Source organism: Halomonas sp. 11-S5, assembly GCF_029889825.1.
GTDB lineage: Bacteria > Pseudomonadota > Gammaproteobacteria > Pseudomonadales > Halomonadaceae > Halomonas.
On sequence record NZ_JARANW010000003.1, the window covers coordinates 222,206 to 270,903 of the forward strand.

General features: G+C 69.1%; 45 protein-coding genes and 1 pseudogene (1 of these 46 cut by a window edge). 40 read left to right on the top strand and 6 right to left on the bottom strand.

From position 1 onward, the window contains the following. The 5 genes from OP497_RS04105 to lpxC all read left to right on the top strand — a co-directional run. On the top strand, positions 1 to 923 hold the 3' portion of the coding sequence (locus OP497_RS04105; RefSeq protein WP_280546715.1) for a D-alanine--D-alanine ligase. The gene continues 4 nt to the left of window position 1, outside the view; only the last 923 of its 927 coding nucleotides appear in the window; the start codon falls outside the window, past its left edge; its stop codon occupies positions 921 to 923. Positions 924 to 926: 3 nt separating this feature from the next. Beyond that, a complete protein-coding gene (locus tag OP497_RS04110) occupies positions 927 to 1,652 on the top strand; it encodes a cell division protein FtsQ/DivIB (protein WP_280546716.1) in 726 nt (241 codons plus the stop codon). Between the two features lie 194 nt (positions 1,653 to 1,846). After that, on the top strand, positions 1,847 to 3,136 hold the full coding sequence (gene ftsA, locus OP497_RS04115; RefSeq protein ID WP_280546717.1) for a cell division protein FtsA: 1,290 nt from the start codon (positions 1,847 to 1,849) through the stop codon (positions 3,134 to 3,136). A 34-nt stretch (positions 3,137 to 3,170) separates the two neighbouring features. Further along, positions 3,171 to 4,349: a cell division protein FtsZ gene (gene ftsZ, locus OP497_RS04120; RefSeq protein WP_280546718.1), complete on the top strand. Its 1,179-nt coding sequence runs from the start codon at positions 3,171 to 3,173 to the stop codon at positions 4,347 to 4,349. 111 nt (positions 4,350 to 4,460) lie between these two features. Beyond that, positions 4,461 to 5,372, top strand: coding sequence for a UDP-3-O-acyl-N-acetylglucosamine deacetylase (gene lpxC / locus OP497_RS04125; protein ID WP_280546719.1), 912 nt, complete (start codon positions 4,461 to 4,463; stop codon positions 5,370 to 5,372). Positions 5,373 to 5,467: 95 nt separating this feature from the next. Here lpxC and OP497_RS04130 read toward each other — a convergent pair whose 3' ends face one another. Next, positions 5,468 to 5,893, bottom strand: a complete 426-nt coding sequence (locus tag OP497_RS04130; protein ID WP_280546721.1) for a DciA family protein — start codon at positions 5,891 to 5,893, stop codon at positions 5,468 to 5,470. 142 nt (positions 5,894 to 6,035) lie between these two features. Between OP497_RS04130 and OP497_RS04135 the strand changes: the two genes are divergently transcribed. The 4 genes from OP497_RS04135 to OP497_RS04150 all read left to right on the top strand — a co-directional run bounded on the left by OP497_RS04135 (position 6,036) and on the right by OP497_RS04150 (position 11,584). Further along, positions 6,036 to 6,395 carry a hypothetical protein gene (locus tag OP497_RS04135; protein WP_280546722.1) on the top strand — a complete coding sequence of 120 codons (360 nt, stop codon included), beginning with the start codon at positions 6,036 to 6,038 and terminating at the stop codon, positions 6,393 to 6,395. Between the two features lie 70 nt (positions 6,396 to 6,465). Continuing rightward, entirely contained in the window at positions 6,466 to 9,195 is a 2,730-nt protein-coding gene (secA, locus tag OP497_RS04140; protein WP_280546724.1) for a preprotein translocase subunit SecA, read from the top strand. A gap of 124 nt (positions 9,196 to 9,319) precedes the next feature. Continuing rightward, positions 9,320 to 10,549 carry a bifunctional glutamate N-acetyltransferase/amino-acid acetyltransferase ArgJ gene (argJ, locus tag OP497_RS04145; protein WP_280546726.1) on the top strand — a complete coding sequence of 410 codons (1,230 nt, stop codon included), beginning with the start codon at positions 9,320 to 9,322 and terminating at the stop codon, positions 10,547 to 10,549. Between the two features lie 87 nt (positions 10,550 to 10,636). Beyond that, positions 10,637 to 11,584 (top strand): Nudix family hydrolase, encoded by a 948-nt coding sequence (locus OP497_RS04150; protein ID WP_280546727.1) that lies wholly within the window; start codon positions 10,637 to 10,639, stop codon positions 11,582 to 11,584. A 181-nt stretch (positions 11,585 to 11,765) separates the two neighbouring features. Here OP497_RS04150 and OP497_RS04155 read toward each other — a convergent pair whose 3' ends face one another. Both OP497_RS04155 and OP497_RS04160 read right to left on the bottom strand, forming a co-directional pair. Next, entirely contained in the window at positions 11,766 to 12,668 is a 903-nt protein-coding gene (locus OP497_RS04155; protein WP_280546729.1) for a carbon-nitrogen hydrolase, read from the bottom strand. A 145-nt stretch (positions 12,669 to 12,813) separates the two neighbouring features. Continuing rightward, positions 12,814 to 13,857: an agmatine deiminase family protein gene (locus OP497_RS04160; protein WP_280546730.1), complete on the bottom strand. Its 1,044-nt coding sequence runs from the start codon at positions 13,855 to 13,857 to the stop codon at positions 12,814 to 12,816. A gap of 152 nt (positions 13,858 to 14,009) precedes the next feature. Between OP497_RS04160 and OP497_RS04165 the strand changes: the two genes are divergently transcribed. Beyond that, positions 14,010 to 15,251 (top strand): lipoprotein-releasing ABC transporter permease subunit, encoded by a 1,242-nt coding sequence (locus OP497_RS04165; protein ID WP_280546731.1) that lies wholly within the window; start codon positions 14,010 to 14,012, stop codon positions 15,249 to 15,251. Positions 15,252 to 15,258: 7 nt separating this feature from the next. Continuing rightward, a complete protein-coding gene (locus OP497_RS04170; RefSeq protein WP_280546732.1) occupies positions 15,259 to 15,981 on the top strand; it encodes an ATP-binding cassette domain-containing protein in 723 nt (240 codons plus the stop codon). A 27-nt stretch (positions 15,982 to 16,008) separates the two neighbouring features. On the opposite strand, the gene OP497_RS04175 is transcribed toward OP497_RS04170, so the two are convergent. Further along, positions 16,009 to 16,551, bottom strand: coding sequence for a DUF2062 domain-containing protein (locus tag OP497_RS04175; RefSeq protein WP_280546733.1), 543 nt, complete (start codon positions 16,549 to 16,551; stop codon positions 16,009 to 16,011). Between the two features lie 131 nt (positions 16,552 to 16,682). Here OP497_RS04175 and OP497_RS04180 point away from each other — a divergent pair, with 131 nt between their 5' ends. The 9 genes and pseudogenes from OP497_RS04180 (at position 16,683) to murB (ending at position 25,027) form a co-directional block, all read left to right on the top strand. Then, positions 16,683 to 18,980: a DNA internalization-related competence protein ComEC/Rec2 gene (locus OP497_RS04180; protein WP_280546734.1), complete on the top strand. Its 2,298-nt coding sequence runs from the start codon at positions 16,683 to 16,685 to the stop codon at positions 18,978 to 18,980. A gap of 40 nt (positions 18,981 to 19,020) precedes the next feature. Continuing rightward, the gene (locus tag OP497_RS04185; RefSeq protein WP_280546735.1) at positions 19,021 to 19,734 is read left to right on the top strand and encodes a MotA/TolQ/ExbB proton channel family protein; all 714 of its coding nucleotides are present in this window, start codon (positions 19,021 to 19,023) and stop codon (positions 19,732 to 19,734) included. Continuing rightward, a complete protein-coding gene (locus tag OP497_RS04190; RefSeq protein WP_280546736.1) occupies positions 19,731 to 20,153 on the top strand; it encodes a biopolymer transporter ExbD in 423 nt (140 codons plus the stop codon). The genes OP497_RS04185 and OP497_RS04190 overlap by 4 nt, the downstream gene beginning before the upstream one ends. Continuing rightward, positions 20,153 to 21,889 carry a lipid A export permease/ATP-binding protein MsbA gene (gene msbA / locus OP497_RS04195; RefSeq protein ID WP_280546769.1) on the top strand — a complete coding sequence of 579 codons (1,737 nt, stop codon included), beginning with the start codon at positions 20,153 to 20,155 and terminating at the stop codon, positions 21,887 to 21,889. Before OP497_RS04190 ends, msbA begins: the two co-directional genes overlap by 1 nt. A gap of 3 nt (positions 21,890 to 21,892) precedes the next feature. After that, complete coding sequence (gene lpxK / locus OP497_RS04200) at positions 21,893 to 22,900, top strand: tetraacyldisaccharide 4'-kinase (RefSeq protein ID WP_280546737.1); 1,008 nt, start codon at positions 21,893 to 21,895, stop codon at positions 22,898 to 22,900. Positions 22,901 to 22,920: 20 nt separating this feature from the next. Continuing rightward, positions 22,921 to 23,130, top strand: a complete 210-nt coding sequence (locus OP497_RS04205) for a Trm112 family protein (protein ID WP_280546738.1) — start codon at positions 22,921 to 22,923, stop codon at positions 23,128 to 23,130. A 9-nt stretch (positions 23,131 to 23,139) separates the two neighbouring features. Then, entirely contained in the window at positions 23,140 to 23,910 is a 771-nt protein-coding gene (gene kdsB / locus OP497_RS04210) for a 3-deoxy-manno-octulosonate cytidylyltransferase (RefSeq protein WP_280546739.1), read from the top strand. Continuing rightward, positions 23,910 to 23,987 (top strand): annotated as a pseudogene (locus OP497_RS04215) (low molecular weight phosphotyrosine protein phosphatase); the annotation flags it as partial. The gene kdsB and the pseudogene OP497_RS04215, both read left to right, overlap by 1 nt. 20 nt (positions 23,988 to 24,007) lie before the next feature. Beyond that, positions 24,008 to 25,027 (top strand): UDP-N-acetylmuramate dehydrogenase, encoded by a 1,020-nt coding sequence (gene murB, locus OP497_RS04220; protein WP_280546740.1) that lies wholly within the window; start codon positions 24,008 to 24,010, stop codon positions 25,025 to 25,027. Between the two features lie 88 nt (positions 25,028 to 25,115). Here the strand turns inward: murB and rne are convergent, their stop codons facing one another. Further along, positions 25,116 to 28,199: a ribonuclease E gene (rne, locus tag OP497_RS04225; RefSeq protein ID WP_280546741.1), complete on the bottom strand. Its 3,084-nt coding sequence runs from the start codon at positions 28,197 to 28,199 to the stop codon at positions 25,116 to 25,118. 564 nt (positions 28,200 to 28,763) lie between these two features. On the opposite strand from rne, the gene OP497_RS04230 reads away from it, so the two are divergent. The 19 genes from OP497_RS04230 (at position 28,764) to OP497_RS04320 (ending at position 45,709) form a co-directional block, all read left to right on the top strand. Further along, on the top strand, positions 28,764 to 29,711 hold the full coding sequence (locus tag OP497_RS04230; protein WP_280546742.1) for an RluA family pseudouridine synthase: 948 nt from the start codon (positions 28,764 to 28,766) through the stop codon (positions 29,709 to 29,711). A gap of 12 nt (positions 29,712 to 29,723) precedes the next feature. Continuing rightward, positions 29,724 to 30,374 carry an HAD-IA family hydrolase gene (locus tag OP497_RS04235; protein WP_280546743.1) on the top strand — a complete coding sequence of 217 codons (651 nt, stop codon included), beginning with the start codon at positions 29,724 to 29,726 and terminating at the stop codon, positions 30,372 to 30,374. Positions 30,375 to 30,396: 22 nt separating this feature from the next. Continuing rightward, positions 30,397 to 31,482, top strand: a complete 1,086-nt coding sequence (gene sppA / locus OP497_RS04240; protein ID WP_280546744.1) for a signal peptide peptidase SppA — start codon at positions 30,397 to 30,399, stop codon at positions 31,480 to 31,482. A gap of 94 nt (positions 31,483 to 31,576) precedes the next feature. Next, entirely contained in the window at positions 31,577 to 32,104 is a 528-nt protein-coding gene (locus tag OP497_RS04245) for a YceD family protein (protein WP_280546745.1), read from the top strand. A 32-nt stretch (positions 32,105 to 32,136) separates the two neighbouring features. Then, entirely contained in the window at positions 32,137 to 32,307 is a 171-nt protein-coding gene (gene rpmF, locus OP497_RS04250; RefSeq protein WP_280546746.1) for a 50S ribosomal protein L32, read from the top strand. A gap of 38 nt (positions 32,308 to 32,345) precedes the next feature. After that, positions 32,346 to 33,467, top strand: coding sequence for a phosphate acyltransferase PlsX (gene plsX, locus OP497_RS04255; protein ID WP_280546747.1), 1,122 nt, complete (start codon positions 32,346 to 32,348; stop codon positions 33,465 to 33,467). A 5-nt stretch (positions 33,468 to 33,472) separates the two neighbouring features. Beyond that, complete coding sequence (fabD, locus tag OP497_RS04260) at positions 33,473 to 34,444, top strand: ACP S-malonyltransferase (RefSeq protein ID WP_280546748.1); 972 nt, start codon at positions 33,473 to 33,475, stop codon at positions 34,442 to 34,444. 33 nt (positions 34,445 to 34,477) lie between these two features. Next, the gene (gene fabG, locus OP497_RS04265) at positions 34,478 to 35,221 is read left to right on the top strand and encodes a 3-oxoacyl-ACP reductase FabG (protein ID WP_280546749.1); all 744 of its coding nucleotides are present in this window, start codon (positions 34,478 to 34,480) and stop codon (positions 35,219 to 35,221) included. A 132-nt stretch (positions 35,222 to 35,353) separates the two neighbouring features. Beyond that, a complete protein-coding gene (gene acpP, locus OP497_RS04270; protein WP_008956801.1) occupies positions 35,354 to 35,587 on the top strand; it encodes an acyl carrier protein in 234 nt (77 codons plus the stop codon). A gap of 196 nt (positions 35,588 to 35,783) precedes the next feature. Continuing rightward, positions 35,784 to 37,022 carry a beta-ketoacyl-ACP synthase II gene (gene fabF / locus OP497_RS04275; RefSeq protein WP_280546750.1) on the top strand — a complete coding sequence of 413 codons (1,239 nt, stop codon included), beginning with the start codon at positions 35,784 to 35,786 and terminating at the stop codon, positions 37,020 to 37,022. Further along, positions 37,019 to 37,849 (top strand): aminodeoxychorismate lyase, encoded by an 831-nt coding sequence (gene pabC, locus OP497_RS04280; protein ID WP_280546751.1) that lies wholly within the window; start codon positions 37,019 to 37,021, stop codon positions 37,847 to 37,849. The genes fabF and pabC overlap by 4 nt, the downstream gene beginning before the upstream one ends. A gap of 15 nt (positions 37,850 to 37,864) precedes the next feature. Continuing rightward, on the top strand, positions 37,865 to 38,869 hold the full coding sequence (mltG, locus tag OP497_RS04285) for an endolytic transglycosylase MltG (RefSeq protein ID WP_280546752.1): 1,005 nt from the start codon (positions 37,865 to 37,867) through the stop codon (positions 38,867 to 38,869). Positions 38,870 to 38,997: 128 nt separating this feature from the next. Continuing rightward, entirely contained in the window at positions 38,998 to 39,702 is a 705-nt protein-coding gene (gene tmk / locus OP497_RS04290) for a dTMP kinase (protein WP_280546753.1), read from the top strand. Beyond that, positions 39,699 to 40,694, top strand: coding sequence for a DNA polymerase III subunit delta' (locus OP497_RS04295; RefSeq protein WP_280546754.1), 996 nt, complete (start codon positions 39,699 to 39,701; stop codon positions 40,692 to 40,694). The genes tmk and OP497_RS04295 overlap by 4 nt, the downstream gene beginning before the upstream one ends. A gap of 29 nt (positions 40,695 to 40,723) precedes the next feature. Next, on the top strand, positions 40,724 to 41,059 hold the full coding sequence (locus OP497_RS04300) for a PilZ domain-containing protein (RefSeq protein WP_280546755.1): 336 nt from the start codon (positions 40,724 to 40,726) through the stop codon (positions 41,057 to 41,059). A 140-nt stretch (positions 41,060 to 41,199) separates the two neighbouring features. Beyond that, positions 41,200 to 42,060 carry a TatD family hydrolase gene (locus OP497_RS04305; protein ID WP_280546756.1) on the top strand — a complete coding sequence of 287 codons (861 nt, stop codon included), beginning with the start codon at positions 41,200 to 41,202 and terminating at the stop codon, positions 42,058 to 42,060. Between the two features lie 33 nt (positions 42,061 to 42,093). Next, the gene (locus OP497_RS04310; protein WP_280546757.1) at positions 42,094 to 42,666 is read left to right on the top strand and encodes a DUF1285 domain-containing protein; all 573 of its coding nucleotides are present in this window, start codon (positions 42,094 to 42,096) and stop codon (positions 42,664 to 42,666) included. Beyond that, entirely contained in the window at positions 42,663 to 44,882 is a 2,220-nt protein-coding gene (locus tag OP497_RS04315; RefSeq protein WP_280546758.1) for an ATP-dependent helicase, read from the top strand. Before OP497_RS04310 ends, OP497_RS04315 begins: the two co-directional genes overlap by 4 nt. After that, on the top strand, positions 44,879 to 45,709 hold the full coding sequence (locus OP497_RS04320; RefSeq protein ID WP_280546760.1) for a sulfurtransferase: 831 nt from the start codon (positions 44,879 to 44,881) through the stop codon (positions 45,707 to 45,709). Before OP497_RS04315 ends, OP497_RS04320 begins: the two co-directional genes overlap by 4 nt. A gap of 187 nt (positions 45,710 to 45,896) precedes the next feature. Here the strand turns inward: OP497_RS04320 and OP497_RS04325 are convergent, their stop codons facing one another. Further along, positions 45,897 to 47,558 (bottom strand): electron transfer flavoprotein-ubiquinone oxidoreductase, encoded by a 1,662-nt coding sequence (locus OP497_RS04325; protein ID WP_280546770.1) that lies wholly within the window; start codon positions 47,556 to 47,558, stop codon positions 45,897 to 45,899. A 399-nt stretch (positions 47,559 to 47,957) separates the two neighbouring features. Here OP497_RS04325 and OP497_RS04330 point away from each other — a divergent pair. Next, a partial coding sequence (locus OP497_RS04330; RefSeq protein WP_280546761.1) for an electron transfer flavoprotein subunit beta/FixA family protein occupies positions 47,958 to 48,698 on the top strand: 741 nt, incomplete at its 3' end.

The window sequence follows — 48,698 nt, forward strand, 5'->3', positions numbered from 1 at the left end:
CGGCGGACATGACCGGCCAGGACCGGGTGGTGGTGCTCTTCGGCGGGCAGTCCGCCGAGCGCGAGGTGTCGCTGAAGAGCGGTACCGCCGTGCTCGCGGCCCTGACGCGGTCGGGGGTGGCGGCCATCGGCTACGATCCCGCCGAGGGCGGACTGGTGGGGCTGGAAGCCCTGGCTCCCGATCGGGTGTTCATTGCCCTGCACGGCCGAGGTGGCGAGGACGGCACCCTGCAGGGGGCACTGGAACTGCTGGGCATCCCCTACACCGGCAGCGGTGTGCTCGCCTCGGCGCTGGGCATGGACAAGCAGCGCACCAAGCTGATCTGGCAGGCGCTGGGCCTGCCGACCCCGGAGAGCGTGATGCTCGGCCCCGAGGCCGACTGGGCGGCGGTGGTCGAGCGCCTCGGTCTGCCGCTGATCGTCAAGCCGGTCCATGAGGGCTCGACCCTGGGCATCAGCATCGTCGAAAGCCGCGATGCGCTGGAGGCGGCCTACCGCGATGCCGCCCGCTTCGATGCGCGGGTGATGGCCGAGCGTTTCGTCGAGGGGGAGGAATATACGGTGTCGCTGCTCGCGGGCGATGTCTTGCCGGCGATCCGCGTCGAGGTGCCCAGCGGCTTCTACGACTATGAAGCCAAGTATTTCTCCAACGAGACGCGCTACCATCTGCCGTGCGGTCTCTCCGCCGACGAGGAGGCCGAGCTCGCCGCACTCAGTCAGGCGGCCTTCGAGGCCATCGGCGCCGAGGGATGGGGGCGAGTCGACGTGATGCGCGACGCCGAAGGGCGCTTCTGGCTGATCGAGGTCAATACCGTGCCGGGGATGACCGACCACAGCCTGGTGCCCCAGTCGGCGGCCCATGCCGGCATCGACTTCGATGCCCTGGTGCGGCGCATCCTCGCCACGGCCGGGGAGCGGTACTAGCCCATGGCAGCGCGTGGAAGCTTCGTCGGCGTGCTCCTGCTCGCCCTGCTGCTGGGTGCCGGGGGGCGGGCGCTGTGGGTCTGGCTCGACCGGCCCATCGAGCGTGTCTCGGTGGGGGGCGAGCTTCACCACGTCAGTGCCGACTACCTGCGCAGCCAGCTGGCGCCACTGATCCAGGGGCAGACCTGGCTCGCCGTCGATCTGTCCACGCTGCGTCAGAAGGCCCGGGAGATCGGCTGGCTGGCTGAAGTGCGTGTCAGCCGCGAGTGGCCCGATGCACTGACATTTGACCTGGTCGAGCAGGTGCCGGTGGCGCGCTGGAACGACGCGCGTCTGCTCAACCCCGAGGGCGACCCTTTCGCCTTCGGTCCGCTGGCGCCGCCCGCCGACCTCCCGGACCTGGCCGGCCCGCCCGGCAGCGGGGCCGAGGTGCTGGGCTACCATGCCCGGCTCGCCGCGCAGTTCGCCACCCAGGGAATCGAGGTGCGCCAGCTGCGGCTGGAGCCCCGCGGGGCCTGGCGCTTCCAGCTCGATAGCGGCGTCTGGGTGATGCTCGGTCGCAACGATCGCCCCGCCCGCCTGGGACGCCTGGCCGCCGCCTGGCAGCGCGAGCTGGGTCCTCTGGCATCGCATATCCGCTACATCGACCTGCGATATCCCAACGGCGTCGCCGTGGCCTGGCACGGACAGACCGAGCCGGTGGAGGACGAGTCATCGGCGGAGAGCTGAAGGCTTCAGGCGACAATTCGGTTGCCCCGGCGGCATTTCGGGTGTTTCTTTCGTGACAAATTCGCCGTATCGTGACGGGTGTTTCGGCAATCGGGCTGGTGGAACAACGAAAGTTGTTCCTATAATTGGCCCAGGCCGACTTTTCAGGATTAATCTTCCCCTTCGGGGTCAGGTTCGAGGAGACTTCCCGACTCATGGCAGGTCCATCCAATGCGTCCAATATGGTAGTCGGGCTGGATATCGGAACATCCAAGGTCGTGGCGATCGTGGGGCAGCCCACCGACGATGGCGGGATCGAAATCGCCGGTATCGGCTCACACCCGTCACGCGGCATGAAGAAGGGCGTGGTGATCAACATCGAGTCCACGGTGCAGTCCATCCAGCGTGCCGTGGAGGAGGCCGAGTTGATGGCCGGTTGTGAGATCCATTCGGTCTATGTGGGCATCGCCGGCAGCCATATCAGCTCGATGAATTCCGACGGCGTGGTAGCCATCAAGGAGCGCGAGGTCGCCTCCTCCGACATCGACCGCGTCATCGACTCCGCCCGGGCCCGGGCCATCTCGGAAGGCCAGCGCGTGCTGCATGTCCTCCCCCAGGAATTCGCCATCGATACCCAGGGTGGTATCCGTGAACCGCTGGGTATGTCCGGGGTGCGCCTCGAGGCACGGGTTCACCTGGTCACCGCCGCCCTCAATGCCGTCCAGAACATCGAGAAGTGCGTGCGTCGCTGTGGACTCGAAGTGGATTCGATCATCCTCGAGCAGCTGGCCTCTAGCCATGCCGTCCTCACCGAGGACGAGCGCGAGCTCGGCGTCTGCATGGTGGACATCGGCGGCGGCACCACTGATATCGCGGTCTTTACCGAGGGTGCCATCCGCCATACTTCGGTAATTCCCATCGCCGGCGATCAGGTCACCAACGACATCGCCATGGCGCTGCGCACGCCCACGCAGCATGCCGAGGAGATCAAGGTCAAGTACGCCTGCGCCCTGACCCAGCTGGCCTCCAGCGATGAGATGATCAAGGTGCCCAGCGTGGGCGACCGGCCGGCCCGGGACCTCTCCCGCCAGTCGCTGGCCGAAGTGGTCGAGCCGCGCTACGAGGAGCTCTTCACCCTGGTGCGTGACGAACTGCGTCGCAGCGGCTACGAGGATCTCGTGGCCGCCGGCGTGGTGCTCACTGGTGGCACCTCGCGCATGGAGGGGGTGGTCGAGCTGGCCGAGGAGATCTTCCACATGCCGGTCCGCATCGCTTGCCCGCAGAACGTGCGCGGGCTGGCCGACGTGGTACGCAATCCGATTTATTCGACGGGTGTCGGTCTGCTGCATTACGCTCTACGGGAAACCCGTCAAGGGCATGGCCGTCAGGGGCCTGGGGGTATCATTCCGGCGCAACCGAGGCGTGACGACATTACCCGGCGTGACGCAGGGGAAGGGATTCCGGCGCTGGCAAGGATCAAGGGCTGGTTCAAAGGCAATTTCTGACAGGGCCGCGGTCGCGGTCCAGGAGACGGGACTTATGTTCGAACTGGTAGATAGCGCACCCTCAAGCAGTGCGGTCATCAAGGTCATCGGTGTCGGGGGTGGTGGCGGCAATGCCGTCAACCACATGGTCGAGAGCAACATCGAGGGCGTCGAGTTCATCTGCGCCAATACCGATGCCCAGGCCCTCAAGCGGGTCGCCGCCAAGACCGTGCTCCAGCTCGGCAGCGAGATCACCAAGGGTCTCGGGGCCGGCGCCAGCCCCGATGTCGGCCGCCAGGCCGCCATGGAGGACCGCGAGCGTATCGCGGAACTGCTGAGCGGAGCCGACATGGTCTTCATCACCGCCGGCATGGGCGGCGGCACCGGGACCGGGGGCGCGCCCGTGGTTGCCCAGGTGGCCAAGGAGCTGGGTATCCTCACCGTGGCGGTGGTAACCCGTCCCTTCCCCTTCGAGGGCCCCAAGCGCATGCGTGCCGCCGAGGAGGGCATGAAGGAGCTCTCCGAGCACGTCGACTCGCTGATCACCATCCCCAACGAGAAGCTGCTCTCGGTGCTGGGCAAGAGCGCGACCCTGCTCACTGCCTTCAGTGCGGCCAACGACGTGCTGCTGGGCGCCGTGCAGGGCATCGCCGAGCTGATCACCAGCCCCGGCATCATCAACGTCGACTTCGCCGACGTGCGCACCGTGATGTCCGAGATGGGCATGGCGATGATGGGCACCGGCGGGGCCACCGGCGAGAACCGTGCCCGCGAGGCCGCCGAGAAGGCCATCCGCAGCCCGCTGCTCGAGGACATCGACCTGCACGGTGCCCGCGGCATCCTGGTCAACATCACCGCCGGCCCGGACCTCTCCATCGGCGAGTTCAATGATGTGGGTGCCACCGTCCAGGAGTTCGCCTCCCAGGACGCCACCATCGTGGTCGGCACCTCCATCGACATGGACATGACCGACGAGTTGCGCGTCACCGTGGTCGCTGCGGGGCTCGAAGGCAACAAGGCGCAGAAGCCCGCCTCTCGCGAGACCGCCCGTCGTGTCGAGGCCGGCAGCTATCGCCAACGTCCGCAGGCGGCGGCCAGTCGCGGCCAGGCCGCGGCGTCTAGGACCGAGGCCCCGGAGGCGCCGCGGCCGCAGCCGCAGCCGGAGAAGCGCAAGTCCCAGGAGCTCGACGACTACCTGGACATTCCGGCCTTCCTGCGGCGCCAGGCCGATTGATCCGCGCTATCACGGGGATAGAGGACGCCGGGTGAGCTTTCTTTGTTGAAACGTCCGTTCGGTGTTATAGTGAACGGTGTTTGATAACCAATGACTGCCTGGCGACCGACCATGATCAGACAACGTACCTTGAAGAACGTCATCCGCGCCACTGGCGTCGGCCTGCACTCCGGCAAGAAGGTCTACCTGACCCTTCGGCCGGCACCGGTGGATACCGGTATCGTCTTTGTGCGTACCGACCTGGAGCCCGAGGTACAGATCCCGGCGCGCGCCGAACATGTCACCGACACGACGCTGTGCACCGCGCTCTCCGCGGGCGGGGCCAAGGTCGCCACCGTCGAGCACCTGATGTCGGCCTTCGCCGGACTGGGTATCGACAACGCCTACGTCGACGTGAGTGCGCCCGAGGTGCCGATCATGGATGGCAGTGCGGGACCCTTCGTGTTCCTGATCCAGTCGGCGGGCATCGCCGAGCAGGCCGCCCCCAAGAAGTTCATCCGCATCAAGCGCGAGATCGTGGTGCGCGAGGACGACAAGGAGGCGATCTTCCTGCCCCATCAGGGCTTCAAGGTCTCCTTCGCCATCGACTTCGACCATCCAGTCTTCGAGGACCAGTCCCAGACCGCCATGGTGGACTTCTCCACCACCTCCTTCGTCAAGGAGGTGTCGCGGGCCCGGACCTTCGGCTTCATGCGGGACCTGGAGTATCTGCGCGCGAACAACCTGGCGCTGGGTGGCAGCCTCGATAACGCCATCGTGGTTGACGACTACCGCATCGTCAACGAAGGCGGGTTGCGCTATGACGACGAGTTCGTCAAGCACAAGGTGCTCGATGCCATCGGCGACCTCTACCAGCTCGGCCATAGCCTGATCGGCGAATTCCGCGGTGTGAAGTCGGGCCATGCGCTGAACAACCAGCTGTGCCGTGCCTTGCTGGCCCAGCCGGATGCCTGGGAGCTCGTCACCTTCGAGGGCGAGTCCGAGACGGCGCCGATCTCCTACTCCGCGCCGGCCATGGCCTGACCCGGACTGCGTCCGGAGCCGTAAGCTTGAAGCTGGAAGAAAACCGCCTCCAGGCACTTGCCATGGAGGCGGTTCGTTTTATGTGGCGTTCCAGCTTACGGCTGACGTTCGGCGTGGGCCGCCAGCCGCTCCAGGGCGCTCTTGAGCCCCGGGTCGTCGACATCTTCGGCACAGCTGGAGATCTCGTCGGCGGCCTTTTCCGGCAGGTGGCGAACCTGGCGCAGGGGAGGGCGGGCCGGTCGCACCGGGCGGACCTTGAGGGTGAAGCCAGTCACTGCCTCGAAGCCGGGCAGCTGGTGCAGTAGCTGGAGCAGGCGAGGCTGCTCATAGCGCAGCCGGGTCAGCCAGACGGCGCGGTCGGTGATCAGGGCCAGCCGCCCCTGGTGATAGCCGCCGACGAAGAGGTGCTCGCGCATCTCCTCGGGCAGGTGGTCGCGCAGGTGACGCTGGGCGCGCTCGATCAGGGTGGCCATGCGCATCAGCGATCCCAGCTCGCCGCGACCTTCCAGCAGCCGGGACATGGGCTGTGCTCTGAACCGCTTAACCTTTATACTCATCAGCTTGGTTCTCGGGGGCCGCGCCCCTGACGTTACGCGTCGGCCGCCAATCTAGGGCGGCCGTTGAACATCCAGAGCCTAGCACGCACGGGAGGCCGTCGACAGCATGCCAGCCGCCATCACCGACAACGGCGCCGGCTCTCACGGGAGCCGGCACCGGCGCCGCACGACTCGCTGGTGGCTGGCCGGGTTGCTGGTGGGATGCCTGCTGCCGGCCAGCCTGGCCCAGGTCGAGTCCCTGCGCCCCGTCGAGCGTGCCGCCCAGATCAGCATCCTGGTGCCGGCGCTGCTGCGCGTGCGCTCCCGCCTGCATGCCCGTCGTCGCGCCTTGGTGCGCTGGGTCCGGCGAGCCGCCCGCTGGCCGAGGGTGGGGGCGAGGGGCGTTGCCTTTTCCGCCCTCGCGCCCTGCCCCCCGGTTGCCGCGCATGATGTCCTGACGCGTCGTGGTCCTCCCGGCCTTTGCTGACGAGACCGCCCGGAGAGGTCGCGGGCCTGCCGTCCGCGACGCGATGCCACACGCTGCCACTGGACCCTTCATGATCAACAACCTGTTACGCAAGGTCGTCGGCTCCAAGAACGACCGCGACGTCAAGCGCATGAGCCGTCAGGTGACGGATGTCACCGGCCTGGAGAACGAGCTGGAAGGCCTTGATGAGACGGCCCTGCGGGCCCGCACCGAGGCGCTGCGCGAGCGCCTGGAGGGCGATGAATCCCTCGATACGCTGCTGCCGGAGGCCTTCGCCACGGTGCGCGAGGCCAGCAAGCGCGTCATGGGGATGCGCCATTTCGATGTGCAGATGGTCGGCGGCATCACCCTGCACCGCGGACGCATCGCCGAGATGAAGACCGGCGAGGGCAAGACGCTGGTGGCGACCCTGGCGGTCTACCTCAATGCCCTGCCGGGCAAGGGCGTGCACGTGGTCACGGTCAACGACTACCTGGCGCGCCGCGATGCCGAGTGGATGCGTCCGCTCTACGAATTCCTGGGCCTCTCGGTGGGCGTGATCTTCTCCGGGCAGACGTCGGAGGAGAAGCGCCACGCCTACGCCTGCGACATCACCTACGGCACCAACAACGAATTCGGCTTCGACTATCTGCGTGACAACATGGCCTTCTCACTGGAGGAGAAGGTGCAGCGCGAGCTGCACTTCGCCATCGTCGACGAGGTCGACTCCATCCTGATCGACGAGGCGCGGACCCCGCTGATCATCTCCGGGGCGGTGGACGAGAACACCGAGCTCTACCGCGTCGTCGACCGTCTGGCGCTGAACCTCGTGGCGTGCAGCGACGAGGAAGACCCGGAGAGCGGCGATTTCATCCTCGACGAGAAGCAGAAGCAGGTGGAGGTCACCGAGGCCGGCCATCGCAAGATCGAGGATCTGATGCGTGGCGAGGGGCTGCTGGGCGAGGAGGAGTCCCTCTATGCGGCCCAGAACCTCAGCCTGCTGCAGCACATGCACTCGGCGCTGCGCGCTCGCCATCTCTATCACCGTGACGTGGATTACATCGTCAACGATGGCCAGGTGGTGATCGTCGACGAGCATACCGGCCGCAGCATGCCGGGGCGCCGCTGGTCCGAGGGCCTGCACCAGGCGGTGGAGGCGAAGGAGGACGTGCCGGTGCAGCGCGAGAGTCAGACGCTGGCCTCGACCACCTTTCAGAACTACTTCCGCCTCTACGACAAGCTCTCCGGCATGACCGGCACCGCCGACACCGAGGCCTTCGAGTTCCGCCAGATCTATGGCCTCGACGTGGTGGTGATTCCCACCAATCGCCCGCTGATTCGCCAGGACCTCAACGACCTGGTCTACCTCACCGCCGAGGAGAAGTTCGAGGCGATCATCGAGGACGTCAAGGCCCAGACCGAGGCCGGACGCCCGGTGCTGGTGGGGACCGCGTCCATCGAGACCAGCGAGTATCTGGCCGACCTGATGAAACGTGCCGGCATGCAGTTCAACGTGCTCAACGCCAAGCAGCACCAGAGCGAGGCGGAGATCATCGCCCAGGCCGGTCGCCCCGGGGCCGTCACCATCGCCACCAACATGGCCGGCCGCGGCACCGACATCGTGCTGGGCGGCAACTGGGAGGCCGAGGCTGCCAAGCTGGAGAACCCGTCCGAGGCCCAGGTCGAGCAGCTCAAGGCCGAGTGGCAGGCCCGCCACGAGGCGGTGCTCGAGGCCGGCGGCCTGCACGTGACCGGCTCCGAGCGTCACGAGTCGCGGCGCATCGACAACCAGCTGCGCGGGCGCGCCGGTCGCCAGGGGGATCCCGGCTCGACGCGCTTCTTCCTCTCGCTGGAAGACAACCTGATGCGCCTGTTCGGCTCCGATCGGGTGCAGCGCATGATGAAGGCCCTGGGGCTGGAGCGCGGCGAGGCGATCGAGCACAAGATGGTCTCGAATGCCGTGGAACGCGCCCAGAAGAAGGTCGAGGGCCGCAACTTCGACATCCGCAAGCAGCTGCTCGAGTATGATGACGTGGCCAACGACCAGCGTCGGGTCATCTACGAGCAGCGCAACGAGATACTGGCCGCCGAGGACGTCTCCGACAGCGTCATGGGCATCCGCGAGGAGGTGCTGGACCTCGCCATCAGCGAGTTCGTGCCGCCCCAGAGCCTGCCCGAGCAGTGGGACCTGGCCGGCCTCCAGGATCACCTGAAGAGCGAGTTCAACCTCGACGCATCGGTGGTCGACTGGGCCGAGCAGGACGAGCGCTTCCACGAAGAGCAGCTGCGCGAACGGCTGCAGGTGATGCACCGCGAGGCCTACGAGGCCAAGGTGGCGGAGGCCGGCGAGGCACTGATGCGCCGTTTCGAGAAGCAGGTGATGTTGCAGGTGCTCGACACCCGCTGGAAGGAGCACCTGCAGTCCATGGATCACTTGCGTCGGGGGATCCACCTGCGGGGCTATGCCCAGAAGAACCCCAAGCAGGAGTACAAGCGCGAGGCCTTCGAGCTGTTCCAGAACCTGCTGACCAACATCAAGGCCGACGTGACCCGCATCCTCAGCCATGTCCAGGTGCGCCGTCCCGAGGAGGTCGAGGCCCTGGAGCGCCAGCGCCGTGAGGCGCTGGATCGCGAGAAGGCCAGTGCGGCGAGCCGTCACGACGCGCCGTCGATGGCGCCCGGCGAGCAGGACGAGGCCCCGACTGCCCCGGGGGCCGACGGTCGCCCGTTGCGCCGCGAGGGCCCCAAGGTCGGCCGCAATGATCCCTGCCCCTGCGGGTCGGGGAAGAAATACAAGCAGTGCTGCGGCAAGCTGAGCTAACGGGCTACGGGCTGAGGGCTACGGACCCCGAGTCAGAGGGTACTATGTTGCTCGAAGCTCGAAGCTCGAAGCTCGAAGCTCGAAGCTCGAAGCTCGAAGCGGAATCCAGGCAGGAGAGACGACCATGGCAGTGGGCGAGACGCGTTTTCCGGCGATGCCGGTGATCGAGGGGCTGCGGCTGGGCACCGCCATGGCCGGGATCAAGACGCCCGATCGCCGTGATCTGGTGGTGATCGAGATCCCCGAGGGGGCCAGGGTGTCCGGGGTCTTCACTCGCAACGCCTTCTGCGCGGCGCCGGTGACGGTGGCCCGTGAGCACCTGGCCGCCTGCACGGCTCGCGGGGAAGGGGCGCGTTACCTGGTGATCAACACCGGCAATGCCAATGCCGGTACCGGCGAGACGGGCCTGCGCGATGCCCGTGCCAGCTGTGCCGAGCTGGCACGGTTGGCCGGGGTGGGCGAGCAGAGCGTGCTGCCGTTCTCCACCGGGGTGATCGGTGAGCCGCTGCCCATGGAGCGCCTGCTGGCAGGCCTGCCCGCGGCCCTGCAGGCCCTCGACGATGGCGCCGCCGCCTGGCGAGAGGCCGGCGAGGGCATCCTGACCACCGATACCCGGGCCAAGGGCGCCAGCGTGACCCTGGCGCTGGGCAACGAGATGGTGACCATCAATGGCATCGCCAAGGGCTCGGGGATGATCCGTCCCGACATGGCCACCATGCTGGCCTTCGTGGCCACCGATGCGGCCCTGGAGCCGGCGCTGCTCGACCAGCTGCTGCGAGAGGCGGTGGAGCGCTCCTTCAATTGCATCACCGTCGACAGCGATACCTCGACCAACGATGCCTGCCTGCTGATCAGCACCGGTCGCGGCGCCACGGTGGCCGACGAGGCGGCCTTGAGCGCCTTCCGCAACGGCCTGCAGCGGGTGATGACCGAACTGGCCCAGGCGGTGATCCGCGATGGTGAGGGGGCGACCAAGTTCGTCACCCTGCAGGTCGACGAGGCGCACAGCCGTCGCGAGGCGCTTGACGTGGCCTTCACCGTGGCCCACTCGCCGCTGGTCAAGACGGCCCTCTACGCCAGCGACGCCAACTGGGGCCGGATCCTGGCCGCGGTGGGGCGCGCACCCGTCGAGGCGTTCGACGTGGACCGAGTCACCCTCGACCTGGGCGAGGTGCGCCTGGTCGAGCATGGCGGACGCGCCCCGGGGTATACCGAGGAGGCCGGCAGTGCAGTGATGGCCCGCGAGGAGATCGTCATCCGCATCGCCCTGGGGCGCGGCGAGCAGAGCGCCACGGTGTGGACCTCGGACCTGTCCCACGACTACGTGACCATCAATGCCGACTATCGCAGCTGAGCGGTGCAGACGCTCGGCAGTCAGACAGCCATCATCCCGCGCGGCGGCGAGCACGCGTGGATCAGCGGACCGGAGTCAATGAACACAATGGTGAAGAGAAGGGTGCATGTGGCGGCCGCTGCCATCATCAGCGCCGATGGCCGCGAGGTGCTCCTCGCCCGTCGACCCTCCAATGTTGATCACGGAGGGCTCTGGGAGTTTCCCGGCGGCAAGCTGGCACCCTACGAGACCGGCCTGGAGGCACTGAAACGCGAGCTCCATGAGGAACTCGGCGTCGAGATCCGGCGGGCGCAACCGCTGATTCGCATCCACCACGAATATTCCGACAAGCACATCCTGCTGGATGTGTGGCAGGTGCACGACTTCGCCGGCGAGCCGTTCGGTCGCGAGGGGCAGGCGGTGCGCTGGGTACCCATGACCGACCTGGTGAACTACCCCTTCCCGGCGGCCAACCTGCCGATCCTGCGGGCGGTCACGCTGCCCACCGAGTTCCTGATCACCGGCGAGGAGGCCGACGGGGAGCGGTTCATGGAGCGACTGGCCCGTGCCCTCGACGAGGACGGGGTGCGCCTGGTCCAGCTGCGCGCCAAGTCGCTGGATGAGGTGGATTTCCTGAGGCGCGCTGAGCAGGCCCTGGCGCTGTGTCATGAGCGCGGCGCCCGCCTGGTGCTCAATGGCGAGCCCTCGCTGCTGGAAGCCGTGGCCGCCGATGGCATCCACCTGACCAGCGACCGGCTGATGAGCCTGGAGCGGCGCGCGTTGCCCGAGGGCAAGTGGCTCTCCGCTTCGACCCATAATCGTCGTCAGCTGGAGCAGGCACGCCGCATCGGCTGTGACTTCGTGACCCTCTCGCCGCTGCGCACCACGCCCTCCCATCCGGATGTGGCGCCGATTGGCTGGCATGACTTCCAGCAGCTGGTGGAGCACGCCGGCATGCCGGTCTTCGCACTGGGCGGCATGACGCGATTCGATGCGCATCATGCCCGGGCCGTGGGGGCCCAGGGCATCGCCTCGATCCGCGATTTCTGGAAATAACCCCAGCTTAGAGCTGTAAGCTTTAAGCTGTAAGACACCCCCATCGGCCTAGGCTTGTGGGGGTGGCGTGTTTTCCAGGCTCAGGTCAGCCTGGCTTACGGCTTACGGCTTACGGCTTACGGCTTACGGCTTACGGCTTACGGCTTACGGCTTACGGCTTACGGCTTCGCGCGAAGCGCGGTCAGTCCCGGTAGCGACGCGTCAGGTCGCCATAGGCGTCGATGCGGCGGTCCCGGAGGTAGGGCCAGATGCGCCGCACCTCCTCGCTGCGCGTCATGTCCAGCGTCACCAGCATCCGTTCCGCCTCCTGGCCGGCATGGGCGAGCAGCTCACCCTGGGGACCGCAGATGAAGCTGCCGCCCCAGAAGTCGATGCCCGGCGTCGCCGCGGACGGGTCCGCTTCGTGGCCGACCCGGTTGGCGACGATCACCGGCAGGCCATTGGCCACGCCGTGGCTGCGCTGGATCAGGGTCCAGGCCTCCTTCTGTCGCCGCTTCTCCGGGGTGTCGTCCGGCGGATGCCAGCCGATGGCGGTGGGGTAGAGCAGCAGCTCCGCGCCGGCCAGGGCCATCAGCCGTGCCGCTTCCGGGTACCACTGGTCCCAGCACACCAGCACGCCCAGGCGGCCGAGCGAGGTGTCGATCGGCTGGAAGCCCTGGCCGCGGCCGTCGTCCTGGTCCCCGGGGGTGAAGTAGAACTTCTCGTAGAAGCCCGGGTCGTCGGGGATATGCATCTTGCGGTACTGGCCCACCCGGCCGCGGTCACGGTCGTAGACCACGGCGGTATTGTGGTAGAGGCCGGGCGCGCGGCGTTCGAACAGCGACCCCACCAGCACGATGTCGAGTTCCTTCGCCAGGGTCGCCAGCCGCGTGCCGGTCGGCCCGTCGAGGGGCTCGGCCAGGTCGAAGACCTCGGTCTCCTCGGTCTGGCAGAAGTAGTGGGTGGCATGCAGCTCCTGCAGCATCACCAGCTGGGCGCCGGCGGTGGCCAGCTCGCGGATGCCGGCCTCGCTCTCGGCGAGACTCCTGGCCTTGTCGGGCCAGGCGGGCTGCTGGACCAGGCCCACCTTCAGGGTGCGGGACACGATGAGTTCTCCTCGAATGTTCGAAACTCGAGACTGATCCGGGAACAGTCCTTCGAGGGGGCGCTGTAAACCCTTCCCTGGGCGCTACCGACGCCATCCCTGGCGTAGGACCCCCTCTGTGGACTGTCCCCGGCGCCTCTTGATCTCAGTTGAATGCTGCCAGGCTGCCCTGGGGCAGCTGCATGGTCAGGCAGTGCAGGCTGCCGTGCTGGCGGATCACGCTCAGGCAGTCGATGGGGATGATATCGCGGCCCGGAAAGGCCTCGCCCAGGGCGACGAGCGCCCGGCTGTCGGCACCGTCGCCATAGGTCGGGACCAGCACGGCGCCATTGATGATCAGGAAGTTGGCGTAGGTCGCCGGCAGTCGGTGGCCGTCCACCGGGTCATGACAAGCCCGCGGCCAGGGCAGGGGCACCAGCCGGTAGGGCTCGCCGTCGGCCCGGCGCAGGGCGCGCAGCTCGGCCTCCATGGCGGCCAGTGCCGGATAGTGCGGGTCGGCCGGATCGTCGCACCTGACATAGGCCAGCGTGGCCGGGTCGCAGAAACGCACCAGGGTATCCACATGGCTGTCGGTATCGTCGCCCTGCAGATGGCCGTTGACCAGCCACAGCACCCGCGCGATCCCGAGCTCCGCCATCAGGCGTGCCTCGAGGGTCGTCCTGTCGAGGCCGGGATTGCGGTTGGGGTTGAGCAGGCAGGCCTCGGTGGTCAGCAGGGTGCCCTCGCCATCGGTGTCGATGGCGCCGCCTTCGAGCACCAGGTCGCGGGATTGCACTGCGCAGGCGAAGGTGCCGGCGTCCGCCAGGCGGCGCGTCAGGGTATTGTCGCGGGCGGCCTCGAACTTTCCGCCCCAGCCGGTGAAGACGTAGTCGAGCAGCAGCGTCTCGCCGTCACGCGCCACGCCGAGGGGGCCATGATCACGGGCCCAGGTGTCGTCGGCAGGGGCGACCACCAGCTTCAGGCGTGCGGCCTCGACGCCGAGGCAGGCGAAGCGGTGGGCCAGGTGGCTGCGGGTCGCGGCATCCGGCACGGCGACCAGTACGGCCTGGTAGCGCGCGATGGCGACCACCATGGCCTCCAGCGTCGCCTCGATGCGTTCGAGCAGCGGGGCCCAGTCGCTGTCGGGACAGGGCCAGGTGAGTTGCACGGCATCCTGGGGATGCCATTCGGGGAGCAGGCGATGGGCCATGGGCGGGTCTCGTGCAGGTCGTCTCGGGGCGTGCCGGCGCAATGTAGGCCGCTGCCGGCAATGATGCAATGATCGCGCAAACGGGCGCCGCCGGCGATGCAGCAGATGCCAAAAAACCGTACCATGGCCCCCCGCCGACAAGGAATGTTCCCATGTTCGACCGTCTCCCCTTCCTGATCGGGTTGCGCTACGTGCGCGCCAAGCGTCGCAACCACTTCATCTCCTTCATCTCGCTGACCTCCATGCTGGGCCTCATGCTGGGTGTCGCGGTGCTCATCCTGGTGCTCTCGGTGATGAACGGCTTTGATCAAGAGCTGCGCACCCGGGTGCTGGGCATGGTGCCGCACTCCAAGATCGAGGCGCCGGGCGGGCTCACCGACTGGCAGCCGCTGGCCGAGCGCCTCATGGAACGCGAGCGGGTGATCGGCGCCGCCCCCTATGTCGAGCAGCAGGGCATGTTCTCGGTGGGCGGGCGCAACGAGGGCGCCATGGTCATCGGCATCGAGCCCGAGTGGGAAGGCCGGGTGTCGATCATCGACGACAACATGCGCAACGGAAGCCTGGACGATCTCACCCCCGGCGAGTGGAACATCGTGCTCGGCTCGATCCTGGCGCGTCGCCTGGGCGTCGGCGTGGGCGACCGGGTGACGTTGTTGGTGCCCGAGGCCTCGATCACCCCGGCCGGCGTCTTCCCGCGGCTCAAGCGCTTCATCGTGAGCGGCATCTTCAACGTCGGGGCGGACCTGGATGCCTCCCTGGCCTATGCCCACATCGACGACATGCAGACCCTGGCACGGCTGGGCGACGCAGTCGGCGGCCTGCGCCTGGAGCTGGACGACCTCTTCGCCGCCGGCAGCGAGACCCGGGCGATCATCGATGAGCTGGGATCCGGCTACCGGGGGTTCGACTGGACCTACTCGCGTGGCAACCTCTTCCAGGCCATCCAGATGGAGAAGCGCATGATCGCGCTGCTGCTGACGGTGATCATCGCCGTGGCGGCCTTCAACATCGTCTCCACCCTGGTGATGGTGGTGACCGACAAGCGGGCCGACATCGCCATCCTGCGCACCATCGGCGCCACGCCACGCTCGATCATGGGGATCTTCATCGTCCAGGGACTGGCGATCGGGGTGATCGGCATCCTGGTGGGCGTGACCCTGGGCGTGCTGCTGGCCTTGTCCGTGTCGGATCTCATCGGCTGGGTGGAGAGCACCTTCGGTATCCAGTTCCTCGATGCCGGGGTCTACTTCATCAGCAACCTGCCGTCGCGCCTGATCTGGAGCGATGTGCGCAACATCGTGTCCGCGGCCTTCGTGCTGACCTTCCTCTCCACCCTGTACCCGGCCTGGCGCGCCGCCCGGGTGCAGCCTGCCGAGGTGCTGCGCTATGAATGAGACGGCCATGACCCCAGACGCCGACACGTCCTCCCGTGCAGGACAGGTGATGCTCGAATGCCGCGACCTGACCCGGGTCTATCGCGAGGGACCGCGGGACCTCACCGTGCTCGATGGCCTGGCGATGCAGGTCCTGGCCGGTGAGCGGGTGGCCGTGGTGGGCAGCTCCGGCTCGGGCAAGACGACGCTGCTCAACCTGCTGGGCGGCCTGGATCGCCCGAGTCGCGGCGAGGTGCGTATCGCCGGCGAGTCTCTGCTGGCGCTCAATGACGCCGACCTGGGGCGCTTCCGCAACCGGCGGATCGGCTTCGTCTACCAGTTCCACCACCTGCTGGCGGAGTTCACCGCCCTGGAGAATGCCGCCCTGCCGCTGATCGTGCGCGGCCAGCGAAAGCGGGTGGCCGAAGAGCGCGCCCGCCAGCTGCTGGCGCGGGTCGGCATGGCCGAGCGGGCCGACCACAAGCCGGGCGAGCTCTCGGGAGGCGAGCGCCAGCGGGTGGCCATTGCCCGGGCGCTGGTCACCGACCCCAGCCTGGTGCTGATGGATGAGCCTACCGGCAACCTGGACCGGACCACGGCGGCGAGCATCCTGGCGCTGATGGACGAGCTGGCGAGCAGCGCGGCCTGTGCCTTCGTGATCGTCACCCACGATCCAGGGCTCGCCGCCCATCAGGACCGTGTGCTTCGACTCGAAGGCGGACGCCTGGTCGAGCAAACAGCGGGCGACTGAACCTCCACGCCTCATGAGGGGGTGGCCTCATTTCTCTCGGGCGGCTGGCCGATGCCGCCGGCGTCGACGTGCGCGTGCCTTCCAGCTGCGTGAGACCTGCCAGCGCCACACCAGGCGGATCACCAGGTTGGCCAGCGCGGCAATCACCACGGCCGCGACCAGTGATCCCAGGGCCAGCGACGGCAGGATGTCCATCAGTTGTTCGGCGATCCAGTGGGTCGAGAGTCGTTCCGGCGCCTGGCGTACCGGCATGTCCAGCAGCCAGGCCCCCAGGCGGTAGTTGCCGTAGAAGATCAGCGGCATCGTCAGGGGGTTGGTGATCCACACCAGGCCGATGGAGAGCGGCAGGTTGCAGCGCACCAGCCAGGCCCCGAAGGCGGCCACCAGCATCTGGAAGGGGATCGGCAGCAGGGCGCTGAACAGCCCCACGGAGAAGGCATTGGCCACGCTGCGTCGCGTCAGCACCCACAGCGAAGGGTTGCCGATCAGGTGGCTGACGAAACGCAGGGAGCGTCGGCGCCTGAGGGCATCGGGGTGGGGCAGGTAGCGCTGCAGCAGTCGGCGCGGCATTGAGGAGGGCTCGCGGCTTCCAAACCCGAGCTATTATCCATACAAGTCGCGTGCCTCGCCATGCTGCCCCCTCAACGTGACGTCGCGGCGGGGCGGGCGGGGCGCCATGTTTTCCGTTCAGGGACGATGCCATGCAGCCGGGCCTGGCCATCCCCCTGGCACTCGCCGTGCTGGCCGGCGTGCTGGGGGGCCATCTTGCCGCGCCGGGGGCCATCGAGGCCCTGGCGGTCGGCCTGTTGGTCATGCTGGCCGGGCGTCGTGTGCGTCTCGCCATGGCACTGGTGGTGGTGGCCCTGGTGGCGGTCCAGCTACTGATGGTGCGCGGCGGCGAGCTCGCGCCCGGGCTGACCCGACAGGACCTGAGGCTGGAGGGGCGGCTGGTTTCGGTGGAAAGCGACGCGCGGCTGGCGCGGCTGACGCTGGAGGTTACCGAGTGCCACCCCCTGGCCGAGACGTTGCCCGATTGCCGCGGCCTCGAGCGGGTTCGGCTCTCCTTCTTCGACGCCCCGGCCATGGTGCCCGGCGAGCGCTGGCGGCTGACGGTGCGCCTGCGCCCACCGTCGGGCTTCGCCAACCCCGGCACCTTCGACTATCGCGGCTGGCTGTGGCGGGAGGGCATCCAGGCCAGCGGCTATGTGCGCCGCGAGCCAGCCCCTCGCCGCCTGGCCACCGCCCCCTTCTTGCTGCGCCGGCTGGCGCTGGCCCACCTCGATGAGCAGGGGCTGGCGGCGCGCCATCGTCGCTGGTTGGCGGCCCTGACCCTGGGGGCGAGCGAGCGGCTGGAGACGCGCGACTGGGACCTGCTCAATGCCACCGGCACCACCCACCTGATGGTGATCTCCGGGTTGCACGTGGGGCTGGTGGCCGCCTTCGCCCTGTGGTTGGCCCGGGGGCTGGCCCGGCTGGTCACTCCCGGGGCATGGCGCCTGGCGGTCTGGCCCTGGTGGCTGGCGGGTGCCGCGGCGGTGGGGTATGCCGGCCTGGCCGGCCTGGAGCCTCCTGCACTGCGCGCCATGATCATGACCCTGGTGGGGATGTGGGTGGCCAGCGGGCGCCATGCGCCCGGCCCCTGGCAGGCCTGGTGGCTGGCTCTGGCGCTAGTGTTGTTGGCCGACCCGCTGTCGGCCTGGCGTCCCGGCCTGTGGCTGTCGTTCGCCGCCGTGGCGTTGCTGATCCTGGTCTGGCAGGGGAGGGCGCGCCCGCAAGGGGTGGGCGGCTGGCTGCGGGCCCTGGTCCGCACCCAGCTGCTGCTGGCGCCACTGATGGCGGCGGCGGTGCTGCTGGCCTTCGACCGCCTGGCCCCGGCGGCCCCGCTGGTCAACCTGGTCGCCGTCCCCCTGGTCAGCAGCCTGCTGGTGCCCCTGGGGCTGCTCGGCTGGCTGACGGCCTGGCTGCCGCCGCTCTCGGCGCTGTGCTGGGCCCTGTTCGGCCTGCTGGTCGACGGGCTGGCCTCGCTGCTAAGCCTGGCCGCTACCTGGCTGCCGCTGTGGCGGCCGGCCCCGTCGCGGGTCGTCCCGCTGGGGCTGGCCCTGGGCCTCGCCGCCCTGCTGTGGGCGCTGCCCGGCCTGGTCCCGCGCCTGCGGCTGGTCGGCACGGCCCTGTTGCTGCTGGTGCCGCTTGGCCTCTCCTCCTCGTCCCCGGTGCCCGTCGAAGGGCTGCTGAGGGTCCGTGTCCACGACGTGGGCCAGGGCCAGCTGGTCGAGCTGCGCACCGCCGGCTATCGCGCCCTCTATGACACCGGGCCGCGCTTCGGTTCCGGCTTCATGCCGCTCGGCTCACTGTGGCCGCCGGGGCAGCACTTCGACGACGTCCTCATCAGCCATGCCGACCAGGATCATGCCGGCGGCCTGCCGGCCCTGCGCGAGCAGCACCGGGTGACACGCTTCCTGGCGCCGCCCGGCGAGGTCCTCGACGTGGCGGCCGAGCCCTGCACGGCCGGACGCGAGTGGCGACGCGACGGCGTGACTTTCCGGATTCTCTGGCCACCGGCCGAGACCGGCGAGCTCTCGTCCAACGACCGCTCCTGCGTGCTGCTGGCGAGCGTCGGCGAGCACCATGTGCTGATCACCGGCGATGTGGGGCGCAATGCCGAGCGACGCTTCCTCGCCGCGCTTCCCTCGACGGTGACTCTGCTGGTGGCGGGGCACCACGGCAGCGCCACCAGTTCCGGCCTCTTGCTGGTGCGGCGCCTGGCGCCTCGCCATGTGGTCTTCAGTGCGGCGCGCGACAACCCCTTCGGCCATCCGGCGGGCTCGGTCGTGCGCCGCTTTCGTGAGGTCGGCAGCTGCCTGTGGAACACCGCCCGGGACGGTGCCGTGACCCTGTGGCTCGGCGCGGACGCCCGCCGCGATGTCCGCACCGAGCGGCCGGCCGCCTGGCGGCAGGGCGGTGTCGGTGGGAGCTGCCTTGCGTTAGAATCGCCTCACTGACTCCCGGTCTCGGGGCCGGTTATCTGCAAGGGGAAACCGCATGGACATGATGGATGCCCTGATCGCCGGCGGCTGGTTGATGGTGCCGCTGCTGGGTTGTTCGCTGGTGGCCACGGTGATCATCATCGAGCGCCTGTGGACCCTCAGGACGCGTCGCATCGCGCCCTACGGGCTGGGGCAGGAGGTCTGCCGGCTGGTGGCGCGGGGGCAGGTCAACCTCTACTGGCTGGAAGGGCACTCCCCGCTGGGCGGCGTACTCGCCGCCGGGCTGCGTAATGCCCGGCTCGGCCACGAGCAGGTGCGCGCGCGGCTTCAGGAGGCGGCCACCGCGGTGATCCATGACATGGAGCGCTTCCTGAGCCCGCTGGGCACCATCGCCGCCATTACGCCCTTGATCGGCCTGCTGGGCACCGTGGTCGGCATGATCGAGGTCTTCGCGGTGATCGTCACCGGCGACGGGGCCAGCCGCACCGCCGACCTGGCCGGCGGGATCTCCCGCGCGCTGGTCACCACCGCGGCAGGTCTCACCGTGGCGATCCCGGCGCTGATGTTCCACCGCTACTTCCAGCGCCGGGTCGAGGACATCACGGTGCGCATGGAGGAGCAGGCCGGCCAGGTGGTCGAGTACCTCGCCCACTACCCGGGCGAGCTGGTGCTGGCCGAGCGGCACGGTGAAGAGTCCCGGCCGGGCCAGCGCGGCGACGAGCAGCTGGAGGCCGATGGGCGCATCGCGCCCAGGGTGAAGCAGCCGTGAGGTTTCCCCGACGGCGGCGCGACCCGGTGGAGGTCAACCTGACCCCGCTAATCGACGTGGTCTTCCTGTTGCTGATCTTCTTCATGGTCTCGACAACCTTCGAGACCCGCCAGGCGCTGGAGCTCGAGCTCCCCGAGAGCGCGAGTGGCCAGGACATGGAGGCATCGCCGGTGACGCTGGTGGTGACCGCCGCGGGCGAATACCGGCTGGGCGAGCGGGTCCACACCGCCGAGACGCTGGGCGAGGCCCTGGCCGCCGAGGCCGAGCAGGCCCGTGAATTCGGCCTGGTGGTGGAGGCCGATGGGCGTGCCGCCCACGCCGACGTGGTGCGCGTCCTGGACCGTGCCGCCGGCCTGCAGATTCGGCACGTGCGCATCGCCACCGCGGCGGCCTCAACCCCTCAAGCGGAGACACCGTGATCGAACATTCCGGCTGGACCCTCTACAAGCGCCTGCTGGGCTATGTGAAGCCCTACTGGCGGGCCTTCGCCCTGGCGATCCTCGGCTATGTCATCTATGCCGCCTCGAGCACCGCCCTGGCGGAGATGATGAAGCGGCTTATCGACGGCATCCAGAGCCCCGATGCCGCCTTCCGTCTCTTCCTGCCGCTGTTTGTGGTGGGCATGTTCGCGGCCCGCGGGCTGGGCACCTTCCTCGGCACCTATTTCATGAGCAGCGTGGCCCGCAACCTGGTGCACGTCCTGCGCTGCGACGTCTTCAACCACATGCTGCACCTGCCGGGGCACTTCTTCGATGGCCACTCCACGGGGCAGCTGATCTCGCGGGTCACCTACCATGTCGAGCAGGTCACCGGGGCCGCCACCAAGGCGGTCACCATCCTGCTGCGCGAGGGACTCTTCGTGATCGGCCTGGTGATCTATCTGCTGTGGACCAACTGGATGCTGACCCTGCTGTTCCTGGCCGTGACGCCGCTGATCGGCGTAGTGGTCAGCTATGCCAGCAAGCGCTTCCGGCGCATCTCGCGGCGTATCCAGCGCTCCATGGGCGACGTCACCCATGTGGCCTCCGAGGCGCTCTCCGGCTACCGGGTGGTGCGTACCCACGGGGCCGAGGAGTACGAGAAGGCGCGCTTCGCCGCGGCCAGCGAGGTCAACCGCCGGCAGAGCATGAAGGAGGCCTTGACCAAGGCGACCAGTACCCCGGTGATCCAGCTGCTGGTGGCGCTGTCGCTGGCGGTGCTGGTGTGGCTGGCCATGTCGCCGACCCTGCTGGACGCCATGACCCCCGGTGAGTTCGTGGCCTTCGTCACCGCCGCCGCGCTGATGGCCAAGCCGGTGCGCCAGCTTACCGAGATCAACAGCGAGATCCAGAAGGGCGTCGCCGCCGCCGGGGAGCTCTTCGGCCTGCTCGAGGAGCCCCCCGAGAGCGACGAGGGCACCCGTGATCCCGGGCGCCTCGCCGGGCGGGTTCGCCTCGAGGGGGTGCGCTTCGCCTACGGCGATGACCAGCCCGAGGTGCTCAAGGGCATCGACCTGGAGGTGGCGCCCGGCGAAATGATCGCCATCGTCGGCCGCTCCGGCAGCGGCAAGTCGACCCTGGTGGGCCTGCTGCCGCGCTTCTATCACCCGACGGCGGGGCGTATCATGATCGATGAGGTGGCCTTGGAGGCGTTCCGCCTACAGCCGCTGCGCCGCCAGATCGCCCTGGTCTCCCAGCAGGTCACCCTGTTCAATGCCAGCATCGCCGACAACATCGCCTACGGGATCGACGATCCCGATCGGGCGGCGATCGAGGCCGCGGCCCGGGCCGCCCACGCCCACGAGTTCATCGAACGCATGCCGGGGGGCTATGACGCCCTGGTCGGCGAGAATGGCGTGATGCTCTCCGGCGGCCAGCGCCAGCGCCTGGCCATCGCCCGGGCGATCTTCAAGGATGCGCCGCTGCTGGTGCTCGACGAGGCGACCTCTGCGCTGGATACCGAGTCGGAGCGGCATATCCAGGCGGCCCTGGAAGAAGTCTGCCGGGGACGCACCACCTTCGTCATCGCCCACCGCCTCTCGACCATCGAGCGCGCCGACCGCATCCTGGTGCTCGAGCAGGGCGAGGTCGTCGAGCAGGGCAGCCATGCCGCGCTGCTCGCCCGGGACGGGGCCTATGCGGCGCTGCATCGGCTGCAGTTCCAGGAGCCCGCCTGATCCATGGCGGGCCGTCTCGGCGAGCGCTGGCTGGCGGCAGCCTATCGGGGCGATGCCTGGCTTCACGCCCTGCGACCGCTGGAGGCCCTCTATCGCCTGGTCGTGCGGCGTCGCGCCGCGGCCTTCGCCTCGGGCAGGCGGGCCGTCTGGCAGGCGCCGGTGCCGGTGATCGTGGTCGGCAACATCACCCTGGGCGGCACCGGCAAGTCGCCGCTGGTGGCCTGGCTGGCGCGCTTTCTCGCCGAGCGGGGCTGGGCGCCCGGCATCCTCTCACGGGGCTATGGCGGTCGCAGCGACCGCTATCCATTGCTGCTGGACGCCGACACGCCGGTCACTGCCTGCGGCGATGAGCCGCGCATGCTGGCGGACCAGACGGGGGTGCCGGTGGTGGTCGACCCCGATCGCGCCCAGGGCGCGAGGCGACTGCTGGCGGCGGGGTGCGATATCCTGATCGGCGATGATGGCCTGCAGCACCTGGCGCTGGGCCGTGACCTGGAGCTGGTGGTCGTGGATGGCCGTCGCGGCTTCGGCAACGGGCGCTGCCTGCCGGCGGGGCCGCTGCGCGAGCCGCTGACGCGGCTCGACGGGGTGGATGCCGTGGTGATCAACGGCGAGCCGGCCTTCGACCCGCCGGCTGGGGCCCACGGCATGGCCCTGGTGGCGTCGGCCTGGCGCCGCCTCGGCGACGACCGGCGCGTGCCACCCACGCCGCCACCCTTCGCCGGTCCGGTGCATGCCCTGGCCGGGATCGGTCACCCGGCGCGCTTCTTCGCTACCCTGGAGGCGCTGGGCGTGGAGCCGATCCCCCACGCCTTCGGCGACCACCATCGCTTCACGGCGGCCGACCTGGCCTTCGCCGACCATCGGCCGGTGGTGATGACGGCCAAGGACGCGGTCAAGTGTCGCGAGCTGGCGCCCGTCGACAGCTGGGTCCTCGAGGTGGAGGCCCAGCCCGACGCCGCCTTCATCGACTGGCTGCAGGCGCGGCTGGTGTCACTCTCAACCCAATGAAACCCATCCGAGGGGGAGTCATGGACAAGGAACTGCTGGCGATGCTGGTCTGCCCGCTGTGCAAGGGCAAGCTGAAATACGACCGCGAGGCCGCGGAGCTGGCGTGTCGCTACGATGGCCTCGCCTACCCGATTCGTGACGGCATCCCGGTGATGCTGCCCGAGGAGGCCCGAGTGATGGACGTCGACGAGAAACTGCACGACTCCCCCGGTCGCGCCGGCGAGTCCTGAGGAGGTCCCATGCAGGAGTTCATCGCCGTCATCCCGGCGCGCTTCGCCTCCTCGCGGCTGCCCGGCAAGCCGCTCGCCGAGATCGCGGGCGAGCCCATGGTGGCCCACGTCTGGCGACGCGCACGGGAAAGCGCTGCCGCCCGGGTGGTGGTGGCCACCGATGACCGGCGCGTCGCCGAGGCGCTGGCCCCTTGCGGTGCCGAGGTGCTGCTGACCGCCGACGACCATCCCTCGGGCACCGACCGGCTGGCCGAGGTGGCCGAGCGACTGGGCCTGGCCGATGACGCCGTGCTGGTCAATGTTCAGGGCGACGAGCCGCTGATCCCGCCGCTGCTGATTGACCAGGTGGCGGCGCGGCTCTTCGAGGACCCGGATGCCTCCATCGCCACCCTGGCCGAGCCGATCAGCGACGTCGAGACGCTCTTCAACCCCAATGCGGTCAAGGTGGTGCGTGCGCTCTCCGGGCGTGCTCTCTACTTCTCGCGGGCTCCCATCCCCTGGGACAGGGACGCCTTCGCGCGTCGGCCCGAGCTGCTCGAGACCGACGCCTGGCTGCGCCACATCGGCCTTTATGCCTATCGGGCGGGCTTTCTCGCCGAGTATCGCGACTGGCCCCCCTCGCCGCTGGAGCGCCTGGAGCAGCTCGAGCAGTTGCGGGCCCTGCACCATGGCCATGCCATCCAGGTGGCCCTGGCTCGGGTAGTGCACCCGGCGGGTGTGGACACCGAGGAGGACTTGGCGCGTGTTCGCGAGCTGCTGCAGCGCCCGGGAGGTCACTGATGCGCGTGCTCTTCGTCTGTCTCGGCAATAGCTGTCGCTCGCCCACCGCCGAGGGCGTGTTCCGTCGCCTGCTCGAGGCGCGCCGGGAGCCCGGGTCTTGAGCCTGGCGCTTCGGGCCCCTCACGACCTCTCCCGGGCCAATACCCTGGGCCTGCCGTGCCGGGCGGAGCGCTTCGTCTCACCCGGAAGCATCGGCGACCTGCGTGAGGCGCTGGACCTGGCCCATCACGAGGGCTGGCCGCTGACCCTGCTGGGTGGCGGCAGCAACCTGATCCTGCCGGCATGGCTCCCGGGCCTGGTGGTGCGGCCCGCCATGTGCGACTGGTGGCTGGAGGAGGGCGAAGGCGACAGCGTCCTCGTCCATGCCGAGGCCGCGGTGGTGTGGCACGAGCTGGTCATGGCGCTGGCCGCCAGGGGCCTGTGGGGCATCGAGAATCTGGCGCTTATTCCCGGGCACTGCGGGGCCGCGCCAATCCAGAACATCGGCGCCTATGGCGTGGAACTCAGTGATCTCATCGAGGCAGTGCATCTGGTCCATCTCGACGATGGCCGCGAGGCGGTACTCTCGCCGGCGGCGTGTGCCTTCGGCTATCGCGACAGCGTCTTCAAGGGCGCCCTGGACGGGCGCGTGGTGATCACCCGGCTGGTGCTGCGCCTGTCGCGCACACCGAGTCCCCGGCTCGGCTACGGTGACCTGGCCGGCCGGGTCGGTGCCGAGCCCTCGGCGCGGGAGGTGGCCGAGGCGGTCTGCGCGATCCGCCGCGAGAAGCTGCCCGACCCGGCCCTGCTGGGCAATGCCGGGAGCTTCTTCAAGAACCCCCTGGTGGCGGCCGACCTGGCCCGGCGGCTAGTCGACGACCATCCGACGCTGCCGCACTTCCCCCAGCCCGACGGGCGCGTGAAGCTGGCGGCCGGCTGGCTGATCGACCACTGCGGCCTCAAGGGCTGGCGACAGGGCCATTTCGGCGTGCATGAGCGCCAGGCGCTGGTGCTGGTGCACTTCGGTGGAGGCAATGCGGCGGAACTGATCGACTTTGCCGGGCGGGTGGCCGACACCGTGCGCGAACGTTTCAGCGTGACGCTGGAGCGCGAGCCCCGTCTGGCCGTGCCGGCCTGATTCTGCCCGGTTCTTCCCGGCCCTGACACGACAGCGCCCGCAGCCATGGCTGCGGGCGCTGTCATTGGTGCAGGGGGAAAGCGGGGGCTCAGCCCTGCTTGCCCTCCTGGGCCTTGGCCTCCTGCTCACGACGGCGGATCTCCCGCGGGTCGTTGTGAGCGCGGCGACGGCGGCTGGCGCGGCTCTCCGTCGTCTTCTCCTCGGCCTTCGCTTTCTCGACAGCCTTCTCCTCCGACTGGACGTCAGCCTGCGGTTCGGCGGGTTTCTCGGCCGGCTTCTGCTCGGCCTTGGGCTCGGCTTTCGCTTCGGCGGGCTTCTGCTCGGCCTTGGGCTCGGCCTTGGGCTCGGCTTTCGCTTCGGCGGGCTTCTGCTCGGCCTTGGGCTCGGCTTTCGCTTCGGCGGGTTTCTCGGCCGGCTTCTGCTCGGCCTTGGGCTCGGCTTTCGCTTCGGCGGGCTTCTGCTCGGCCTTGGGCTCGGCTTTCGCTTCGGCGGGCTTCTCGGCCGGCTTCTGCTCGGCCTTGGGCTCGGCTTTCGCTTCGGCGGGCTTCTGCTCGGCCTTCGCTTCAGCAGGCGCCGGTTCGGCCTTGGCTGCCTGGCCACTTGGCTGCTTGGCTGCCTCGTTGTCGGCCTTCGCCTCGACGGGCTCGGTCGGTTTCTGCTCGGCCTTGGGCGCCTCTGGCTTGGGCTCGGCTTTCGCTTCGGCAGGCGCCGGTTCGCCCTTGGCTGCCTGGCCGCTTGGCTGCTTGGCTGCCTCAGTGTCGGCCTTCGCCTCGGCAGGCTTCTCGGCCGGCTTGGCGTCGGCGTTCACTTCAGCCGGCTGGGCCTCGTCCTTGACTGCCTCGGCTTCGGGCTTGACCTCGGCCTGCAGGCGTTGCTGCTCGGCCTCGGCCTTGGGGTTGATGGCATGCTTGCGCGTGCGTTGGCGCGGGTTGTTGCGAGTGCGCTTGGGCTTGCCGTCATCCACCGGGGCCTCGGCGGCTGCCGGCGTCTCGGCACGCTTTTCGCTTGGCATCTCGGCCGGCTTGTCACTGCCTTTCTGGCGGCGGGCGTCGTCGCGGGGCTTCTCGTCACGGGGCTTCTCGTCACGGGGCTTCTGATCACGGGGCTTTTCATCACGATCCTTGGGCGCCTCCTGTGAGCGTGCCTGGCGGCCCTCTTCCGGGCGACCGCCGCGTGCACGACCGCCGCGGCTGCCGCGGCCCTCGGTGCCGGCGGGCTTGCTTTCGCCCCGCTCGCCTTCCTGGCGTGATGAACCGCGCCGTTCATCGCTGCGCGGGCGACGCTGGCGGCCGTTGCGGCCGCCGCGCTCGTCGTCGCGCTGGGCGGGCTGGTGTGCGCCTTGATCAGAGCGTGCCTCGCCCGAGCGGGCGGACGGTTTCTGCTCGGTACGGGCAGGTGCCTCGTCGCTGCCGAGCAGCTTGGTCAGGCCCTTGACCAGGCGACCCAGCACGCCGGCCTGGGGTTCGGCGACGGGCGGGGCGGCCGGTGCCTTGGGCGTTGCCTTGGCCGCTGCCTTGGGCGGCGTTGGTGCTGGCGCCTCCTCCTGCTGCAGGGACGCGGGCGCCGGCTCGTGGTGGACCACCGTCTTGACGGCGGCCTCGGCGCGCTGGACCGGCTTGCCGAAGGCGGCCTCTGGCTCCTGGCCCACCTCGGTGTCGGTGGAGAGCTCGAAGCTGGACAGGGTCGCGGCGCCTTCCTCGTCCACGTGGTCGTCGCGAAAGCGCTGGACGTCGTAGTGGGGCGTGTCCATGTCCGGGTTGGGCAGCATCAAGACGCGCACGCCCTGGCGCCGCTCGATCTCGGCCAGCACGGCGCGCTTCTCGTTGAGCAGGTAGGTGGCCACCGGCACCGGCAGGATGGCGCGGATCTGGGCGCTGCGCTCCTTCATCGCCTCTTCCTCGATCAGGCGCATGATGGAGAGCGAGATGGAGCGCACGTCGCGGATGGTGCCCTGGCCGTCGCAGCGCGGGCAGACCACGCCGCTGGTCTCGCCCAGCGAGGGGCGCAGGCGCTGGCGGGACATCTCCATCAGGCCGAAGCGCGAGATGCGGCCGATCTGCACCCGGGCGCGGTCGAGCTTGAGCGCGTCGCGCATGCGGTTCTCGACCTCACGCTGGTTGCGCGCCGGGCTCATGTCGATGAAGTCGATCACCACCAGGCCGCCGATGTCGCGCAGGCGCAGCTGGCGGGCGATCTCGTCGGCCGCCTCCAGGTTGGTTTGCAGCGCGGTCTCCTCGATGTCGCTGCCGCGGGTGGCCCGCGCCGAGTTGATGTCGATGGAGACCAGCGCCTCGGTGTGGTCGATGACGGTGGAGCCGCCGGAGGGCAGCTTGACCTCGCGCTCGTAGGCGGTCTCGATCTGCGACTCGATCTGGAAGCGCGAGAAGAGCGGGACCTCGTCGACGTAGAGCTTGATCTTCTGCTGGTAGGAGGGCATCACCTGGCGGATGAAGGCCAGCGCCTCCTGGTGAACCTGCTCGCTGTCGATCAGCACCTCGCCGATGTCCTGGCGCAGGTAGTCGCGCATGGCGCGGATGATGACGTTGGATTCGCGGTAGATCAGGAAGGGCGCCGGGCGCTTGCCGGCCTCCTCGGTGACCGATTCCCAGACCTGCACCAGGTAGTCCAGGTCCCACTGCAGTTCCTCGGGGGAGCGGCCGATACCGGCCGTGCGCACGATCAGGCCCATCTTGTCGGGCACGGTCAGCTGGCTCATGGCCTCCTTGAGCTGGCTGCGCTCCTCGCCCTCGATGCGCCGCGAGATGCCGCCAGCCCGGGGGTTGTTGGGCATCAGCACCAGGAAGCGACCGGCGAGGCTGATGAAGGTGGTCAGGGCGGCGCCCTTGTTGCCGCGCTCCTCCTTGTCCACCTGGACGATGACTTCCTGGCCCTCCTTGAGCACTTCCTTGATGCTGGGGCGGCCCGAGGGTTCCTTCAGGAAGTAGTCGCGGGACACCTCCTTGAGGGGCAAGAAGCCGTGGCGGTCGGCACCGAAGTCGACGAAGGCGGCTTCGAGGGAGGGTTCTACGCGGGTGATCTTGCCGCGGTAGATGTTGGCTTTCTTCTGTTCCCGGGCACCGGACTCGATGTCCAGGTCGTAGAGGCGTTGTCCATCGACCAGCGCGACCCGCAGCTCTTCGGGCTGGGTCGCATTGATGAGCATCCGTTTCATGTCGTCTCGCAAGTAGGGACGCGCCGGACGGCGTTCAGCGACGGAGACGAACCGCTGGTTGCTGCGTGCTTGTGCTCAGCGCATGTCGCGGATGCGGTAGTGCGCCCGACCGGCTCGAGTCATCCTTGCACGATGACTCCGATTCGGCATGATCATGTTGAGTACGGGGCGGAGGCAGGACATGTCTCGGTGGGACGTCACCCATCCGGCCCTGCGGTCACCGCCAACACCTGGCATTCATCGATTCGCCAACGCCGGCCATCGGCACGTTGTTGTACGTATCCCGTGATCTTCGGCCGTGCTGCAAGGAGCGCGACCGAAGCCGGGCGTGGCGTTGTAGCGCTTGCTTGTCGGCGGCGGGACCCCGGATTGGCGAGGATCGTCGCGGCCTGATCTTTTCGCTCCGGCCTGCGTGTCTGTCGTGCAGGCGCTCTGGCGGGTCGTGACAACCCATTGAAGCGAGGTGGCAATATAACAGCAAAGGGGGTGGCCAGCAATTGGCGCAGGATGGCTCGCACTGCGGTAGAATGCGCCTTTCGAGCGGGTATCCAGTGGAGTGGCGGCATGGCCGAAGGGCGCGAGGTGCAGTGGGTGGAAGTGGCCGAGGGCCAGGTCGGCCAGCGGGTCGACAACTTCCTGTTGACGCGCATGAAGGGGGCGCCCAGGGCGCTCATCTATCGCATCGTGCGCAAGGGCGAGGTACGGGTGAACAAGAAGCGGGTCAAGGCCGATACCCGCTTGGCGTTGGGCGACCTGGTGCGGATCCCGCCGCTGCGCCTCAGCCCCCGCGAGGCGGTCCGCGAGGTCAGCGACAACCTGCGCAACTTGCTCGCCGGCAGCGTGCTGCTGGAGGGGCGCGACTGGCTTGTGATCAACAAGCCCTCGGGACTCGCCGTGCATGGCGGCAGCGGGGTGAAGATCGGCCTGATCGAGGCCTTGCGCCAGGTGCGCGAGGACCTCGACTTCCTGGAGCTGGTCCATCGCCTGGATCGTGACACCTCGGGCTGCCTGCTGCTGGCCAAGTCGCGCCCGGCGCTGCTGGCGCTCAACGCCTCGCTCAAGGAGCGCCAGATGGACAAGCAGTACCTGGCGCTGGTGGCCGGGCGCTGGCCGGCACGACGCGACTTCGTCAGCGCCCGGCTCGACCGCTTCGAGCTCGCCAACGGCGAGCGACGGGTGCGGGTCGATGCGGCCGGCAAGGTGGCCCGCACACGCTTCGCGGTGCGCGAGGCCTTCGAGAGGGTCACCCTGATCGAGGCCGAGCCGGTCACCGGGCGGACCCACCAGATCCGCGTGCATGCGGCCCATGCCGGCCATCCGCTGCTCGGCGACGACAAGTACGGCAGCCGCGAGAGCCAGCGGCTATCCGCCACACTGGGCCTGTCGCGGCTATTCCTGCATGCCGCGGCCCTGACCTTTCCCGAACCCAGCAGTGGCCGCCCGGTGCGGATCAAGGCGCCGCTGCCTGCTGAGCTCGAAACGGCGCTTGCCCGCGCCCGCCAGTCCCGCTGACACGGAGGCTTCATGCGCTATCGACTGGCCATCTTCGACTGGGATGGCACCCTGATGGACTCCATCGCGCGGATCGTCTCCAGCATGCAGGCGGCGTCTCGGGAAGCTGGCTGGGGCGAGCTGGAGGCGGAGGCGGTCCGCAACATCATCGGCCTGGGGCTGCCCGAGGCTATCGCCAGCCTCTGTCCCGGCATCGACGCCGAGCGTGGCGAGCTGCTCAGGGCGCGCTATGCCCATCACTTCGTCGAGGGCGATACCGGCCCCATGCGCTTCTATCCCGGGGTCGAGGCCGGGCTGGTCGGGCTGCGGGGCAGGGCTGGCCAGCGCCTGGCCGTGGCCACCGGCAAGAGTCGTCGCGGCCTGGACCGCATCTTCCGCGAGAGTGATAGCGGTGGCTGGTTCCATGCCAGCCGTACCGCCGACGAGACGCTCTCCAAGCCGCATCCTCGGATGCTCGAGGAGCTCCTCGTCGAGCTCGATGTCGCGGTCGGCGAGGCGGTGATGATTGGCGATACCGAATACGACCTCGAGATGGCCCGGGCGCTGGGCATGGACCGGGTGGCGGTGACCTGGGGCGTGCATGCCCCGGCGCGCCTGGCCGCCAGCCGCCCGGTATTCACCGCCGAGGCGGTGCCCGACCTCTTCGACTGGCTGCACGGCTAGCTGACCAAGGAACAGGACGACCATGAGTGACGACGACAAGCGCGACGATCGCTGGACCCGCGGACCGGAGCTGACCCCGGAACAGGCGCGCCGCGAGCGCGAGACGGAGCGAGCTGGCGCGGCGCCGCCGCCCGGCGAGGATGCCGAGACGCTGCGTGAGCGCCAGCGCCTGGCCCAGCTGGAGATGATGGGCCGCTGGATCGACGGGGTCTTGGTGGAGCAGCGACGTTCGCGGCGCTGGAAGCTGTTCTTCCGCTTCTTCTTTGCGCTGCTGATCCTGGCCTCGCTGTCGGTCACGCTCTACGGGATCCTGGGCACCCCGGGCGCCGGGACGCCTGCCCGGCCGCACCTCGGCGTCGTCGAGGTCACGGGAGTGATCGACAGCGATTCGCCGGCCAGCGCCGAGCGCATCATCGAGGGCCTGGAGCGGGCCTGGAAGGCGGAACAGGCCGAGGCGGTGGTGCTGCATATCAACAGCCCTGGCGGCAGCCCCGTGCAATCCCAGCGCATCTTCGAGGCGGTAATGCGGTTGCGCGAGTCCGGCGACAAGCCAGTGCTGGCGGTGATCGAGGATATCGGCGCCAGTGGCGCCTACTACGTGGCCGCGGCGGCCGACGAGATCATCGCCGCACCGGCCAGCCTGGTGGGCTCGATTGGGGTCATCCACGCCGGTTTCGGCTTCGAGGAGGCCATCGGGCGCCTGGGCGTCGAGCGTCGTGTCTTCACGGCCGGCGAGAACAAGGCGTTCCTCGACCCCTTCTCGGACATCGCCCCGGCACAGCGCGAGTTCTGGCAGGCGGTGCTGACCACCACCCACCGCCAGTTCATCGACGACGTGCGCGAGGGGCGCGGCGACCGACTGGCCGACGACGAGCGGCTGTTCAGCGGGTTGATCTGGAGCGGCGAGCAGGCCCTCGAGCTGGGGCTGGTGGACCGGCTCGACAGCCTCGATGGCGTGGCCCGCGCCAGGCTCGGCGAGGCGCGCCTGCGCAACTACACGCCGCGCCTGGATCCTCTCGAACGGATCTCCCGCCAGTTCGGCCGGGTCGCCGCCGAGTGGTTGGGGGTGTCGCGCGCCGACTCGCCGCTGCGCTATCAGCTACCTTGAGAGCGCCCAGCGTCGAGCAGGCTGTCGAGCACTGCTATCGAGCGGCCCCGGGCCTTTTGACAGAGGCAGGGGGAGTGCCTATCATTGCGCGCCTATGTTGACCTCAAGACTCCCCGGTAGGGTCGAGCCTTACAAGCTCGTGGCCCGTGCCGAACACCTGGAAGGCCTGGTGGCGCTCGCCGAGATGGCGCGGCTTGCCGAGGAAGTCGGTGCCCAGTCCGGCGATGCCCAGGTATGGCTGGATTTCGCCATCGACCCCCAGGGGCGACGGGAGATCCGTGGCCATCTGAAGGCCGAGCTGCAGCTGCCGTGCCGGCGCTGCCTGGAGCCCATGGTTCATCAGGTCGAGAGCGATTTCCGGCTGGGCATGATCACCAGTGACGCCCTGGCCGCGGAGTTGCCGAGCACCCATGAGCCGGTGCTGGTGGAAAACGAACAGCTGAATCTGCTGGCGGTGGTCGAGGATGAACTCATCCTCAGCCTGCCCCAGGGGGTTTACCACGACGAGGCCGAGTGTTCGGTTTCGCGCGACCAGCTGAACAGCGGGGAGGCGACCGATGCGTCGGCCAGCACCCCGGCGAGCCCTTTCGATGTGCTGCGGCAGATCAAGGGCAAACCCTGATACATCCTCGTTTCACTCTGGAGTGACAACCCATGGCAGTTCAAAAGAACCGCAAGACCCGTTCCAAGCGTGGCATGCGTCGCAGCCACGACGCCCTCACCGTTACGGCCCTGTCCCAGGACAAGGAGACCGGCACCACTCATCTGCGCCACCATGTGGCACCGGATGGTTATTACCGTGGCCGCAAGGTCGTCGAGGTCTGACGCGACGGCGTTCCGGGTGATAATGGCGGGTCGTTGACGTGCGGATCGCCATCGATGCGATGGGCGGGGACCTCGGTCCCCGCCCGGCCGTCATGGGCTCCGCCGCGGCCGTCAGTGCCGATCCTGATCTCGAGCTGTGCCTGTTCGGCCCCGCCGGGCTGCTGGAAGACGAGATAGCCCGCCTGCCGCGGCAGCTTGCCGCGGCGGCGTCGCGTCTGCGGGTCAGCGATGCCCCGGCGGTTGTCCAGCAGTCCCAGCGACCCAGCGAGGCGCTGCGTCACGGGGGCGATACCAGCATGGCCCGGATGCTCGACGGCGTCGCCGGCGGCGACGCCGTGGCCGGGGTCAGCGCCGGCAACACCGGGGCGCTGATGGCGCTGGCCCGGCGTGCCCTGGGCACGGTGGCGGGGATTCCCCGGCCGGCCATCAGCACCGCCATTCCCACCCGTGACCTGGGTCGCTGCTACCTGCTCGACCTGGGCGCCAACGTGGAGGCCAGTGCCGAGCGGCTGGTCGACTTCGCCCTGATGGGGGAGGTGATGGCGCGCCACGTCGACGGCCTCGTCGCGCCGCGGGTGGCGCTGCTCAATGTCGGTGTCGAGGGCACCAAGGGCACGCGCAGCGTGCGCGACGCCGATGCCTGGCTGCGCCGGCACCCCGACATCGCCTACCTGGGGTACGTGGAGGGCGACGGGATCTTCACTGGCGCCGCCGACGTGGTGGTCTGTGATGGTTTCGTCGGCAATGCCGTGCTCAAGGCCAGCGAAGGCCTGACGCGGCTGCTGGTCGAGCGGGTCCAGGCGACCTTCGAGGCCCACTGGAGCAGCCGGCTGGTGGGGCTGCTCGCCCGTCCGGCGCTGCGTCGGCTCAAGGGCGAGCTCGATCCCGTGCGCTACAATGGCGCCAGCCTGCTGGGGCTGGCCGGGATCGTGATCAAGAGCCACGGCAGTGCCGATGCCACTGGCTTTCGCTATGCCGTGCAACGGGCGGTGAACGAAGTGAGGCGCGACCTGCCGAGCCGGCTGGCCGCGGAACTGGACCACCGCCGGTCCCCTGTCGACTCGGCCGTCCGCGGCCGAACCGAGAGCGGATCCAGGCCCGACGGGCCGATCATGCCGGACGCGACCGGCATCGACGACAGTCAACAAGCGCAAAGGTGATCGACATGACGCAACCCCTTGCCCTCATCTTTCCCGGGCAGGGCTCCCAGCAGATCGGCATGCTGCGCGAGCTGGCAGAGCGCTACAGCGTGGTGCGCACGACCTTCGAGGAAGCGGCCGATGCCCTCGGCTACGACCTCTGGCAGGTGGTGCAGGAGGGGCCGGCCGAGGCGCTCAATGCCACCGCCTGCACCCAGCCGGCACTGCTTGCCGCCAGCGTGGCGGTCTGGCGCGTCTGGCAGGAGCTCGAGGGGCCGCGCCCCGGGGCCATGGCCGGCCACAGCCTGGGCGAGTACAGCGCCCTGGTCTGTGCCGGGGCGCTGCCCTTCGCCCAGGGCGTGCGCCTGGTGAAGCTGCGCGGCGAGGCGATGCAGACGGCCGTGCCCGCCGGCGAGGGCGCCATGGCGGCGATTCTCGGTCTCGCTGACGAGGCGGTGGAGCAGGCCTGTGCCCGGGTCGCCGACGGCGACGTGGTCGCTGCCGTCAACTACAATGCCCCGGGGCAGGTGGTGATCGCCGGCAGCAAGGCCGCCGTGGAGCGCGCCATCGCCGCCTGCCAGGAAGCCGGCGCCAAGCGCGCGATGCCGCTGCCGGTCTCGGTGCCGTCGCACTGCGAGCTGATGCGTCCGGCCGCCGAGCGCCTGGCGGCGGCCATGCAGGAGGTCGAGCTGCGCTCGCCACGCTACACGGTGTTCCAGAACGTCGATGCCCAGGCCCATGCCGACGTGGCGACCCTGCGCACCCGGCTGATCGAGCAGCTCTACCAGCCGGTGCGCTGGACCTCCTGCATCGAGGCGATGACCGCCCGCGGTGCCGAGGTGTACATCGAGTGCGGTCCGGGCAAGGTGCTCACCGGGCTCAACAAGCGAATCGCCAGAGGTAGCAAGGGGCTGGCGGTCAATGACCCGGACAGCCTCTCCGCGGCCCTCGAGCTGGCCAGGGATGCCGTCGGCCAGTCGCCGTCGGCCAATGGCTGAACCATCTCCCGGACGTAGACGGATAGAGAGACCATGACAACCGAGCGTAGAGTCGCCCTCATCACCGGGGCCAGTCGCGGCATCGGCCGTGCCATCGCCCACGAGCTGGGCCGCCAGGGGCGTATCGTGATCGGTACCGCCACCACCGATGCCGGTGCCGAGCGCATCGGTGCCGACCTCGCGGACGCGGGGATCGAGGGGGCCGGTCGCCAGCTGGACGTCACCGACCAGGCTAGCGTCGATACGCTGGTCAAGGCGGTCACCGAGGCGTTCGGTGCCCCCACCATCCTGGTCAACAATGCCGGCATCACGCGCGACAACCTGTTGATGCGCATGAAGGAAGACGAGTGGGACTCGGTGATCGACACCAACCTCAAGTCGGTTTATCGCGTCGGCAAGGCCTGCCTGCGCGGCATGACCCGGGCGCGTTTCGGCCGCATCGTCTCGATCAGTTCGGTGGTGGCCACCATGGGCAATCTCGGGCAGACCAACTATGCCGCCGCCAAGGCGGGCATGGAGGGTTTTACCCGGGCCCTGGCCCGTGAGGTTGCCTCGCGGGCGATTACCGTCAATGCGGTGGCGCCGGGTTTCATCGCCACCGACATGACCCAATCCTTGCCGGAGGAGCAGCACAAGGCGCTGCTCGGCCAGATTCCGCTGGCGCGGCTCGGCGAGCCCGAGGAGATCGCCGCGGCGGTGGGCTTCCTGACCGGCGACACGGCGGGTTATATCACCGGCGAGACCCTGCATGTCAACGGCGGCATGAACATGCGTTGAAGCCTCCGGGGGGAGGCGGTTGCGCCGACCCGGGGGCGTCTATAAACTACCCCGCAGCTTCCGGCTAGCGGACCTGGATCCTTAACGGCTGGTTTTGCGAACGGCCAATGTGAACGACTGGAGTACGTCATAATGAGCACCATCGAAGAGCGCGTGAAGAAGGTTGTGGCCGAGCGTCTGAACGTCAAGGAAGAAGACATCCAGAACTCCTCTTCCTTCACCGAGGACCTCGGCGCCGATTCCCTGGATACCGTCGAGCTGGTGATGGCGCTCGAAGAGGAGTTCGACACCGAGATTCCCGACGAGGAAGCCGAGAAGATCACGACCGTTCAGGAAGCCATCGACTACGTCAACGCCCACCAGTAAGGTGGCGGTCGATACCGCTTGCTGAGGCGTCCGGGGCCAGTGCCCCGTGGAGAGCCGTCCTGCCATGTCAGGACGGCTCTCGTGCTATGCGCGACAGGAACTTGCCGAGCCCGCACAGGTCGGGGAGACTCGGGTATAATGCGCGCAATGACGGCCCCGCGGGGTCGTGTCACCAAGGTTGTCTGGAGGAAAGCTGATGGCTCGTAGAAGGGTTGTGGTGACCGGGCTGGGCCTGGTCACGCCGGTGGGGAATACCGTGGAGGAGAGCTGGGCCAGCATCCTGGCCGGCAAGAGCGGTGTCGCGCCCATCGAACACTTCGATGTCAGCGCCTTCAACACGCGCTTCGGCGGGTCGGTAAAGGACTTCGACATCAGCCCATACCTCAATCCCAAGGAGGCCCGCAAGATGGACCTCTTCATCCAGTACGGGATGGCCGCCGGTGCCCAGGCGATCCAGGATGCCGGGATCGAGTGTCACGACGGCAATGCCGATCGCATCGGCGTGGCCATCGGCTCGGGGATCGGTGGCCTGCCGATGATCGAGCACAACCACAATGCCTTGCTCAAGGGCGGGGCGCGGCGGATCTCGCCCTTCTTCGTCCCGGGGTCGATCATCAACATGATCTCCGGCAACCTGGCGATCCAGCACGGCTTCCGCGGGCCCAACATCGCCATCACCACGGCCTGTACCACCGGGACCCACAACATCGGCTACAGCGCCCGCACCATCGCCTACGGCGATGCCGACGTGATGGTCTGCGGGGGCGCCGAGATGGCGACCACGCCGCTGGGCCTGGGGGGCTTCTCGGCGGCCCGGGCGCTCTCCACGCGCAACGACGACCCGGCCGCGGCGAGTCGGCCCTGGGACCGCGACCGCGACGGCTTCGTGCTCTCCGATGGCGCCGGCGTGGTGGTGCTCGAGGAGTACGAGCAGGCGAAGGCCCGCGGGGCGACCCTCTATGCCGAGCTCACCGGCTTCGGCATGAGCGATGATGCCTACCACATGACCGCGCCGCCGGAAGATGGTCACGGTGCCGCCCGGTCCATGCGCAATGCCATCCGCGATGCCGGCATCGACCCCTCGGCCGTCGACTACATCAATGCCCACGGCACCTCGACCGCGGCCGGCGACCTGGCCGAGAGTCGTGCCGTCGAGCAGGTGATGGGCGGGGCCGCGAAATCGGTGGCCGTCAGTTCCACCAAGTCGATGATCGGCCACCTGCTGGGGGCCGCCGGTGCCGTCGAGGCGGTGTTCTGCGTGCTGGCCATCCGTGACCAGGTGGCACCGCCGACCATCAACCTGGACAACCCCCAGGAAGGCTGCAATCTCGATTACGTGCCCCACACGGCTCGCGAGATGAAGGTCGACGTCAGCCTGTCGAACTCCTTCGGCTTCGGCGGCACCAACGGCACCCTGGTCTTCGTCAAGGTGTGAGGCCCGAGGCGCGCCAGGTAGGAGCCGGGGGCTGGCCGCTGGACGATCGCGGCGTTGCCTATGGGGATGGTCTCTTCGAGACCGTGCTGGTGCGTGATGGTGCGCCGCGGCTGTGGGAGGCCCACCTGGCGCGCCTGGCGCGCGGCTGTCAGGTGCTGGGCTTGCCCATGCCGGCGGAGCATCGGCTCGCCGCCCCCCTGGTTGATGCGCCACCGGGCCTGGCGGTGCTCAAACTGATGCTGACCCGGGGCAGCGGCGGGCGCGGCTATGCCTCTCCCGCGGCGCCCGCGCCCCGGCTGCGCTGGCAGCTGTCGCCCTTCGTCCCCGACACAGCTCGCTGGAAGGCGGGCGTGCGGGTCCGCCACTGTCGCCTGCGGCTGGGCGTCCAGCCGGTGCTCGCCGGGCTCAAGCACCTCAACCGCCTGGAGAACGTGCTGGCGCGGGGCGAGTGGGCGGATGCCGATATCGCCGAGGGGCTGCTCTGCGACAGCGAGGACCGGCTGGTGGAAGCCACCTGCATGAACCTCTTCTGGCAGCGCGAGGGGCGGCTCGAGACGCCGCGCCTGGACCGCTGTGGCGTGGCCGGCACGCTGCGCGCGGTGCTGCTCGAGCGCCTGCCCATCGCGGAGGTCGATGCTGCCCCCGGGGTGCTGGCCAGTGCCGAGGCGGTCTGGCTCGGCAACTCGGTGCAGGGGCTCTGGCCGGTGGCCCGGCTCGACGGGGCCGGGGGAGAGGCCCCGCAGCGCTGGACCATCGGCGCGGTGCATCGCCGCCTGCAGGCGGTGGCCCATGCGCCGCTGGGCTATCCGACACGGCTTGACAACTGAACGAGGACGACCCGCATGGGGCGTGTGCTGAAGATTCTGCTGGTTCTGGCCATCCTGGCGGCCCTGGTGGCGTTCGCCGGGCATCGCTATTGGCAGTCGCGGCTGGAGGCCCCCATTGCCTTGGAGGAGCCGACCCTCTACGAGGTGCCCGACGGCGCTGGCTACCACCGGGTGGTCAGCGAGCTGACCGAGCGGGGGATCCTCGTCGATGCCTGGGCCTTTCGGCTGCTCGCCCGCCTGGAGCCCGAGGCCCTGCCGCGCCTTCGCCCCGGGGAGTACCGCCTGGTGCCCGGCATGAACGGGCGCGAGCTGCTGTCCCTGCTGGGCAGCAACGAGGTGGTCCGCTATCCGCTGACCGTTCCCGAGGGCTGGACCTTCCGCCAGATGCGCGAGCTGCTCGATGCCGCGCCGAAGCTGGAGCACCGCACCGCGGGCCTCTCCGACGCGGAGCTGATGGCCCGGCTCGACCGCGAGGGGCGTCACCCCGAGGGCTGGTTCTTCCCGGATACCTACCAGTATCGCAAGGGGCTCAGCGACCTGGATATCCTGCGCCAGGCCCTGGAACGCATGGAGGCCACCCTCGACGAGGTCTGGGCCGGACGCGACGACGACCTGCCTCTGGAGAGTCCCTACCAGGCGTTGATCATGGCCTCGCTGATCGAGCGCGAGACCGGAGCGCCCGAGGAGCGCCCCGAGATCGCCGGCGTCTTCATGCGTCGCCTGGAGCGGGGCATGCGACTGCAGACCGATCCCACCGTGATCTACGGCATGGGGGAGCGCTTCGATGGCAACATCACCCGCGCCGATCTGCGCGAGGCCACGCCCTACAACACCTACGTGATCGAGGGCATGCCGCCCACGCCGATCGCCCTACCCGGGCGGGCGGCGCTGGAGGCGGCGGTGCAGCCGGAGGAGGGCGAGGCGCTCTACTTCGTCGCCAAAGGCGACGGCACCCACCACTTCTCGCGTACCCTGCGCGAGCACAACAACGCGGTGAACAGGTATATCCGCAATCGCTGACTGGAGCAGGCATGTGCAATAACGACCCGGATCGGCCTGCGAGGGACGCCGGGGACAGGCCGCAGAGGAGGTCCTACGCCAGGGATGGCGTCGGTAGCGTACACGGAGGTATAAATAACGCCTCCTCGATGGTCCGGCACCCCGGGGCCTGTCGTCGGGAAAGTCTTGAGCGGAATGACAATCAAGGAAAAGGTCGCTTCATTACCCTGGAAGGCGGGGAGGGAGTGGGCAAGTCCACCAACCTGGCCCTGGTGGTCGACCATCTGCGGGCCCGCGGGCATGAGGTGGTGGCGACCCGCGAGCCCGGCGGCACCCCGCGTGCCGAGGCGATGCGCCGCCTGCTGATCGACCCCGCCGGCGAGGAGCCCCTCGACCCGGATGCCGAACTGCTGCTGGTGTTCGCCGCCCGGGCCCAGCACCTGGCCAGGGTGATCCGCCCGGCGCTGGCGCGAGGCGCCTGGGTGGTCTGCGATCGCTTCACCGATGCTACCTATGCCTACCAGGGGGGCGGGCGCGGCATCGAGACGGCCCGCATTGCCGAGCTCGAGGCCTTCGTCCAGCAGGGCCTCACGCCCGACCTGACGCTGCTGCTGGACATGCCCATGGCCGATGCCCAGCAGCGGCTCGACGGGCGCCTCCAGGGGCAGGGCGGCGAGCGCGACCGCTTCGAACGTGAGCGCGGCGCCTTCTTCGAGGCGGTGCGCCGGGCCTACCTCGCCCGTGCCGAAGCGGATCCCGGCCGCCTGGTGGTGATCGCTGCCGGTGCCGGCCTGGCGGAGGTTCAGGCGGAGTTGCTGGCGCGGCTGGACGAGCGGCTGGTGGCCTGGTCATGAGCGAGGTCAAGGTCCCCCGTCCGTTGCCCTGGCTGCAGGCGCGGTGGCAGGAACTGGTGCGCCTGGCCGATGCCGGGCGACTGCCCCACGCGTTGCTGATCTCCGGTGCCCACGGCATCGGCAAGCAGTCCCTGGCCGAGGCGCTGGTGTCACGCACCCTCTGTGCCTCGCCGGGAGAGCACGCCTGCGGTCGCTGCCATGCCTGTCACATGCTGGCCTCTGGCTACCACCCTGACCTGCTGCGCGTGGCCCTGGAGGAGGGCAAGCGGCAGATCCGCATCGGCCCGGTCCGCGAGGTCAATGCCTTCGTCGCCCAGACCGCCCAGCAGGGCGGCTACCGCGTGATCGTGATCTCGCCGGCCGAGGCCATGAACGTGGCGGCGTCCAATGCGCTGCTCAAGAGCCTGGAAGAGCCCGGCGGACGGACGTTGTTCGTGCTGCTCTCCGACATTCCCTCGCGGCTGCTGCCCACCATTCGCTCGCGTTGCCAGCACTGGAGCCTGGCGGTGCCGGCCGAGGCCGACTGCCGGGACTGGCTGGCCGAGCGCCTGGGCGGCGAAGAGGAGGCCGGCTTCTGGTTCCGGGCCGCGGGGGGCCTGCCGCTGCGCGCGCTGGAACTCGCCGAACCGGAGTCCCGGGCGCTGCGCCAGCAGCTTCTGGATACCTTCGAGGCGCTGGTCAGAGGCGCCGAGCCGGTGGCCGAGGCGGCCCGCCTGGAGCGCCAGTCCATCGACGCCATCCTGTGGTACGGTATCGCCTGGCTCGAGGACCTGATCCGCCTGGGGCTCTCGGGCGACACCAGCGAGCTGCGCAACCCCGACCTGTTGGTGCTCTATCGCCAGGCGGTCAAGAATGCCCGGGTACGTGACTGGTTCCGCCTGCTGGACTACGCCCGCGAACAGCGTCGCCTGCTGGCCGAGGGGGGCAACCCCAATCCCCAGCTAGCCCTCGAGGCCTGGTTGGTCCGCTGGTCCACGCTGCTGCGCTCTTGACCCGTTGCGCCCTTGACTGAGGAGGCTCCATGGCTGCACAGAAAGCGCTGTCCCTGACGATCCAGGAGGTCCCGACCCTGCTCTCGGCCTACATGCCGGTGCTGGAGCGCGGCGGCATCTTCGTGCCCACTCGCGAGCGCTACGAGCTGGGCCAGGAGGTCTTCCTGCTACTGATGCTCCCGGGGGATGCCGAGCGAGTGCCGGTCACCGGCCAGGTGGTCTGGGTCTCGCCCGAGGGCGTGGCCGGGCGTCGGGTCCCGGGTATCGGTATCCACTTCAGCGCCGAGGACCAGGCCGTGCGAGATCGCATCGAGACCCTGCTGGCCGGCCAGCTCGACAAGGGCGCCCCGACCTATACGCTGTAAGCGCCGAGCGCCATGCCCCTGTGGGAGCGCAGCTTGCTGCGCGATGACGACTGCCGCCATTCTCGCCATGGGCCATAGAAGGGCACTCCCACAGGGTGCCGGTACCCGACATTCAACTTCACTAGCTTCGGTATTCTTGCATGTTTGTCGACTCCCACTGCCATCTCGATCGTCTCGACCCCGCGACCCACGGCAGCGACCTGGCCGCCGCCCTCGACGCCGCCCGGGCCCGGGACGTGCGCCAGTTCCTGGCCATCGCCGTGACCCTCGAGGACCTGCCGGCACTGGCCGAGATCAGTCGTGCCCACGACGACGTGGTGATCTCCGCCGGCATCCATCCGTTGCACCGCGTCGCCGAGGCGCCGAGCGTCGCGGCGATCAAGGAGGCGGCCGACTGCTTCGGCGCCGTGGCCATCGGCGAGTGCGGCCTGGATTATCATTATCTCGGCAAGCACTACCCCGACAAGGCACCCGACGGGGTGCCCTCCCGCGAGGAGCAGCGCGAGCGATTCCGCCGCCAGCTGGTGGCCGCCAGCGAGCTCGAGCTGCCGGTGATCATCCATACCCGCGAGGCCCGCGACGATACCCTGGCGCTGATCCGCGAGCATACCGACCCGGCGGTGGGCGGCGTGCTGCACTGCTTCACCGAGGACCTGGACATGGCCCGCGAGGCGGTGCGCCATGGCTTCTATATCTCGCTGTCCGGCATCGTGACCTTCCGCAACGCCGAATCGCTTCGCGAGCTGGCACGACGGCTGCCGCTGGACCGGCTGCTGATCGAGACCGACAGCCCCTACCTGGCCCCGGTGCCGCACCGTGGCAAGCCCAACGAGCCGGCCTGGGTGGTCGAGGTCGCCGAGTGCATCGCCGGCGAGCGCGGCATCAGCGTCGCGGAGGTCGCGGCCCAGACCACGGCCAACTTCTACCGGCTGTTCCGGGCGGCCGCCCCTGAGGCGCCGGCGGATGTGCGCGAGGCCCTGTCCCATGCCGGCCTGGTCTAGACTCGGGAAACGTACCCTCCGGAGGGCCGTCCCATGACGCTCGATCCGTTGCTGGCCCAGGTCGATCCCGAAGGCGAGATTCCCCCTGTGGATCACTGGCATCCCGAACACCACGGCGAGATGGACCTCACGATCGCCGCCGACGGGCGCTGGATCCATGAGGGTACGCCGATTGCTCGCCCGAGGCTGGTCCGCCTGCTCTCGACCATCCTGCGCCGCGAACCCGATGGCGACTACGTGCTGGTGACACCGGCCGAGCGGCAGCGTATCCGGGTCGAGGACCGTCCCTTCCTGGTGGTGGATGCCGAGCGTGACGAGGAAGGCCGGTGGTGGCTGACCACTAATGTCGGCGACCGCCTGGCGCTCGGCGAGGAGCATCGGCTGGTGCTCAGCGAGACCCCGGCTGGCGAGACGGTGCCGGAGGTCGCAGTGCGCTTCGGGCTCAATGCCCGGCTGGGTCGCAACGTCTACTATCGTCTCGTGGAGCAGGCCGAGACGCGGGAGCTCGGCGAGGGCAGCCTCGAGCTGGGCCTGACCAGCCATGGCACCTGGCACCCCCTGGGGCGGCTGGACGCCGAGGCGCGGCGTGACGGCGAGCCGCCATGACGCTGATCCGCGAGCTGACCCCCGAACAGCGCGCCGTGGTCGCCCATGACCGGGGACACGCCCGGGTGGCGGCGGTAGCCGGTGCCGGCAAGACCACGACCATGGTCGCTCGGGTGCTGCACCTGCTCGCGCAGGGGGTGCCCCCGGCGCGCATCCTGGTGCTGATGTTCAACCGCTCGGCCCGGGAAGACTTCCAGGCCCGCCTGGCCGAGATGGCGCCGGCCGGTCAGGCGCTGCCCGACGTGCGCACCTTCCACTCCCTCGGTCACCGGCTGACCGGTAGCCTGACCCGCTGGGGGGCGCTCGCGCCGCGTCGGCTGCTCACCGCCGACTGGCAGCTCGAGCGGCTGCTGCGTCAGGCCACGCTGGCCGCCCTGGGCGAGGCGCCGGAGGCGCGCGAGACGGCCCTGGAGGCCGAGCGCCTCGAGGCGCTGGCCCACTTCTGCGGACTGGTGAAGGCCGAGATGGCCTCGCCGGCCGAACTCCACCGCCGGCTCGACGTCGGCGAGGAGACGGGCCACTTCGTGGCCGCCTTCGAGCATGCCGAGCGGCTGCTGGCCGACCAGGGGCTGATGACCTTCGCCGACCTGCTCTATCGTCCGCTGCTGGCGCTGGAGGCGGATGCCGCTCTGCGAGGCCGGGTCCAGGGGTTCCTCGACCACGTGGTCATCGACGAGTACCAGGACATCAACACCGCCCAGCAGCGGCTGCTGGCGCTGCTCGCCGGCCGCGATGCCGAGGTCATGGCGGTGGGCGATGCCAACCAGTGCATCTACGAGTGGCGCGGCGCCCACCCCGACACCATGCTGGAGAACTTCACCGCCACCTTCGGGGCGGCCCGTGACTATCCGCTCTCCACCACCTTCCGCCACGGCCACGCCCTGGCCCTTACCGCCAACCACGCCATCGCCGCCAACCGGCGGCGTCCCGACCAGCTCTGCCTGGCCGCGCCGGGCAACCCCGCCACCGGCCTGGCCGTGGGGCAGGGCAGCCAGGAACTGCTGGCCGAGCTCGACGGCTGGCGCCGCGGAGGGCGCGGACTGGACGAGGCCTGCCTGCTGGTGCGCAGCTGGGCGCTGTCGGTGCCGCTGCAGCTGGCGCTGCTCCGCGAGGGCATTCCCTTCCGCCTGGCCCGGGAGGATCGCTTCGTCTTCCGCCTGCCGCTGGTCGAGGCCCTGGCCGGCTACCTGCGCCTCGCCGTCGAGCCCCGCCGGCTCCAGGATCCCGGGCACCTGGCGATGCTGCTGGCTCAGCCCACCCCCTTCGTGGCCCGGGAGCGGATCCTTGCCCTGGCCAACCGGCTGGCCGAGACCCAGCGCTGGCCGGAACGCCACGATCCGCTGCTCGATGGGCTCAGGCCCCACCAGCGACGCACCCTCAAGAAGCGCTGGGCGCTGCTCTGCGAGCTGCCCCGTCGATCGGGCTGGCCGCCGGCGCGTCTGCTCGAGCACGTGGTGTCCGAGGTCGACGCCGAGAAGGTGCTCAAGCGCGCCGCCGCCCGACGCGACAAGGGCGAGGAGGACGTGCGCCTGCTCGACGTGCTGGTCGAGCAGGCCGGGGAGCTGGGCAACGACACCGCGGCCTTCATCGAGCTGCTCTCCCGACCGGTGGAGAACCGCGACGACGGGGTACTGATCAGCACCGTGCATGGCGCCAAGGGCCTGGAGTGGCCGCTGGTGCTGGTGGCGGGGGTCAACGAGGAGGACTTTCCCCACTACACGCGCGACAATCCCCTGACGCCGGGGCGCCTGGAGGAGGAGCGGCGGCTCTTCTACGTGGCCATCACCCGGGCCCGGGAGCGCCTGGTGCTGCTCCATGACGGCGGTGACCACCGCCCCAGTCGCTTCGTCGCCGAGTCCGCCTGGGAGGATGGCCAGCGCGTAGCCCGCCGGCTGGACGGCGCTCAGGTCGGCGAGGCGCAGGGCCCGCTGCCGGTGTCCGAGCCCGACCTGGTGCGCCGCTACCTGGCCTCGCTGGGCCACTCGCTGCCGGTGGTGGCGTGTCCGGCCGCTCAGGACGGGCCCGCCGAGTCCCGGGGCGAGGGCTTCCGGGTCGGTCAACTCCTGCGCCATGCAGTGTTCGGCGAGGGGCGGATCAGCGTGGTGGAGGGCGACCCGGACAACCCGGTGATCGAGGTACGCTTCCACCACGCCGGTTGGCGCCGCCTGATCGCCCGCCGGGCCCCCATCGAATTGCTTGAGGGAGTCAACGCATGACCTATCCGCTGATCACGGCCACCGCGCTGGCCGACGCCCTCGAGGGTGCCCACCCGCCTCGGGTCCTGGACTGTCGTGCCCGCCTGGGCGAGCCCGATGCGGGCCGCCGGCTGTGGTGGGAGGCCCACCTGCCGAGCAGCCATCATCTCGACCTCGACCGTGACCTGGCCGGGCCGCCGGGGCAGGGCGGCCGGCATCCGCTGCCCACGCCCGCGGCCTTCACTGCGGTGATCCAGAGGCTGGGGATCAGGCCGGGGCAGCCGGTGGTGGTCTATGACGACATGGGCGGCCAGCTCGCGGCGGCGCGGGCCTGGTGGATGCTCGCCTGCTGGGCGGACCATCCCGACGTACGCCTCCTCGACGGTGGCCTCAGGGCTTGGCTGGCGGCGGGGGGCGAACTGCGGGAAGACGGCGACCCCGAGGCCATGCCGGCAGGCTCCGACTGGCAGCCGGCCTTCCATGACCAGAGCCACGTCACGGCCGGGGAGCTGCTGGTGGGCTCGGCGACCCGCATCGACGCCCGCGCCAGGGAGCGCTTCCGCGGCGAGGTGGAGCCCATCGATCCGGTGGCGGGCCACATCCCCGGTGCCGTGTGCCGGCCCAGTGCCGACAACCTCACCGCTGACGGCCACTTCAAGCCCGCCGGGACGCTGGCCAGCGAGCTGCCCGAGGGCGAATCATCGATTGCCTACTGCGGCTCCGGGGTCACCGCCTGCCACACCATCCTCGCCTATGCGGTGGCCGGCCGACCCCTGCCCAGGCTCTACCCCGGCTCCTGGAGCGAGTGGATCCGCGACCCCGCCCGGCCCATCGCCACCGGCGACTGATCCCGGGCTACGCCCGGAGCGGTAAGCCATAAGCTTGAAGCTGTAAGAAAATCTGGGCCAACCTTGTCTCGAGAGCTTCGGTTCAATGATGGCGTCTTGACTTACGGCTTACGGCTTACGGCTTACGGCTTACGGCTTACGGCTTACGGCTTACGCGCCGAGCGGAGCGGAGCTCGACGCGGGACGCTTACATATTGGGATAGTTGGGCCCGCCGCCGCCTTCCGGTGCCACCCAGGTGATGTTCTGGGCCGGGTCCTTGATGTCGCAGGTCTTGCAGTGGATGCAGTTCTGGAAGTTGATCTGGAACTTGGGCTTGCCTGCGTCGTCCTCGATCACCTCGTACACGCCCACCGGGCAGTAGCGCTGGGCCGGCTCGGCGTACTCGGGCAGGTTGTCGCGGATCGGCAGCTCGGGGTCGGCCAGCCTCAGGTGGCAGGGCTGGTCCTCCTCGTGGTTGGTGTTGGAGAGGAACACCGAGGAGGGCTTGTCGAAGGAGAGCTTGCCGTCGGGCCGGGGGTAGTCGATCTTCTCGCACTCATTGGCGGGCTTGAGGGTCGCATGGTCCGGCGTGGTGTCGTGGACGGCGGGCAACCGGCCGCCGAGCAGCTGGTCGGCGAAGTTGTAGGCGCCGCCCAGGTAGGTGCCGTACTTGTGGATCGCCGGGCCGAAGCTGGCGCTCGCCTTGAGCTCGGCGAAGGCCCAGCTGGCTTCCCACTTCTCGGTGAAGGCGGTCAGCTCCTTGCCACCCTCGTCGCCTTCCGCCGTTGCTTCACGATCGTTTAGCGCCTCGAACACCGCCTCGGCGGCTACCAGGCCGGACTTCATGGCGGTGTGCAGGCCCTTGATCTTGGCGAAGTTCAGCGTGCCGGCGTCGCAGCCGATCAGCAGGCCACCGGGAAATGTCATCTTCGGCAGGCAGTTCAACCCGCCCTTGGCGATGGCCCGGGCACCATAGGCGACCCGCTTGCCGCCCTCCAGGTGCCTGGCGAGCACCGGATGGTGCTTCATGCGCTGGAATTCGTCGAAGGGCGACAGCCAGGGATTCTGGTAGGAGAGGTCCATGATCAGGCCGACCACCACCTGCTGGTTCTCGGCATGGTAGAGGAACCAGCCGCCATGAGTGTGCTTGTCCAGGGGCCAGCCGGAACCATGCAGCACCAGCCCGGGCTCATGCTGCTCGGCGGGCACGTCCCACAGCTCCTTCAGGCCGATACCGTAGTGCTGCGGGTCCTTGCCCGCGTCGAGCTCGAAGCGCTCGATCAGCCGCTTGCCCAGGTGGCCGCGGGCGCCCTCGGCGAACAGGGTGTACTTGGCGCGCAGCTCCATGCCCGGCATGTGGCCATCCTTGGGCGCCCCGTCGGCGCCCACCCCCATGTCGCCGATCAGGATGCCGCGCACGGTGCCGTCCTCGTCGTGGATCACCTCCTGGGCGGCGAAGCCGGGGAAGATCTCCACACCCAGCGCCTCGGCCTGCTCGGCCAGCCAGCGGCAGAGGTTGCCGGCGCTGATCACGTAGCGCGTGAGGTCGCCGCCGGTGTTGTGCATGGAGGGCGGCACCAGGGCATTGGGCAGCTTCTGGCCCTTCTCGGCATCCTTGAGCAGGTAGACCTCGTCGCGGGTCGCCGGCGTGGTCAGCGGCGCGCCACGCTCTTCCCAGTCGGGGAAGAGCTCCTGCAGGGCGCGGGGTTCGAAGATCGCCCCGGAGAGGATATGGGCGCCCACCTCGGAGCCCTTCTCCACCACGCACACCGTGAGCTCCTGGTCGGCCTCATTGGCCTGCTGCATCAGGCGGCACGCGGCGGCCAGGCCCGAGGGCCCGGCGCCGACGATGACCACATCGAAATCCATGGAATCGCGTTCGACTTGTTCTTCCACCTGAGCTCTCCTCACTGTTCACTGTCCCGGCGACGTGGCCACCGGATGCGACCAACGTCGGAAGGATTTAAAACGGTCGTTTGCTTCTAGCCATGCCCCATGATAGGCATAATAGCGTTAAAGGGTCACCCCCTGCGATGGTGCAGTGCGTCATGGCCTGGCTGTTCCCCGGCGGCGCGAGGATTGTTGATCAGGATGTGGCTATGGCACATTGGATATGTTTTACGGTGCTGCGCCTATCAAACGCTTGCATGAAACGCATAAGGGTATGCCAGCCGGTTCCTAAGGAGGCAGGTCTCCTCCCGCCGCGGCGCGGGGCAGAGGCCGCTTCTCCAACCATCAGGTTCCCAGTGTGAACCAAGCGAGGACACTATGAAGGTACTCGTCGCGGTCAAACGCGTCATCGACTACAACGTCAAGATCCGGGTCAAGCCGGACAACAGTGACGTCGACCTCACCAACGTCAAGATGGCCATGAACCCCTTCTGCGAGATCGCCGTGGAGGAGGCGGTGCGCCTGAAGGAGCGCGGGGTGGCCACCGAGATCGTCGCCGTCACCGTCGGCCCCAAGGCCGCCCAGGAGCAGTTGCGCACCGCCCTGGCGCTGGGCGCCGACCGGGCGATCCACATCCAGACCGACGAGCGCGTCGAGTCGCTGGGTGCGGCCAAGGCGCTGGCCAAGGTGGTCGAGGAGGAGCAGCCGGGCCTGGTGATACTGGGCAAGCAGGCCATCGACACCGACAACAACCAGACCGGCCAGATGCTCGCCGCGCTGACCGGCCGGCCCCAGGGCACCTTCGCCTCTGAAATTACTGTCGAGGGCGAAGGTGATGAAAAGCGGCTGCAGGTGACCCGCGAGATCGACGGCGGCCTGCAGACCATCGAGCTGACCCTGCCGGCCATCGTCACCACCGACCTGCGCCTTAACGAGCCGCGCTACGCCAAGCTGCCCGACATCATGAAGGCCAAGAAGAAGCCGATGGACGTCAAGAGCCCGGCGGAGCTCGGCATCGAGGTGGCCTCGAAGGTCAAGCTGCTCAAGGTCGAGCCGCCGGCCGAGCGCCAGGGCGGCGTCAAGGTGGGCTCGGTGGACGAGCTGGTCGACAAACTCAAG

Bases quoted from the DNA above. Each gene is read 5' to 3' on its own strand.
- OP497_RS04175 (WP_280546733.1), bottom strand. From the start codon at position 16,551: ATGCCGCGCCGACTGCTGCAGCGCTACCTGCCCCACCCCGATGCCCTC.
- lpxC (WP_280546719.1), top strand. From the start codon at position 4,461: ATGATCAGACAACGTACCTTGAAGAACGTCATCCGCGCCACTGGCGTC.
- OP497_RS04235 (WP_280546743.1), top strand. From the start codon at position 29,724: ATGCGCTATCGACTGGCCATCTTCGACTGGGATGGCACCCTGATGGAC.
- mltG (WP_280546752.1), top strand. From the start codon at position 37,865: ATGGGGCGTGTGCTGAAGATTCTGCTGGTTCTGGCCATCCTGGCGGCC.
- OP497_RS04305 (WP_280546756.1), top strand. From the start codon at position 41,200: ATGTTTGTCGACTCCCACTGCCATCTCGATCGTCTCGACCCCGCGACC.
- secA (WP_280546724.1), top strand. From the start codon at position 6,466: ATGATCAACAACCTGTTACGCAAGGTCGTCGGCTCCAAGAACGACCGC.
- OP497_RS04110 (WP_280546716.1), top strand. From the start codon at position 927: ATGGCAGCGCGTGGAAGCTTCGTCGGCGTGCTCCTGCTCGCCCTGCTG.
- rpmF (WP_280546746.1), top strand. From the start codon at position 32,137: ATGGCAGTTCAAAAGAACCGCAAGACCCGTTCCAAGCGTGGCATGCGT.
- OP497_RS04135 (WP_280546722.1), top strand. From the start codon at position 6,036: ATGCCAGCCGCCATCACCGACAACGGCGCCGGCTCTCACGGGAGCCGG.
- argJ (WP_280546726.1), top strand. From the start codon at position 9,320: ATGGCAGTGGGCGAGACGCGTTTTCCGGCGATGCCGGTGATCGAGGGG.
- OP497_RS04295 (WP_280546754.1), top strand. From the start codon at position 39,699: ATGAGCGAGGTCAAGGTCCCCCGTCCGTTGCCCTGGCTGCAGGCGCGG.
- OP497_RS04230 (WP_280546742.1), top strand. From the start codon at position 28,764: ATGGCCGAAGGGCGCGAGGTGCAGTGGGTGGAAGTGGCCGAGGGCCAG.
- OP497_RS04185 (WP_280546735.1), top strand. From the start codon at position 19,021: ATGGACATGATGGATGCCCTGATCGCCGGCGGCTGGTTGATGGTGCCG.
- OP497_RS04130 (WP_280546721.1), bottom strand. From the start codon at position 5,893: ATGTCCCGGCTGCTGGAAGGTCGCGGCGAGCTGGGATCGCTGATGCGC.
- OP497_RS04160 (WP_280546730.1), bottom strand. From the start codon at position 13,857: ATGGCCCATCGCCTGCTCCCCGAATGGCATCCCCAGGATGCCGTGCAA.
- kdsB (WP_280546739.1), top strand. From the start codon at position 23,140: ATGCAGGAGTTCATCGCCGTCATCCCGGCGCGCTTCGCCTCCTCGCGG.
- ftsA (WP_280546717.1), top strand. From the start codon at position 1,847: ATGGCAGGTCCATCCAATGCGTCCAATATGGTAGTCGGGCTGGATATC.
- OP497_RS04165 (WP_280546731.1), top strand. From the start codon at position 14,010: ATGTTCGACCGTCTCCCCTTCCTGATCGGGTTGCGCTACGTGCGCGCC.
- lpxK (WP_280546737.1), top strand. From the start codon at position 21,893: ATGGCGGGCCGTCTCGGCGAGCGCTGGCTGGCGGCAGCCTATCGGGGC.
- sppA (WP_280546744.1), top strand. From the start codon at position 30,397: ATGAGTGACGACGACAAGCGCGACGATCGCTGGACCCGCGGACCGGAG.
- OP497_RS04315 (WP_280546758.1), top strand. From the start codon at position 42,663: ATGACGCTGATCCGCGAGCTGACCCCCGAACAGCGCGCCGTGGTCGCC.
- fabG (WP_280546749.1), top strand. From the start codon at position 34,478: ATGACAACCGAGCGTAGAGTCGCCCTCATCACCGGGGCCAGTCGCGGC.
- OP497_RS04245 (WP_280546745.1), top strand. From the start codon at position 31,577: ATGTTGACCTCAAGACTCCCCGGTAGGGTCGAGCCTTACAAGCTCGTG.
- OP497_RS04150 (WP_280546727.1), top strand. From the start codon at position 10,637: ATGGTGAAGAGAAGGGTGCATGTGGCGGCCGCTGCCATCATCAGCGCC.
- acpP (WP_008956801.1), top strand. From the start codon at position 35,354: ATGAGCACCATCGAAGAGCGCGTGAAGAAGGTTGTGGCCGAGCGTCTG.
- OP497_RS04325 (WP_280546770.1), bottom strand. From the start codon at position 47,558: ATGGATTTCGATGTGGTCATCGTCGGCGCCGGGCCCTCGGGCCTGGCC.
- OP497_RS04205 (WP_280546738.1), top strand. From the start codon at position 22,921: ATGGACAAGGAACTGCTGGCGATGCTGGTCTGCCCGCTGTGCAAGGGC.
- fabD (WP_280546748.1), top strand. From the start codon at position 33,473: ATGACGCAACCCCTTGCCCTCATCTTTCCCGGGCAGGGCTCCCAGCAG.
- OP497_RS04320 (WP_280546760.1), top strand. From the start codon at position 44,879: ATGACCTATCCGCTGATCACGGCCACCGCGCTGGCCGACGCCCTCGAG.
- OP497_RS04180 (WP_280546734.1), top strand. From the start codon at position 16,683: ATGCAGCCGGGCCTGGCCATCCCCCTGGCACTCGCCGTGCTGGCCGGC.
- OP497_RS04170 (WP_280546732.1), top strand. From the start codon at position 15,259: ATGACCCCAGACGCCGACACGTCCTCCCGTGCAGGACAGGTGATGCTC.
- OP497_RS04310 (WP_280546757.1), top strand. From the start codon at position 42,094: ATGACGCTCGATCCGTTGCTGGCCCAGGTCGATCCCGAAGGCGAGATT.
- fabF (WP_280546750.1), top strand. From the start codon at position 35,784: ATGGCTCGTAGAAGGGTTGTGGTGACCGGGCTGGGCCTGGTCACGCCG.
- ftsZ (WP_280546718.1), top strand. From the start codon at position 3,171: ATGTTCGAACTGGTAGATAGCGCACCCTCAAGCAGTGCGGTCATCAAG.
- rne (WP_280546741.1), bottom strand. From the start codon at position 28,199: ATGAAACGGATGCTCATCAATGCGACCCAGCCCGAAGAGCTGCGGGTC.
- OP497_RS04300 (WP_280546755.1), top strand. From the start codon at position 40,724: ATGGCTGCACAGAAAGCGCTGTCCCTGACGATCCAGGAGGTCCCGACC.
- tmk (WP_280546753.1), top strand. From the start codon at position 38,998: ATGGTCCGGCACCCCGGGGCCTGTCGTCGGGAAAGTCTTGAGCGGAAT.